We start from the raw sequence: 57,671 nt of genomic DNA, 5'->3' as shown, positions 1-57,671 counted from the left end.
TCGGGCCGCTGAAGGACACCTCGCACGGCGTGCGGCAGTTCCTCCTGACCGATCCGGGCGGCAACTGTCTCCGCGTCGGGCAGCCGACGAGCGGGGACCTGCACCACCGGCCCGCACCCGAGGAGACGTTCGCCCGCGCCCTCCACAACGCCTCCCTGTTCGCGGACTCGAGGGACGACCCGGCGGGCGCCGCGAAGATCATCGACCGGGTGCTGCGCATCGAGGACGAGCGGCCCTCGCCCGTCCAGCTGCTGCGCCTGCTCGCGCTGCGCGCGGACGTCGCCGGGCGCCTCGGCGACGAGGAGACCGCGGCGTCCGCCCGCGCCCGGGCCACCGCGATCCGACTCACCGCCCGGGAGCGGGAGTCGGTGCGCGAGGACCTTGAGCGGCTCGAGGAGCTGGAGGCGTAGGGGAAGGGGCCGCATCCGGCGCCCTCACCCCAGGTGGGCGGCGAGCGCCGCCTCGACCGCCGCCGGGTCGGCCGACTCCGCCGCCCACGCCACGTATCCGTCGGGGCGCACCAGAACGGTCGTACGGCGGTCGCTCGCCCAGCGTTCCACGGTCAGTCGGTCCTCGCGTCCGCCCCGCGCCGTCTCACCGGGTGTGATCAGTACGTACCGCCCGCCGCGCAGCGCCTCGTAGAGGCGTCCGCCGCGCAGCGCCGCGTCGGGGACACGGGTGCCGACGAGGCGGTGGGCGCCGCGCGGGGCGGGGTACCGGTAGCCGATGCCGGAGATCTGGGCCAGGGCCTTCGTGCGGGCGGGACGGAACACGTTGACGAAGGCGGAGACGAGGGCGCGTACGGTGCGCAGCGCCGGGTTCTGCGCCCGGGCCAGCCGGACCAGTCCGCCACTGCTGCGCAGCACGGCCCTGCCGACCGGGTGGCGCTCGGTCTGGTAGGTGTCCAGGATGCCCTCGGGTGCCCAGCCCTTGACGGCCGCGGCGAGCTTCCAGCCCAGGTTGGCCGCGTCCTGGAGGCCGGTGTTCATGCCCTGGCCGCCGGCCGGTGAGTGGACGTGCGCGGCGTCACCGGCGAGGAAGACCCGCCCGACCCGGTACTCGGGCGCCTGCCGCTCGTCGCTGTGGAAGCGGGAGAGCCAGCGCGCGTCCCGCATGCCGTAGTCGGTGCCGAGGGCCCGGCGCGTGACCTCCTTCACCTCGTCGAGGTCGAGCGGGGCGTCGTCGGGGACCTCGTGCCGGCGGTTCCAGCCCATGACCCGGTACCAGCCGTCACCGAAGGACACGATCATCGCGAAGGCGTCGCCGGTGCCGTTGACGGTGAGCACGCCGGCGGGCGGCTCGGCGAGCCGCACGTCCGCCAGGAACAGGGACTTGATGACGGCGGCGCCGGGGAAGGGCAGGCCGACCGCTTGGCGTACGGCGCTGCGGTGGCCGTCCGCGCCCACGACGTAGGACGCGCGGTGGGTGACGACCGCCCCGTCCGGGCCGCGCACGTCGAGTGCGACGCCGGTGTCGTCCTGCCGCAGCCCCACGACCTCGTGCTCGTGCAGGAACTCGACGCCGAGCTCGCGCGCCCGCCGCTCCAGCAGCCGCTCGACCTCGTACTGCGGGGTGATGAGCAGGAACGGGAAGCGGGACGGCAGCGTGCCGAGGTCGAGGGAGAGACGGCGGAAGAGCCGCAGCTCGGTGATGGTGCTGCCGGTGGCGAGCAACTGGTCGGCGAGGCCCCGTGCGTCGAGCTGCTCCAGGGTGCGGGCGTGCACTCCGAAGGCGCGGGAGAGGTTGCTGATCTCGCGGGGGCGCCTCTCGACGAGGGTGACGGGGACGCCGGCGGCGGCGAGGTCGCCGGCGAGGAGGAGCCCGGTGGGGCCCGAGCCGACGACGATCACGGGGCGGGGGGAGGGGGTGCCGTGGCTGCTGTGGGTGTTGGTGCCGGTGCCAGTGCCGTTCATGGGAGGCCTCCTGGGAGCCAACGCTTGTTGGCCAACATTTGTTGGTCAACGCTCGTTGGCAACGGTAGAGCGGCCCGGACGGTGAAGTCAACACTTGTTGGCCTACGGATGTTGGCCTACGGTTGTTGGCATGAATCGGAACAGGCCCTCCGCCTCCCCCACGCCCCCCGCGCAACAGCGCCGCTCGGAGGCCACGCGCACGGCGATCCTCGACGCGGCCCGCGAGCGCTTCGCGGCCGACGGTTACGAGCGCGCCACCATCCGCGCCATCGCCAAGGACGCGAACATCGATCCGTCGATGGTGATGCGCTACTACGGCAACAAGGAGGGGCTGTTCGCGGCGGCCGTCTCCATCGATCTGAGGCTGCCGGACCCGGTCTCGGTGCCCCGGGAGGAGGCCGGCCGGACGCTCGTGACGCACTTCCTGGGCATGTGGGAGTCGAACGAGGTGCTCACGGCGCTGCTGCGGGTCGGCGCGACCAATCAGGCGGGGGCCGAGCGCATGCAGGGCATCTTCCGGGACCAGCTGCTGCCGGTCGCCCGCCGGGTGTGTCCGGACCCCGAACAGGCCCCGGCGCGGGCCGCGCTGGCGTCATCGCAGCTGCTCGGGCTGGCGCTGACGCGCTATGTGCTGCGGTTCCCGCCCGCCGTGGCGCTGCATCCCGACGAGATCGTGGCCTGGCTGGCCCCCACCGTGCAGCGCTACCTCACCGCGCCGTACCCGGTGGCGTGAGGGGTTCGTGAGGCCGGTGCCCTCATGAACGCGCCGAGGGCGCCGGCGTCACGACGTACGGCGGATGCGTGTACGTCGTGACGGGCCGGCGCCCTCGGGAAAGTGTGTGCGGGCCGCTCGCGCGGGCCGGGATCAGACCTTGGCCTCGGCCTTGGTGCTGATGTTGGAGGTGGTCGTGTCCTTCTTCTTGTGCGACTTGTCGCCGATCATCACCAGGCCGGCGATGACCACGAACAGCACGAGCGGGGCCACGACGTAGAGGCCCAGCGTCTCGACGACGCTCAGGCCCGTGCCGGGGTCGTCACCGTCGTCGCGGGTGAGCGCGAGCGCGGGGGACGACATGAGCAGCATCATCAGCGTCGTACCGGCTGCCAGGGCGCCGGCGCGCAGGGCGTTCTTCTTGTCCACGGTCCCCAAAGTATCCAACGCGGTGTCGCCGCGCGCGGGCGGGGTGCCGTAAGGGGTGGGCGGGGGTGGGTTTGCGCAGCCCGGCGCTTGCGGGGTGCCTCCCCCATCGCCCCAGCGGCACGACTGCCCGCGGAAGCGGTGGGGCTCATTCCCTCAACGCGTCGATCAGGGCCCGGAGCCGCGGGGACGCCGTCAGTTCCTCCAGGGTGACCGGTCTTCCCTGGGTGTTGGCGATCGGGAGGCGCCAGTTCGGGTACTGGTCCCAGGTGCCGGGGAGGTTCTGGGGGCGGCGGTCGCCCACTCCGTCCGGGAGCCAGACGCCGATCATGCGGGCCGGTGTGCGCAGCAGACAGCCGTAGACGGCCCGGATCTCCTCCTCCTCGGAGGCGTCCGCCCCCATCAGCCCCAGCCGCGTGAACAGCTCCCGCCACTCCGCCGTGTCGGCGGCGGCCTCCGCCCGCTCCTCCTCCAGGGACCGCGTGAGCAGCCCCAGGCTGTCCCGGAGCTCCACGTGCTCCCCGCTGAGCCGGGCGGCCGTGGGCGGCAGGTCGTGGGTGGTGGCGGTCGCCAGGCAGTCCGCGCGCCAGCCGTCCGGCGGCAGCGGGCGACGGTCACCGTCCCAGTCGCGCTCGAACCACAGCACCGACGTGCCGTACACACCCCTCTCCCGCAACGCCTCCCGCACACCGGGCTCGACGGTCCCCAGGTCCTCCCCGATCACCACCGCCCCGGCCCTGGAGGCCTCCAGGACGAGCACGGCGAGCATCGCCTCGGCGTCGTAGCGGACGTACGTGCCCTCGGTGGGCGGGTGGCCCTCGGGGACCCACCAGAGCCGGAACAGGCCCATGACGTGGTCGATGCGCAGGGCACCCGCGTACCGGAAGAGGGCCCGGAGCAGGGCGCGGAAGGGGGCGTACCCGGAGTCGGCGAGCCGGTCGGGGCGCCAGGGCGGCAGCCCCCAGTCCTGGCCGCGCGCGTTGAAGGCGTCCGGGGGCGCGCCGACGGACATGCCGGCCGCGAAGTACTCCTGCTGCGCCCAGGCGTCGGCGCCACGGGGGTGCACGCCGACCGCGAGGTCGTGCACGATCCCGACCGGCATCCCGGCCTCGCGGGCGGCCCGCTGGGCGGCGGTGAGCTGGGCGTCGGTGAGCCAGACGAGCCGGGAGTGGAAGTCGACGCGGTCGGCCAGTTCGCGGCGGGCGCGGGCGGTCCCGGGTGAGCGCGGGTCGCGCAGGGCGGCGGGCCACCGGTGCCAGTCGGGGCCGTGCACCTCGGCGAGCGCGCACCAGGTGGCGTGGTCCTCCAGGGCCTGGCCCTGTCCGGCGAGGAAGTCGTCGTAGGCGGCGCGGCGGCCGGGGCCGAGCGGGATCCCGTGCGCCAGCTCCAATGCCTCCCGCTTGGCCTCCCACACGGCGTCCCGGTCGATCAGCGCGCCCTTGTCCAGCACCGCCTCGCGCAGTCGCGCCGCCCGCTCCAGCAGGGCGCGTACGCGGTCGTGGCCCTCTGCGCGCCCGACGGCGTACGCGAACTCGGGGACGTCCTCGATCCGCAGGTGGACCGGGTCCGGGAAGCGGCGGGAGGAGGGCCGGTACGGGGAGGGGTCGCTGGGGGCGCCGGGGACGGCCGCGTGCAGGGGGTTGACCTGGACGAACCCCGCGCCGAGGGCGCGTCCGGCCCAGCCGGCGAGTTCGCCGAGGTCGGCGAGGTCTCCCATGCCCCAGGAGCGGCGGGAGAGCAGGGAGTAGAGCTGGACGAGGAGCCCGTACGAGCGTCCCGGGGGCGCGGGCAGCCTCGGCGGGGCGACGATCAGGTGGGCGCGGGCGGTGCGGCCGTCGGAGGCGGTGGCGGTGACCTCGTGCACTCCGGGCGGAAGGTGCTCGGCGGACGCGCGGGTCTCGCCCTGTTCGGTGCGCACGTGCAGACGGGTGCCGTCGGGGAGCGCGGTCAGGGCGGCGGGGGTGTCGGTGCCCCAGCCGACGACGGTGGGCGGCAGCAGCCGCTCGCCGAGTTCCCGTTCGCGGGCGGCGAGGGCGTCGCGGACGGCGCGCGGGGTGGCCGCGTCCACGCCGAGGGCGGCCAGCGCGAGGGTGACGGCGGTGGCCGAGGCCGCGACCGTGCGGTCCGGGGAGGGGTGGTAGGAGGTGGCGACGCCGTGCAGGGCGGCGAGCCGGGACAGGTCCTCGGAAGGGGGCTCGGCCGGCCGTGGCGCGGCCACCTAGGGCTCCGGGCGGTACTGGGCCGGGAAGGAGTCGAGCCCGGAGGAGTCAGAGGAGTCCAGGAAGCCGTCGGCCTCGCTGGTCAGGGGGGTGGCGTCGGCGAGCGGCGGTTCGCTGGTGAGGGGTTCGGCGTCGGGCAGCGGGGGTTCGCTGGTCAGCGGGACCTCGGCGCAGGAGCCCTCCGCGCTGAAGACGCAGAAGTGCGGTTCGTCGGGCCGGGCGGACGGCTCCGCCGCGGGTTTGGACAGGGTGGGGGAAGGAACGTATGCCGGTGCAGCCACAGATGGCCTCCTCAACGAGCACGGCGTGCGGGTCATCTCGCAGCCCTACCCAGCGGACGCGAGGCCAGACGCACAAAGTCACCCGACGTGCTTCTGCTCACACTCTGTTCCCATCCCCTCCCCCCACAGTGGGACAAATACGCCACATCGGCCACTCTCATTGACACGTTCACCGCACAGGTGGTGGGCTCTGGGTTGCTTGGTAACGGAATGGACACGGCCGCATCGGCCACCGGGCCGACGGCCGTCAAGCGAAGTCGAGCGCGTCGAGCAGACAGGAGGGGCCCGTGCGGCTGCGGCGTGGGAGGACGGCGAACGCCACGGGGGCCGCGCTCGCCCTCGCCGTGCTCGCGGGGACCCTGGGCGCGACACCCGCCGCCGTGGCCGCGCCGCCCGCGCCCGGAACCACCACCTCCCCCGCCGCCGACCCGGCCGGGGCGACGGCCCCGGCCGTGTGGCCGCGCCCGCACTCCCTGCGCCCCAACGGCGCCCCGGTCGAGGTGACCGAGGAGGTCGCCCTGATCGCCGACGCGACGGCCGACGCGTACGCCCTCGACGCGCTCCGCGCGCTGCTGCGGCAGGCGGGCGCGAGCCGGTTCACCGCCCCCGGCGCACCGAGGCCCGAGGGGGCGCTCGTGGTGCGCGTGGGTACGGAACGCGCCCCGGGCGGCCCCCGGCACGCCCTTCCCGCCGGCGGTTACACACTGTCCGTCGGCAAGGGGACCGTCTCCCTCACCGGCGCGGACGGCGACGGCCAGTTCCACGCCGTGCAGACCCTGCGCCGGCTGACGCGCCCCGGCGACGGCACGATCACCGCGGCCGTCGTACGCGACTGGCCCGCCACCCGTGTGCGCGGCGTCACCGAGGGCTTCTACGGCACCCCGTGGACGCACGAGCAGCGGCTGGCGCAGCTGGACTTCATGGGCCGCACCAAGCAGAACCGGTACCTGTACGCCCCCGGCGACGACCTCCACCGGCAGGCCCGCTGGCGTGAGCCGTACCCGGCCGAGCGGCGCGCGGAGTTCCGGGAGCTGGCCGAGCGGGCGCGGCGCAACCACGTCACACCCGGCTGGGCGGTGGCGCCGGGCCAGGCGATGTGCTTCGCCTCGGACGACGACCTGCGGGCGCTGACCCGCAAGCTGGACGCGATGCGGTCGCTGGGCTTCCGCGCCTTCCAGCTCCAGTTCCACGACGTCAGCTACAGCGAGTGGCACTGCGGGGCGGACGCCGACCGGTTCGGTTCCGGCCCCGAGGCCGCGGCCCGCGCCCAGGCCCATGTGGCAAACGCGGTGGCCCGGCACCTGGCCGACCGTCACCCCGGCTCGGCCGCCCTGTCCTTGATGCCCACCGAGTACTACGAGGACGGCTCGACCGCGTACCGGCGCGCCCTCGCCCGGGAACTGGACCCGGGCGTCGAGGTGGCGTGGACCGGGGTCGGGGTGGTGCCGCGCACCATCAAGGGCCGCGAACTGGCGAAGGCCCGGGAGGTGTTCGGGCATCCGCTGGTGACCATGGACAACTACCCGGTGAACGACTACGCACCCGGCCGGATCTTCCTCGGCCCCTACCAGGGCCGCGAACCGGCCGTCGCCGCCGGTTCGGCCGCGCTGCTCGCCAACGCGATGGCCCAGCCCGAGGCGTCCCGCATCCCCCTGTTCACCGCCGCGGACTTCGCCTGGAACCCGCGCGACTACCGCCCCGAGGAGTCCTGGCGGGCCGCGATCGCGGACCTCGCGGGCGGTGACGCCCGGCGCCGTCAGGCGCTGACCGCGCTGGCCGCGAACACCGCGTCCTCGGTGCTGGGCGGCGAGGAGTCCGCCTATCTGCGTCCGCTGATGGAGGAGTTCTGGCGGACCCGCGCGACCACTCGCGGGGACGACGGGACACGGGCGGCCGGGCGGCTGCGCGCGGCCTTCACCGTCCTGCGCGATCTGCCGGAGCGGCTGTCCGGGACCGCGCTCGCCGCCGAGGTCTCCCCCTGGACGGGGCGACTGGCCCGCTACGGCGAGGCGGGCACCACCGCCCTGGACCTGCTGCACGCCCAGCGGGCCGGGGACGCGGGCGGCGCCTGGACGGCGTACCGGCGGCTCGGCGCGCAGCGGGCCCGGCTGGAGTCGTCGCGGGTGACGGTCGGCGAGGGCGTGCTGGACCCCTTCCTGAGCCGGGCGCAGCAGGCGTACGAGAGCTGGGCGGGCATCGACCACGAGCCGCCCGCCCCGTCCGCCGGCGACCCCACTCTCCGTCTGCCGCGCGCCCGCGCGCTGAACGCGGTGACGGTGCTCACCGAGCCCGGCGCGGACGGGGCCGTGGAGGTCCGCGCCCCGGGCGGGGGGTGGCGCCGGCTGGGCGCGCTGTCGGCGACGGGCGCCACCGAGCTGCCGGCCGGCTCCGGCGATCCGGTGGACGCCGTGCGGGTGACCGGCGCGGGCGCCTCAGAGGTCCGGCACCTGGTCCCCTGGTTCGCGGACACGGCCGCCGCCTCCCTGGAGCTGCCCGGCGACCGCGCGGACACCGACATCGGCGGCACCCGGCGGCTGACCGCCGCCCTCGGCTCGCTGCGCCCCGCCGAGGTGCGCGGGAAACTGACCGTGGAGGCCCCGAAGGGCCTCGACGTCCGGGTGCCCGAGGACGCGCTGACCGTCCCGCGCGGTACGCCCGTGGACGTACCGGTCGAGGTGACCGTGAAGCCGGGCACACCTGCCGGGTCGTACGCCGTCCGGCTCGCGTTCGCCGGCGCGACCCGCACCCTGACGGTCCACGCCGTCCCCCGGACCGGCGGCCCCGACCTGGCCCGCACCGGCCGGGCGGGCTCCTCGGCCGACGAGACGCCCGACTTCCCGGCCCGGGCGGCGAACGACGGCGACCCGGAGACGCGCTGGTCGTCCCCGGTCGACGACGACGCCTGGTGGCAGGTCGAACTGGAGCGCCCGGTACGGCTCGGGAAGGTCGCGCTGCACTGGCAGGAGGCGCACCCGTCGGCGTACCGCGTCGAGGTGTCGGGGGACGGCCGCACCTGGCGCACGGCGGCGACGGTGCGGGAGAGCCGCGGCGGCCGGGAGACGGTCCGCATGGACGAGCCCGGTGTGCGCCACATCCGCGTCCAGGGCGAGAAGCGGGCCACGCGGTACGGCTACTCGCTGTGGTCGGTGGAGGCGTACGCGGTCGCGGACTGAGAGCCCCCGCCGGGCACCCGGCACCCGGTGCGGATCTTTTCCTCGATCACTATTCACTCAGTACATGTACTCAGTACATAATGGCGCCATGAGCACCCGCCACATCCTGCTGGGCCTGCTCGCCTCGGGGCCGAGCCATGGCTACGACCTCAAGCGACGCCACGACGAACGCTTCCCGCAGGCCCGCCCGCTGGCCTACGGGCAGGTCTACACGACCCTGCAACGACTGGTCCGGGACGGCCTCGCCGAGGTCGAGGGCACCGACTCGGACGGCGGCCCGGAGCGCACGATGTACCGTGCCACGGACGACGGGACGCGCGAACTGTCGCGCTGGGCCGGGGAGATCGCCCCGCCCGCGCCGTTCGTGACGAACGAGATCTTCGCCAAGGTCGTGGTGTCGATCCTGTCCGCCGGCGACCCGGCCGCGTATCTGCGCGCCCAGCGCGCCGCCCACATGGAGCGGATGCGGGAGCTCACCGCGGTGAAGTCGGCGCGGGGCGCGGATCTGGCGACCGTGCTCTCGGCGGACTTCGCCCTCAACCATCTGGACGCCGACCTCCGTTGGATGACGACGACGGCGGCCCGGCTCACCACCCTGACCGCGGAGGTCGACACAGCATGAGCATGGGGGACAACACGGCGGGGCCGCTGCTCGCGGGCCGCGGGCTGGTCAAGGCGCACGGCAGGACCGAGGCCCTGCGCGGCGCCTCCGTCGAGCTGCGCGCGGGCGAGATCCTCGCGGTGACCGGCGCCAGCGGCAGCGGCAAGTCCACGCTGCTGCACTGTCTGTCCGGCATCGTCCGCCCCGACGAGGGCTCGGTGACCTACGCGGGCGAGCGGCTGGAGGAGCTGCCGGAGAAGCGGCTGAGCGAGCTGCGCCGCACCGAATTCGGGGTGGTGTTCCAGTTCGGCCAGCTGATCCCGGAGCTGACCGCGCTCGACAACGTGGCGCTTCCGCTGATGCTGGCCGGCACCGAGCGGGCCACGGCGCACGCGGCGGCCGGGGAGTGGCTGGAGCGGTTCGGGGTGCGCGGGCAGGGGGAATTGCGGCCCGGGGAGCTGAGCGGCGGGCAGGCGCAGCGGACGGCGCTGGCCCGCGCCCTGGTCACAGGCCCCCGGGTGGTCTTCGCGGACGAGCCGACCGGCGCCCTGGACTCACTCGCGGGCGAGCAGGTGATGACGGCCCTGGTGCACACGGCCCGCGAGGCCGGCACGGCGGTGCTGCTGATCACCCACGACGCGCAGGTGGCGGCGTACGCGGACCGGGAAGTGCAGCTGCGCGACGGGGCCGTGGCCCCGCTGGAGGTGACGGCATGACGACGTCCCTGAATGCCGACCTGCGCCTCGCCTGGCAGCTCACCCGCGGTTCCGACCGGCGGGAGTGGTGGCGGATCGGGCTCACCGCGACCGGCGCGGCCCTCGCGACCGGGCTGGCGCTGGCGGCCGCCGTCCTGGCCTCCCTGCGGGGCAACGACTACACCGTGTCCCTCGCCGAGGGCCTGCTCAGCGAACCCGGCACGCGCTCCGGGGTGATCCTCGCCCTGCTGCTGCTCCTGGTCCCGGTGCTCGGGTTCCTCGGCCAGTGCGCCCGCATCGGGGCCGTGCACCGCGACCGGCGGCTGGCCGCGCTGCGGCTGGCCGGGGCGACTCCGGGCCAGGTGCGGCGGATCGCCGCGCTGGAGACCGGGCCGGCCTGTCTGCTCGGCTCGGCGGTCGCGACGGTCGTCTCGGTACCGGTCCTGCTCCGGCTGTGGGAGCGCCCGGCCGCGCTCACCTGGGCCCTGGTCGTACTGGTCCCCCTCGCCGTGCCGGTGCTGGGCGCGGCGGCGGGCGCGCTGGCGCTGCGCCGGGTGGTGGCCTCGCCGCTCGGCCGGGTGCGCCGCGTCGGCCCCACGCGTTCGGGGCGCGGGGCGGGAGGGCTGTTCCTGCTGTCGCTGCTGCTGGTGGCCGGTTTGGCGCTGCTCGCGGCGACCACCACCTCGACCGGGCCCCGGGGCCCGAGGCAGTGGCAGACGCCGATGACGGTGTTCGCGGCGCTGCTCGCGGTCGGCGCGGGCTCGGTGTGGCTGTCCGGGGCCACCTGCCGTCTCGTGGGCCGGACCCTGGCAGTACGAGCCCGCTCGGCGGCGACGCTGATCGCGGCGGAACGGCTGCGCGACGACCCGTGGGCGGCGGCCCGTACGCACGCGGCGGTGCTGCTGGTGACGGTCGTGGGCACCGCGTTCGTGGGCGTACGACAGGGATTGCTGGAGACGCTGCGCGAGAGCAGGTACCGCGGGGAGAGCATGGCGTACTACACGACCGGGCTGGATCTGACCGCCGCCGCGATCGCGGTGGGCCTGGCGATCACCCTGGCCGGTCTCGCCGTCGGCACCGCCGAGTCGCTCGCCACCCGCCGCCGGGGCCTGGCGGCACAGGCCGCCGCCGGAGTGCCGCGCACGGTGCTGAACCGGGCGCTGCTGCTGGAGACCGCCCTGCCGCTCGCACCGGCCCTGCTGCTCGCGGGGGCCGGCGGCATGGCGGTCGGCACCGGCTACGCCTCGCTCGCATCGGGCTCATGGCCCTGGGCGGCCCTGCTGGTCCCGCTCACGGTCTACGCGACCTGCCTCCTGTCCGCCGCCACCGCCCTGCCCCTCCTGCGCCGCACCATCCGCCCGGCGGAGCTGCGGTACGCGTGAACCCGGACGGCCCCGGGGGAACGGGGGTTTCCCGGGGCCGGCCGCGCGCCACGAGCCAGAGGTGCCGCACCGAACACGAAGGCCCGGATCGGTCAGGCGGAGATGCCGTCGATCCGGGCCATGGCGTCGTCCGCGCCGTACGGCTGGAGATACGGCAGCCAGCGCGGGTCCCTATGGCCCGTGCCGATGATGCGCCAGGCCAGGCCGGTGGGCGGGGCAGGTTTGTGGCGCAGGCGCCAGCCCAGCTCGAACAGGTGACGGTCGGCCTTCACGTGGTTGCAGCGGCGGCAGGACGCCACCACGTTGTCCCAGACGTGCTTGCCCCCGCGACTGCGCGGGATGACGTGGTCGACGCTGGTTGCGACGCCACCGCAGTACATGCACCGGCCCCCGTCGCGGGCGAACAGCGCCCGGCGGGTGAGAGGAACGGGCCCCCGGTAGGGAACCCGCACGAAACGCTTGAGCCGGACCACGCTGGGTGCGGGGACTGTGACGGTCGCGCTGTGCAGATAGGCGCCGGTCTCCTCGAGGCAGACTGCCTTGTTCTCGAGGACGAGCACGAGCGCGCGGCGGAGCGGTACGACGCCGAGCGGCTCGTACGACGCGTTGAGGACCAGGACATGCGGCACGGACGGCCTCCTTGTACGCCGGCGGCGCGTGGCTCGCGCCGGGACGATCCGTAGTCAGTCTCCCCTCATGCCTGGTGAACGCGCCACCATCTCCCGGTAACGGGCTGGGAGTGTTTTCGACCACATCCCGATTCATCCCCAGGATCATGGCCTGTTCAAGCGCAGGTGAGGCCGGTCTCTTCTTCACAGGGCGGGCCGATCCCCCCACAATGCCCCGTTAGTGTGGTGGTTCTGCCCGCGACGGTGACCCTTTCGTGACCTTGAACACCTTGACCGACGCACCGGGGGCAGAGATGCACCTGGAGGTACCTGCCGTGTCCTTGTCCGCCGTCCTGACGGCCGCCGGTCCGTCGCCGACGCCCTCGGAGTCCGGGACACCCCGGGTACCCACGCTCCAGGACGCCCAGGAGAGCGCCACGAACGCCGCCGGCTGGGTGGAGGAGAACTGGTCGACGTGGCTCGCGATCGGTCTGCGGGTCCTGCTGATCCTGGTGATCGCGGCCGTACTGAGAGTGGTGGTGCGGCGGGCGATCACCAGGCTGGTCGACCGCATGTCCCGGACCGCCCAGGCCGTGGACGGCACGGCGCTCGGCGGTCTGCTGGTCAACGTCGAGCGGCGCCGCCAGCGCTCGCAGGCGATCGGCTCGGTACTGCGTTCGGTGGCGTCCTTCCTCATTCTGGGCACGGCCGCGCTGATGATCCTCGGCACGTTCCAGATCAACCTGGCCCCGCTGCTGGCCTCGGCGGGTGTCGCGGGCGTGGCGATCGGCTTCGGCGCGCGCAACCTGGTGACGGACTTCCTCTCCGGCGTCTTCATGATCCTGGAGGACCAGTACGGCGTCGGCGACACGGTCGACGCGGGGGTGGCCTCCGGTGAGGTGATCGAGGTCGGGCTGCGGGTGACCAAGCTGCGCGGCGACAACGGCGAGATCTGGTACGTGCGCAACGGCGAGGTCAAGCGCATTGGCAACCTCTCCCAGGGCTGGGCGACCGCGAACGTCGACGTCACGGTCCGTTCCGACGAGGACCTGGACCGGGTGAAGGCCACGCTGACCGAGGTCGCCGAGAAGATGGGCAAGGAGGAGCCCTGGAACGAGCTCCTGTGGAGCCCGATCGAGGTGCTCGGGCTGGACTCGGTGCTGCTGGAGTCGATGGTGGTCCGGGTCTCGGCGAAGACGATGCCGGGGAAGTCCCTGACCGTGGAGCGGGAGCTGCGCTGGCGTATCAAGCGCGCGTTCGATGCGCGTGGGATTCGGATCGTGGGGGGTGCGACGGCGACGGAGGACGTCGAGGTCGCCGATCCCTCGGCGGGGGTGGCGCCGCCGTCGGTGTACTCGAGCACGGTGTCCCCGCAGTCGGTTGCGGCTTCGCCGCTGACGCCGCCGAGTACGACGAAGTAGACGCCCGCGTGGGAGGGCGGTGCCTGGGAGTTGGGTGCCGCCCTCTTCCCTGTGCGGGGGTGGGTTTGTGGCGCCCGGCGCCGTGCGGGGTGCTCCGCGTTGGTGCGGGCCGGGGGTGGGTCGCGCGGCCCGGCGCTTGCGGGGTGCCGTCGCGCCCACCCTCCCCCACTCTCGGCTTCGCTCGAGCGGGAGGTACCCCCATCGCCCCAGCGGCACGACTGCCCGCGGATGGGCGGCATACGGCAGACGGCTGCCCGCGGGAGACGCGACGGGGAGCCGCGTACGGCGGAAGGGGACGGGGCGGGGGTGGCCGCCCGCAGTGGCTGGCGCGTCCGCGCCCCGCGCCTCTCCGAGTGACCCAATCGCGCCGGTCCGAGGACGGACACCCCCGGCGCGGCCCCGACCCACCCACCAACCGTGGGCACGGGAACCGAACTGATTTCCAGGACGTGTTCGTGGGCAGGGTGGGTGCAGCGATCGGATCAAGATCGTGCCAAGGCCGGTGCGAATGTCGGCCCCGACGGCAATACTTGGCGCGAAGGATGACCATGGGGGAGGTCAAGTGACACACACGCCGAACAGCGCGGCGCCACCCGGCACCGCCACGCCCGTACTCCCGGCGGTGCCGCCCCAACCCACCCCCGCGAACACCCCCGCACCACCCCGCCGCACCGCCTTCGCCGAGGGCGTCGACCGCCTCCGCAAGGCCGCCGCCACGGAGCCGGGCCGCCTGCGCATCATCGGCGCGGTCCTCGCCGCCCTCGTCGTGGCCTTCGGCGCCGTGACCGCCTGGCAGATGACCGACAGGGCCGCGGCCGCCGACGACGTCCTCACCAGCAGCCAGCCCCTCAGCTCGGACGCCGCCGAGATCTACCGCTCCCTCGCCGACGCCAACACCGCCGCGTCCAGCGGCTTCCTGGCCGGCGGTCAGGAGACCGAGGAGTCCAGGGACCGCTACGAGAAGCGCATCCGCACCGCCGCCGACAAACTCGTCAACGCCGCGGCGAACTCCGAGCCGGGCTCCCCGTCCGCGGACACGATCACCGAGCTCAACCGCCTCCTCCCCGAGTACAAGGGCCTGGTCGAACGCGCCCGCACCTACAACCGCCAGGGCTTCCCCGTCGGCGGCGCCTACCTGCGGTACGCGAACGAGAAGATGCAGAAGGAGATGCTCCCGGCGGCGGAGGACCTCTACACCAGGGAGAACCAGCGCCTGCGCTCCGACTACGCCGACGCGACCCCCTACCCCTGGGCCGCGATCGCCCTCGGCGTCGTCGCCCTGGCCGCCCTCGCCTGGGCCATGCGCCGCAACTACCTCCGCACCAACCGGGTCCTCAACCACGGCCTGGTGGCGGCGACGACGGCCGCCACGGTCGTCCTCCTCTGGCTGACGGTCGGCCACACCCTCGCCCGCTCGGGCCTCAACGACTCCTACGATCACGGCGTCCGCTCGCTCAACGTGCTGCACGACGCCCGTATCGCCTCCCTGAAGGCCCGGGGCAACGAGAACCTGACCCTGGTGGCGCGGGGCGCCGAGACGAAGAAGGTCGGCAAGAAGACGTTCGACGCCTACGACTACGACTTCGGCCGCGACATGGACGCCCTCGGCAAGGGCCTGGCCGAGGCGGAGCGACTCGCGGACGACGACATCGGCGCGAAGCCGGTCTCCTCCGCGGTGGGCAACATGACCGAGTGGAAGAAGCGCCACGCGGCGGCCCGGAAACAGGACGAGAACGGCAACTACCAGCAGGCGCTGGACATGGTGATCGGCGCCGAGGGCGCGACCGGCGAGTGCTTCGACAGCGTGGACGACAACCTGGCCACCGCGCTGGACCACGAGGAGAAGGAGTTCAAGCTGGCGGCCGGGGACGGCAGGGACGCGCTGACGGGCCTGCCGGCCGGCGCGGCGGTCCTCGCCGTACTGGGCGCGGCCGGCGCGGTGCTGGGCATCGGCCGCAGGCTGTCGGAGTACCGATGAACGGACGGGTGACAGAGCCGAAGGGGGCCATGACGATGGTCGCACGACACCTGCGGGCCCGCCTGAAGGGCTGGGGCGGAGTGGGCGCGATGGCCACCGCCTGCGCCCTGGCGCTGGTTTTCGCGCTGCTCCTGACCTGCACCACCACCCCACCCACCACCCGGGCGAAACCGGCCGGCCAACCCGTCTCGCAGGCGCAGGCACAAGCGCGGGCAGCCGAGGACTGCACGGCCCCCGAGAAGCAGACCCTCTCCCCCGCCGACGCCGACGGCCCCACCATCGAGGCGATCAAGAACCGGGAGGGCGAGAAGCGCAAGCTGATCGTCGGCGTCGACCAGAACAGCTACCGCTGGGGCTACCGCGACCCCAACAGCGGCGAGAGCGGCACACTCGAGGGCTTCGACATCGACCTGGTGCACCGCATCGCCGAGGAGATACTCGGCGACCGCGACGCCGTCCAGTTCAAGGCGATCCCGACCGACCAGCGCGTACCGGCGATCCAGGGGGGCCGCGTGGACATGGTGGTCCGCACGATGACGATCGCCTGCGACCGCATCGACGACGTGGCGTTCTCCGCACCGTACTTCAAGACGGGCCAGCAGGTCCTGGCCCCGAAGTCCTCGCCGATCGAGGGATACGACGAGACCCTCGCGGGCCAGGAGATCTGCACGGCCACGGGCTCCACGGCGTACACGAATCTGGAGGCGGACAAGGAGGCGGGCCGGCTCCCGGCGTCCACCGACATCCGCACCACCGTCCCCAACCAGCTGGACTGCCTGGTGCGTCTCCAGCTCGGCGAGGTCGACGCGGTGGTCACCGACGCCGCGCTCGCGGCCAGCCAGGCCGCGCAGGATCCGACGGTCGAGCTCAAGGGCGAGGCGTTCACGACCGAGTACTACGGCGTGGCGATGAAGAAGGACGCGGACGACCTGGTCCGCCGGGTCAACCAGATCCTGGTGGACTTCCGCGCGGACGACGAGGCCGGCTGGCGGGAGTCGTACCGCGACTGGCTGTCGGCCACCCTGGGGGACGACCCCTCCGACTCGGAGCCGCCCGACCCGGAGTACCTGCGCACGAGCTGACACCGATCCGACCCCAGCCGGACACTCCCCACCCACCGTCAACAACCCCGCAGCGAGAGGTGATCGATGGCCGACACGGATCCCACCGGGCCGGTGATGGACCGGGACGAGGTGGACCGTGCGCTGGCGCGGCTCGGCGCGGAGCACGAGGCGATCGAGACCTCGCTCCTCGCCTTGCAGGACCACGCGGGCCGAAGACTCCTGGAGGGCGCGCGGCTCACCGGTCTGACCGAGGAGCGCTGGACGGCCACGGAGGCGGCGATCACGCTGCTGTGGACGTACTTCGACGCGTACACGGACGCGCTGCGCACCGCGCGGGACATCAGGGCCCGCCGCCGCTGGTCCAGCCGTGAGGACCTGGTGGAGCTGACGGAGCTGCTGCGCGGCGACTCGGTGACCGTGGCCGGCAGCGCGACGGCGACGGCCCACGCGCCGACACTCCACGGCGCCGGGCCCGGCAGACTCAGCGAGCGGTACTCACTGGCCACCCTCGTCGACCGCATGAACGAGCTGTACGCGTCCTCGCTCGACATGGTCGTCGCGGCGGACGCGGTGTGGTCGGCGCTGCCCGCGCGGATCGATTTACTCTCCGCCGAGCTCCAGCGCACCAGCAGGCTCGCCCACTCGGTCGGTGTGCGGCCGGGCGAACACCCGGCGGGCGACGACCTGGAGCGGATCACCCGCACCCTGACCCGGCTGCGCGAGCAGGTGGTGTCCGACCCGCTGGCGTTCTGGAAGCGCGCGGAGGGCAGTTCGGCGCCGGGCGGCGGACGGCCCGACACCACCGTCTACGACCGTGAGGCACGCGCGCTGGAGGACGTGCGCCGCGAGATCGACGCGGTGCTGACGGTCCGCCAGGACGCCGAGAAGCGCATCGTCAGGCTGCGGGACGTGCTGTCGCGCGCCGACCGCACCCTCGCGGAGGCCCGTACCGCGCGCGGCGAGGTCCTCGCGAAGATCGCCGCGACGGAGGTGCCGGTGGTGAGCGGTCCGCCGACCGCGTTGCAGGAGCAGCTGTCGACGGCGGCCGAGTACCGCAGGCACGCCCAGTGGCACCGGCTGTCCCCGCTCCTGGAGTCCCTGGAGCAGAAGGCGGAGGACGAACTGCTGCGGGCCCGCGAGTCGTTGACCGCGGTCACGGCACCGCTGGCGGTCCGTGCCGAGCTGCGCGGGCGGCTGGACGCGTACAAGGCGAAGGTCGCCCGGCACGGTCTGGCGGAGGATCCCGTCCTGGTGGAGCGGTACGAGAAGGCGCGCCGCATGCTGTGGAGCGCGCCCTGCGATCTGCGCGCCGCCGACCAGGCGGTGCTGCGCTACCAGCAGGCGGCCACGGAACTCCTCGGCTCCGCGCCGCGGGTGCCCGGCCAGGGCGTGCCGGACGACCGGAGGGGGCCCGGCGCATGAGCGACAAGGGGGAGGCGGCGTCATGAGCGAACCGGAGAACCAGGGGTCCGGGACCGGGCAGGCGGCCCCGCGCACCTGTCAGCGCCCCGACTGCGGCGGCACGTACGAGGACGTCGGTGGCGGCGAGCTGTACTGCGACACCTGCGGTCTGGCCCCGGTCGTGTCGCCGACCGGCATGGTCGGCTCGGCCCCGACCGGCATCACGGTGGGCGGCCACGACTCGCGCGGGTCGTCGGGCAGCGCGAGCACCGGCAGCCGCAGCAGCCGGAGTTCGCGTACGTCGTCCCAGTCGTCGAAGTCGCGCCGGTCGGTCTCCGGGCGGCTCTCCCGCTCGCTCTCGGGCCGGACCACGGGCCGCTCGGTGTCGGTGCGCAGCTCCGGCGCGGGCGCCGCCGGCTCCTCCGGCCGGGGCCGGCTCGGCGCGGGACTGGTCGAGGTGCCGCCGATCCCGCGCCCCGACCCGCGGGCGATGGTGCTGGACAACCCCGAGGTGCCCGAGCGGAAGCGGTTCTGTTCGCGTTCCGACTGCGGGGCGCCGGTGGGCCGGGCCCGCAGCGGCCGGCCGGGGCGCACGGAGGGCTTCTGCACCAAGTGCGGTCACCCGTACTCGTTCGTCCCGAAGCTGCGCGACGGGGACGTCGTGCACGGCCAGTACGAGGTGGTCGGCTGTCTGGCGCACGGCGGCCTGGGCTGGATCTACCTCGCCGTGGACCGGGCGGTGTCCGACCGCTGGGTGGTGCTGAAGGGCCTGCTGGACACGGGCGACCAGGACGCGATGGCGGCGGCGATCTCCGAGCGGCGCTTCCTCGCGGAGATCGAGCACGCCAACATCGTGCGGATCTACAACTTCGTGGAGCACCTCGACCAGCGCACCGGCTCCCTCGACGGCTACATCGTCATGGAGTACCTCGGCGGCAAGTCCCTGAAGGAGATCGCCAACGGCCGCCGCACCCCGGAGGGCAGGCGCGATCCGCTGCCGGTGGAGCAGGCCTGCGCGTACGGCATCGAGGCCCTGGAGGCGCTCGGTCATCTGCACAGCCGCAACCTGCTGTATTGCGACTTCAAGGTCGACAACGCGATCCAGACCGAGGACCAGCTGAAGCTGATCGACATGGGCGCGGTCCGCCGGATGGACGACGAGGAGTCGGCGATCTACGGCACGGTCGGCTACCAGGCGCCCGAGGTGGCCGACGTCGGGCCGTCGGTGGCGTCGGACCTGTACACGGTCGCCCGGACGCTCGCCGTCCTCACGTTCGACTTCCAGGGCTACACGAACGTCTACGTGGACTCGCTGCCCGACCCTGACAACATCGAGGTCTTCCGGCAGTACGAGTCGTTCTACCGGCTCCTGGTCCGCGCCACCGACCCGGACCCGGCCCGCCGCTTCGCCTCGGCACAGGAGATGACCGAGCAGCTGACGGGTGTGCTGCGCGAGGTGGTCTCGCTCCAGTCGGGGCGGGCCCGCCCGGCGCTGTCGACGCTCTTCGGCCCGGAACTGCGGGTGACGGACACGGAGTTGTTCCCCGCGCTGAACGGGGACGTCTCCCGCCTGGGCACCCGGACGGTCCCCCGTCCCCGGAACGGGCAGCGGGCGCTTCCGCCCGCCGGCGGCTCCCCCGCTCCGCCTCCGTCCGCCCTCGTCAAGCCCGTCGACTGCCCCACCGCCGCGCTCGCGCTGCCCGTGCCGCATGTCGACCCCACCGACCCCAACGCCGGTTTCCTCGCCGGTCTGCTGGCGTCCGCGCCCGGTGAGCTGATCAACGCGCTGGCCGCCGCTCCCGCCCCGTCGGCCGAGACCCGGCTGCGCGAGATCCGCGCCCGGCTGGAGACCGGCGAGTGGTCCACCGCGCTGCCGGCGCTGCGCGAGCTTGAGGAACGGGACCCCGACGACTGGCGGGTGGTCTGGTACCGGGGCGTGGCCGCGCTGGTCACCGGCGACCACGAGGGCGCCGCGCTGGCCTTCGACGCGATCTACGACGCGTTCCCCGGCGAGATCGCGCCGAAGCTGGCGCTCGGCGTGTGCGCGGAGGTGCTGGGGCAGTTGGACAACGCCGCCGAGTACTACCGCCTGGTGTGGTCGACCGACCCGAGCTATGTGAGCGCGGCGTTCGGGCTGGCCCGGGTCCAGCTGGCGGCCGGGGACCGGCGTGGCGCCGTGCGGACGCTGGAGTCGGTGCCGGAGTCCTCCATCCATTACACGGCCGCGCGGGTGGCGTCCGTCCGGGCGCGGCTGCGTGGGCGTACGGCCGCCGCCGGTGACGTACCGTTCCTTGACGACCTGACCGCCGCCGCCGGGCAGGTCGAGGCCCTGGAGGCGTACGGTCTGGATCCGGCGCGCCGCGAGCAGTTGGCGGCCGAGGTCCTCGGCTGTGGGCTGGACTGGGTACTCTCCGGGGGCCAGGGTTCCGCCCCTCCCGCCGCCGGGGGACGGACGCTGCTCGGCAGCGGTCTGGACGAGCGGGGCCTGCGCTTCGGCCTGGAGCGTTCGTACCGCACGCTGGCCCGGCTGGCGCGCAGCGGCGAGGAGAGGATCGACCTGGTGGAACGTGCCAATCGTTACCGCCCCCGGACGTGGGTGTAGTTGATGTCGCAGATGCCCCAGCAGGCCGCTCTGTCGAAGTGCCCGAGCTGCGAGGAACCCCTCGAGGCGGGTGATCGTTTCTGCGGTGCGTGCGGATACGACCTGTCGACGGTCCCCGCACGGCCGCGGGACGAGCCGACGATCGCCATGAACGGCTCGGTGCCGCCCCAGTCCTCGGCGGATCGCGGCCAGGTCCGGCCACCGTCGGCCCCGCCCGCCGCCCCGGCCTGGCCCGCCCCGGACGGCCCCGCCGACCCGGTGCCGGCCCAAGCCGCTCCCGTCGTACCGCCCTTGGCGAACGGCGCCGTGCCGCCGCCGCCCGCCCCCGCTGCCGTACCGCCGCCCCCGCCGGCGGCGCCGCCCGCCCCGTCGTCCGGGGTGCGCTTCGACCGGCGGGCGGAGCCGGAGGAGGCGTCCGCCGCTTCACCGGCCGCGCAGCCCGACGAGTACCCGCTCCAGGCGCCGGACCCGCGGGTGGCCGCCGAGCCGGCGCGGGCCGGTGGGAGTGCCGCGGTGTGCGTGGCCTGCCGCGCGGGCCGGGTGGACGACGACGGCTACTGCGAGAACTGCGGCCACGCCCAGCCGCGCGAACGGGACCACATGGAACAGGAATGCGGCCCCCTGGCCGCGGTCAGCGACCGCGGTCTGCGCCACCACCGCAACGAGGACGCCTTCGCCGTCGGCACCGCCGCGCTGCCGGACGGTTCCCCGGCCTCCGTGGCGATCGTCTGTGACGGCGTCTCCTCCGCCACCCGCCCCGACGAGGCGTCACTCGCCGCCTCCCGCGCGGCGAGCGAGTCGCTGCTCGCCGCCCTGCCGCGGGGCACGCACCCGCAGCAGGCGATGCACGACGCGATCGTGGCCGCCTCGGAGGCGGTCAACGCGCTGGCCGACGAGCCCGCCGCGGCGCGTGAGCACGCCCCGCACCAGAACGCCCCGGCGTGCACCATCGTCGGCGCCGTGGTGACGGCGGGCCTGCTGGTGGTCGGCTGGGTCGGCGACAGCCGCGCCTACTGGGTGCCGGTGGACCGCTCCGCCCCGGCGGCCCGGCTCACCGAGGACGACTCGTGGGCCGCGCAGATGGTCGCCGCGGGCCTGATGGGCGAGGCCGAGGCCTACGCCGACCAGCGCGCCCACGCGATCACCGGCTGGCTCGGCGCCGACGCCTACGAACTGGAGCCGCACACCGCGTCCTTCAAGCCGGACCGCCCCGGTGTGGTCGTGGTCTGCACGGACGGCCTGTGGAACTACGCGGAGTCGGCCGACGACATGGCCGAGGCCGTGCCCGCGGACGCCGCCGTACGGCCCCTGCACGGCGCCCGGGTGCTGGTCGGTCACGCCCTCGACGGCGGGGGCCACGACAACGTAACAGTGGCCCTCGTGCCGTTCCCGGCCGTCCCGCAGGGGGCAGGATCGGCCTGAGGCCGCTTACGGGACCCCTCTCAGGGGGAAGCCTCAACGGACCGGAGGGGACCGGTCCGTCATCCGTCGTCGCCCCGCGCCGTCGGGGCAGCCAAGGGGGATCGAAACAGGCATGGCCAATTTGTCGAAATCGAACGTGCCGCAGTTCTCGGTGGACGTGTACCAGAACGAGTACCTGCCGGAGGGCGGCCGCGAGGTCAACGCCATCGTCACGGTGACCGCGACCGGCGGCGGCACCATCGGCAGCGCGGTGACGGCGCCCCACCTCTACTCGCCCGGTGAGGGGCCGTCGGCAGCCGTGGTCCTCATGGTCGACTGCTCGGGCTCGATGGACTACCCGCCGACCAAGATGCGCAACGCCCGGGACGCCACGGCCGCCGCGATCGACGCCCTGCGCGACGGCGTGCACTTCGCGGTGGTCGGCGGAACGCACGTGGCCAAGGAGGTCTATCCGGGCGGCGGCGGCCTCGCGGTCGCCGACGCGGGCACCCGTGAGCAGGCCAAGCAGGCGCTGCGGAGGCTGAGCGCGGGCGGCGGCACGGCGATCGGCACCTGGCTGGGTCTGGCCGACCGGCTGCTGGCCTCGGCGGACGTGGCCATCCGGCACGGCATCCTGCTCACCGACGGCCGCAACGAGCACGAGTCGCCGGAGGACCTGAAGGCGGCCCTGGACGCCTGCGCCGGACGCTTCACCTGTGACGCCCGCGGTGTGGGCACCGACTGGGAAGTGAAAGAAGTCACAGGCATCGCCTCCGCCCTCCTCGGCACCGCCGACATCGTCGCCGACCCGGCCGGTCTCGCCGCCGACTTCACGCAGATGATGGAGACGGCGATGGGCAAGGAGGTCGCGGACGTCTCGCTGCGGCTGTGGACGCCGGTCGGTACGACCGTGAGGTTCGTCAAGCAGGTCGCGCCCACGGTCGAGGAGCTGACCGAACGCCGCGCGGAGGCGGGCCCCCGCGCGGGCGACTACCCGCTGGGTTCCTGGGGTGACGAGTCCCGTGACTACCACGTCTGCGTGGAGGTCCCGGCCGCCGGCATCGGGCAGGAGATGCTCGCGGCCCGGCTGTCGTTGGTGATTCCGGAGCCGGACGGCAGCGTGCGGAACCTCGGCGCGCAGGGGCTGGTCCGGGCCGTGTGGACGGACGACATGGCCGCCTCGACGTCGATCAACCCTCAGGTCGCCCACTACACGGGGCAGGCCGAACTGGCGGAAGTCATCCAAGAGGGTCTCGATCTGCGCAAAGTGGGGGATATCGACGGAGCAACGGCCAAACTGGGCAGGGCCGTTCAGCTCGCGAGCGCGTCCGGCAACGCGGATACTGCGAAACTGCTTGCGAAGGTGGTGGACGTCGTCGATGCCGCGACGGGTACTGTGCGACTGAAGGCGAAGGTCGAGGAGGCCGACGAGATGACGCTCGAGACTCGGTCGACAAAGACTGTTCGTGTAAAGAAGTGATCGGTAAGTAATCGAGCCTGACCCCTCGGGGTTGGAGAAACCGGCCGGAACCGGCCGGACAGGAGAGGGGGAAGCGCCGACATGCCGACCTGCCCGAACGGACACCAGTCGGGTTCCGACGACTGGTGCGAGGTGTGCGGTCACCGCATGGCGGGTGCCGTGCCCCCACCTCCTCCCCCGCCGCCCGCGCCCGGCGGCGGCTACGGATTCCCGCCGCCCGGCGGTCCCGCCGGTGGCCCCGGCGGACCCGGTGGCTTCAGCGGACCCGGTGGCGCCCAGCCGGAGCTGTGCCCGCAGTGCCGTACGCCGCGTGAGGGCGCGGCGCCGTTCTGCGAGGAGTGCCGCTGGAACTTCCTGACGAACACGGCGACCTCGTACACCCCGGCCGCCCCGCGTCCGCCGGCCCCCGGCCCCGGTCCGGGCGGGCCCTTCCAGCAGCCGCCCGGCGGTCCGTCGTACGGCGGCGGCGACTCCTTCGACTACCAGGGCTCGCGTCCCTCGCAGATGAACCGGCCCGCCGAGCCGATCCCTCCGGGCCCGCCCGGCTTCGGCGGCGACCCGTCCCGCCCGGTACCGCCACCGCCTGGCCCGCGCGGGCCCGGTGGGCCCGGTGGACCTGGCGGCTTCGGTGGTCCCGGTGGCCCCAACGGCCCCGGCGGTCCCGGCGATCCAAACCGCCCCGGCGGCCCCGGTGGGCCTGGTGGTTTCGGTGGTCCCGGCGGCCCGAACGGTCCTGAGGGCCCGAACGGCCCCGGCGGTCCTGGAGGTCCGAACGGCCCTGGTGGGCCCGGTGGTTTCGGTGGTCCCGGCGGCCCTGCGGGCCCGAACGGCCCCGGTGGTCCCGGCGGTCCTGGGAACCCGAACGGCCCCGGTGGGCCAGGTGGATTCGGTGGTCCCGGCGATCCGAACCGGCCCGGCGGCCCGAACGGTCCCGGGGGCCCTGGCGGGCCGAACGGCCCTGGTGGTTTCGGTGGTCCGGGTGGCCCGAACGGCCCCGGCGATCCGAACCGCCCCGGTGGCCCCAACGGCCCCGGTACTCCGCAGGCGTTCCAGTCCGGACCGCCGGCCCCGCCCGCGTACCCGCAGGACACCGGCCGCCCGCAGCCGGGCGGACCCGCCTTCGGCGGCGGTGACGACGACTGGGTGATCTCCCCGCCGAGCGGCGGCCCCGGTGGCGCGGGTCCCGGCGGCCCGAACGGCCCCGGCCACGGCGGCGGTTACGGCTATCCGCAGCCCGGTGCGACCCAGGCGCCGCCCGGCCCCGGTGGCTTCCCGCAGCAGCCGCGCCCGCCGCAGGGCCCGGCGACCTGGACCGCGACCATCGGTCCGGACCGTGAGTACTTCATGGCGATGATGCAGCGCTCCGGCCCCGAGGCCGCGGGCCTGAACCTGCCCGCGTACTCGCCCGAGCAGCAGCGCACGCTCACCGGCAACCAGATCACCATCGGCCGGCGCCGCCACTCCACCGGCGACACCCCCGACATCGATCTGTCCACCCCGCCGGAGGACCCGGGCGTCTCGCACCAGCACGCGGTGCTGGTGCAGCAGCCGGACGGCACCTGGGCGGTCGTCGACCAGAACTCGACGAACGGTACGACGGTCAACGGCTCGGACGAGCCGATCCAGCCGTTCGTCCCGGTCCCGCTCCAGGACGGCGACCGGGTCCACGTGGGCGCCTGGACGACCATCACGATCCGCCGCGGCTGAGCGGCCCTAGGGCACCGGCCAGACGTACGGCCCCTCGGGGTCGTCCAGCCAGGCGCGGTCGCCCCCGGCGTCGACGGTGAGGCCGTAGCGTTCGCGCTGCGGCCTGCCCTCGCGCTCCCAGACGTCGTACGCCTCCCGTGGTGCGAGGGCGCCGGCGGTCAGGGCCAGCAGGAACCGGAACAGGTCGCTCCCCCGGGCCGTGGACGGCAGCCCTTCCAGATCGGGCTGTTCCTTCCACGACCGGCTCGCCCCGCGCAGCGGGACGAAGTAGGCCGGCGTGTGCAGGAAGCGTCCCTCGGCGTGCCCGGCGTCGCGCACGCTGAGGGCGACCAGGCCGGTGGCGAACGGGGCGAGGATCCTGGCGCCCGGGACGCACTGGGCGAGCCAGGCGCGCGGGACGGACGGCAGGGCGCAGGTCGCGATGATCCGGTCGAAGGGGGCGCGTGCGGGCACCCCGCGTGCGCCGTCACCGGTGACGACGGCCGGGTGGTGCCCGGCGGCGTCGAGGTGCCGGCGGGCCGACTCGGTGATGTCCGGGTCGAGGTCGACCGTGGTGACCAGGTCGTCGTCGCCGAGCCGATGGGCGAGCAGGGCGGCGTTGTAGCCGCTGCCGGTGCCGATCTCCAGCACCTTCTGCCCGTCCCGGACCTCCAGTCCGGCCAGCATCAGCGCCATGAGGGAGGGCTGGCTGCTGGAGGAGATCAGCTCGCCGTCGCGCAGCCGGATCGCCAGCGGGGTGTCCTCGTACGCGCCCCGCAGCCACCGCTCGCGCGCGTCGGGGTCGGCGTTCTCGCCCCACCGGCGCTCGTATCCACCGACGACGCCGACGTAGTAGTACGGCACGAACAGATGGCGCGGCACGGCGGCGAACGCCTCCCGCCACACCGGGTCGGCGTCGAACGCCCCGCTCGCGCCGATCTCGCGTACGAGCCCCGCCCGCGCCGAGGCGGCGGGGCCGTCAGGCACCTCGCGCTCCTGCCCGCCCATGCCTCCACAGTAGGGCCCTAGGGCTCAGGTCCTACGCCGTCCCGTCTGAGACCATGGACGGCGTGACAGAGATTCGGCGCGGCACGCTTCAGGAGCAGACGTTCTACGAGCAGGTCGGCGGGGAGGAGACCTTCCGCCGGCTCGTCCACCGTTTCTACGAGGGAGTGGCGGAGGACCCACTGCTGCGGCCCATGTATCCCGAGGAGGACCTGGGCCCGGCCGAGGAGCGGCTCGTGCTCTTCCTCATGCAGTACTGGGGCGGTCCGACCACCTACAGCGAGAACCGCGGCCACCCGAGGCTGCGGATGCGGCACGTGCCGTTCAAGGTGGACCGGGCGGCGCACGACGCGTGGCTGAAGCACATGCGGGACGCCGTCGACGAGCTCGGCCTGTCCGAGGAGCACGAGCAGACCCTGTGGAAGTACCTGACCTACGCGGCCGCCTCCATGATCAACTCCCCGGACTGAGACCGGACCGAGTCCGTACTGAGCAGGGATCCCCGACCCCTCCGGTCAGATTTCGGTGATCCCTGACCGCATTCCGATCACAATCCGGTCAAGCCCGCGCTCCGACCGGTTACCCCCACCGCGGCCCCTCTGACAACATCACCCGGAGGTCTGGACAACCACGGGGGGTTGAGTGACTGCCGCTGGGGGGTGGGCGAGATTCGTGCTCGCCCGTGCGCGGGCGCACCGGCCGCTGCTCGCGGCCGCGCTGCTCACGGTCCTGCTCACCACATCGGTCCTGGCGACGCTCACCGCGTACTCCACGACCATCGGCGACGCCGCCCTGCGCCACGCCCTGTCCGACCCACGTGACGCCGCCGCCACCACGCTCGCCGTCAAGGCCGACATCCCCGCGGGCCGTCGCTCCGCCGCCGGCGCCGCCGTACGCGAAGGAGCCCGCGAGGCCTTCGACGGGCTGCCGGTGACCCTGCGCACCCTGACCCGCTCCGGCCCGTACGCCCTGCCCGACTCCCTGCGCACGCCGGAGCGGCGCGCGGAGACCGACGACCCCGACCTCACGCACTTCGCGGCGCTCGACCCGGCCCAGCTGCGGATCACCGAGGGCCGGATGCCCCGGGAGAGCGCCGGCACGGAGATCGAGGCCGCGCTCCCGGAGGCCGCCGCCCGCACCCTCGGCCTGCGGCCGGGTGCCCGGCTCACGCTGACCGACCGGCTCGACGGGCCGCCCGCGAAGGTGCGCGTCACCGGCGTGTACCGGCCCGTGAACACCACCGCCCCGTACTGGCAGCTGGACGAGCTGAAGGGCCGGGGCGTCGTCAAGCTGCACTTCACCACGTACGGCCCGCTGCTCGCCGACCCCTCCGTGCTCAACGGCGACCGGGTCAGCGCGGGCGGGTCGGGGTGGCTGGCGTCGGCCGACTTCTCCGCGATGGGCACGGAGCGGATCGACGCGCTGCGCACGGCGGCGCGCGAGGGCACGGCCGCGCTGCCCGAGGACGAGGCGCTGGGCGGCACCGCGACCGCGACGAGCGGGCTGCCCGGGGTGCTCGACCGGGTCGAGCGCTCCCTGCTCGTCTCCCGCTCGACCCTCCTGATCATCGCCCTCCAGCTGGTCCTGCTCGCCGGCTGCGCCCTGCTGCTGGTGGCCCGGCTGCTGAGCTCCGAACGCGCGGGCGAGACCCGGCTGCTGCGGGCCCGCGGCGCGTCCCGCGCCCAGGTGGCCCGGCTCGCCGCGCTGGAGGCGCTGCTGCTGGCCGTCCCGGCGGCGGCCTGCGCCCCGCTGCTCGCGGGACCGCTCGTCCGGCTGCTGGCCGGGCAGGGCGCGCTGGCCCGGATCGGGCTGCGTCCGGACGCCGCCGTCGGCACGGTCGCCGGCCGCGGCGCGGTGTGGCTGGTGGCGGCGGCGGTGGCGCTGGGCTGCGCGCTGGCCGTCACGGTCCCGGCGCTCACCTCCTCCTTCAGGGCCGGCCGTGCCAAGCCGCTGCCCGGCGTGGTGCGCGCGGGCGCGGACCTGGGACTGCTGGTGGTGGCGGGCGTCGCGTACTGGCAGCTGAGCCGTCGGCCCTCCGGTGCGGTCGGCGACGACCTCGGTGTCGATCCGCTGCTCGTCGTCGCCCCGGCGCTGGCGCTGCTCGCCGGTACGGTGCTGACGCTGCGGCTGCTGCCGCCGGTGGCGCGGCTGGCCGAGCGGCGGGCTGCGGCCGGCCGCGGGCTGCCGGGGGCGCTGGCGGGCTGGCAGTTCAGCCGCCGTCCGATGCGCGGCGCGGGCCCGATGCTGCTGCTGGTGCTCGCCGTGGCGCTGGGCATGCTGGCGATCGGCCAGGCCTCCTCCTGGGAGCGCTCGCAGGACGACCAGGCGGACTTCCGGGCCGGGGCACGGGTGCGGGTCCTGGCCGCCGGGGACTCCGGCTTCGGCCGCACCCAGGCGTACGCTGCCGTCCCCGGCGTACGCGCGGCGGCTCCCGCCGTCCGTACGACGGTGCCGCTCTCCGGCGGTCGTACGGCGACCGTGCTGGCGCTGGACACGGCGCACGCGGCGGACACCGTGCTGATGCGTTCCGACCTCGCCCCGGCGCCCCTGCGCACGATGGCGGCCGAGCTGGCGCCCAAGGGCACCGTGGCGGGCGTCCGCGTGCCGTCGGGCACCGCGCGCCTGGCGCTGACGGCCCGGCTGCGGGGCGCGGAACCGGGGACGGCGGTCGACGTCGGCGCCACCGTGGTCGACTCCTACGGCACTTCGTGGGCGCTCGACCTCGGCCGGCTCCACGGCGACGGACGGCCCCACACGCTCGCCCTCGACCTGGCGGCGGTCGCCGACGCGCCGCTCGGCGCCCTGACGCTGACCGGACTCCAGCTGGACCTCTACCAGCCGGTCGGCGAGGCCGAGCGGCACCGGCTCACCCTCGCGGCGCTGACCGCCACGGACTCCGGCGGGCGGGACCGGGAGCTGGGACTGCCGGACAAGTGGAAGACGTCGGTACGCGCGGACGGCGCGGCGCCCTCCCCCGGCGCGCGGACCAGCCCGACCCTGCCCCGCGTGACCTCGGGCGACGCCACGACCGTCGACTACGGCACCGGTTACGTCCCGGTGGACATGTCGTGGCGGGGCTCGCCGCTCACCATCGGCCTCCGGGTCCCGCAGCGGGCGGCGCCCGAGGTCGCCGCCCTGGCCACGGACCGGTACCTCGACTCCACGGGCGCCCGTCCCGGACAGCGGGTCGACGTGCGGATCGGCGACTCCACCGTGCCGGTGCGGATCGTCCGGGCGGTGCGGGAGCTGCCGTCCACGCCCACCGGGGCGAAGGACGACGGCGGCGCCCTCCTGGTCGACCTGCGCTCCGTCAACCGGCTGGTCCAGGCCCGCCAGGGCGGGAGCGCGCCACCGAACGAATGGTGGCTGGCGACCGCGCCGGGCGCGTCGGCACGGGTGGCGGCGGCGCTGCGCGACCGGCCCGACATCGACCCGTCCCGGGTCGTGGTGCGGGACGAGATCGCCGCGGAGCTGCGCGACGACCCGTTCGGCGCCGGACCGGGCGCGGTGTTCGGCGCGGCGGCCCTCGCGGCGGCGGCGCTGACGGCGGTCGGGTTCGCGGTGAGCGCGGCGGGCTCCCTGCGGGAGCGGTCCACCGAGTTCGCGGTGCTGCGCGCCCTGGGCGCCTCCCGGCGGCGGCTGGCCCGGGTGGTGCTCGTCGAGCACGGGGTGCTGGTCGGTCTGGCGCTGGGTGTGGGCGTGCTGCTGGGCGCGGTCCTGGCCCGGGCGGTGATTCCCCTGATCATGCTGACGGCGGAGGCCACCCGCCCGGTCCCCGAGGTCCTGGTGGAACTGCCCGCCGCGCGGGTGGCCGCGCTGCTGGCCGCCGTCTCGGTGGCCCCCCTGCTCATCACGGCCGTCCTGGCGCTGCGCAGGGCGGCACCGGTGACTTCGCTGCGCGAACGGGGAGGCGAGTGACGTGACCGTCCGGACCGCGAGGCGGCCGCGCGCCGTCGCTCCCTGGGTGCGTACGCGGCTGCGGTCGGCGCCCGGTGGAGCCGTGGCGCTGGCGCTGCTGGTCGCGGTGACCGCGTTCCTGGCCGCCGCGCTGCCGCTCGCCGTCGACCGGTACGGCGACGCGGGGCTGCGCCGGTCCATGGAGGCCGCCGGCCCCGCCCGCACCACCGTGCAGCTCTACAGCAGCGCCCAAGCCGACCTCGCCCTGACGCAGGAACAGCGGGAGGCGCGGCTGCGTGAGGACGCGGTGCGCGACGCCTACACCAAGATCTTCCCGCTGCCCGGCCGATCCCTGCCGCTCGACCCGGACCAGTCCACCCACGGGGTGCGCACCACCCGGCCGCTGGAGGTCCCGGACCCCTGGCTGGCCATGCCGGACGACGTCCCCCCGCAGTTCCGCCTCGTCGCCCAGAGCGGGCTCGCCGAGCACTCCCGGCTGCGGGAGGGGCGGCTGCCCGAGGCGCCGGACGACGTCACCGCGGCCACGGCGGCGGTCGAGGCCGCCGTCAGCGCCGAGACGGCACGGAAGCTGAACATCGAGGTGGGGTCCGTGCTCCACGTGCCCGGTGTGGAACGCGACCCGCTCGCGGTACGCGTCACCGGCATCGTCGACCCTGGCGCGCCCCAGGAGGCGTACTGGTCGGCCACCTCCGTGCTGCGCACCCCGTACCTGACGAACGTCCCCGGCGACCCGCAGCGCAGCGTGTTCTGGATGGGCGCGCTGCTGCTGCACCCGGACGCGGCCCCGGTGACGCTGGGCACGGCCGGGGGCCCCGAGCGGTACTGGCTGCTGGCCCCCGACGCCTCCGCGATGCACGCCCACGACCTGCCCCGGACGACGTCCGCCGTCGCTTCCCTGGAGGCCGGCCCGCTGCTCCAGCGGGCCCGGACGGCCGTCTCCGACGACGTGGAGTCGGAGGCCACGCTCGACGAGGTGTTCGCCGAGTACGGCGCACTGCGTTCCGCCATCGCGCCGCTGGTCGCCGTCGCCGCCTTCGGCACCGGCACGGTCGCGGCCGTCGTCCTGCTGATGGCGGGCGGCCTCGCCGCAGACCGGCGCCGCACCGAACTCACGCTGCTGCGCGCCCGCGGCGCCTCCCTGCCCGGTCTCGCCGGCCGGCTGCTGGCGGAGACGGCGGTGGTCGCCGTACCGGCGGCCGCCCTGGGGCTGGCCGCCGCCCGGCTCACGGTCCCCGGGCCCCGGCTGCCGTACGCCGTTGTCGCCGCCGGCGCCGTGGCCGTGCTCGCCTGTGTGGCACTGCCGTTGCGGGCGGTCGCCGCGCACCGCGCGGTCCGCGTGCACGCCGCCCGCGACGACATCGCCTCGGCCCGCCCCTCACGGCGTCGCACGGTCGCCGAACTCACGCTGCTCACCCTGGCGGTGGGCGCGGTCGTGGCGCTCCGCACCCGCGGCACGTCGGACGGGGAAGGAGCGTCGGGGGACGAACTGGTCTCGCTGGCCCCGGTGTTGGTCGGAATGATCACCGCGCTGGTGCTGGTGCGCCTGTACCCGCTGCCGCTGCGCGGGCTGGCCCGCCCGGCCGGGCGGCTGCGGGGCGTGGTCGGTCCGCTGTCACTCGCCCGCGCCGGCCGTGCGTCCGGGTCGGCGGTGCTGCCCCTGCTGGCGCTGCTGACCGCGCTGACCACCGCCGCCTTCGGCGGGTCCGTCCTCACCGGTGTGGCCGACGCCCGGGACCGCGCGGCCACGGTCGCCGTCGGCGCCGACGCCCGCGTCGAGGCGCTGCGGCCACTGCCGTCCGGCCTGGCCGAACGGCTCGGGCGCGTGTCCGGCGTACGGGACGTCACCGCCGTGAGCGTCTCCTCGTACGCGTATCCCCAGGACGGCAGGCTGGTCGTCCCGGTGGCCGGGGTCGACCCGGAAGGCTACGCGGCCCTCACCCGGAACACCGGCCTCGGCGCCGTCACCGCGGACCGGCTGACGGCGTCCGGCGGCGAGGACCTGCCCGCCCTGGCCTCCCCCGCGGTCGCCGACCGCTACGGCACCCGGCCGTTCCCGGTGCGGCTGGACGACGGCGGCTTCGTCACCGTACGGATCGTGGCGGTGCGGGAGCGGACCCCCGCGGTCGTCGGGGAGGAGTTCCTGGTCGTGGACCGGTCCGGGCTGCCGGGCCGCTCCGCCCGTCCGACCGCGCTGCTGGTGACCGGCGCTCACGCGGACGCGGACGCGCTCCGCGAGGCGGCGGGCAGTGCCGCGCGGGTCCAGCTCCGTACGGAGAGGCTCGCGGCGTACGTCGGCTCGCCCCTCCAGTCCGGCGCCGAGCGGGTCTACACCGCGGCGGTGGCGGCGGGCGCCGGGTACGCCGTACTCGCCCTGCTGCTGACGCTGCTGCGGGCCGCGCCCGAGCGGGCCGCGTTGCTGGCCCGGCTGCGCACCATGGGTCTCACCCGCGCCCAGGGCCGCCGCCTGCTCGTGCTGGAGTCCCTGCCGCAGGCGCTGCTCGCGGCGGCCGGCGGGACCGTCACGGCGTGGGCCGCCATCCGGCTGCTGTCCCCCGGTATCGATCTGTCGACCATCGCCGTCTCCGCCTCCTCCTCCCCGGCGGGACGGGCGGCGCTGCGCACCGACCCGGTGTCCCTGCTGGTGCCCGCACTGGCCGTGGTGGCCGTCACCATCGGCACGGCGGCGGCCCAGGCGTGGTGGACGGGCCGCAGGGGCTCGGTCCGCGAGCTGAGGGCGGGCGATGCCCGGTGAACCCTCGCGTCCCCCCTCTCCAAGCAGGAGGCCCACGATGACCTCGCATCCCACGCTCGCCGAGCTGGCCGACCGGGTCACCGCCGACCGTGACCGCCCCGCCTACGGCCATGACGCGCTCATCACCTGCGACCGGCTGGTCCGCGTGTTCACCGCGGACGGCGTGGAGGTGCAGGCGCTCCAGGGGCTGGACCTGCTGGTGCGCGAGGGCGAGCTGATGGCGCTCGTCGGCGCCTCCGGCAGCGGCAAGTCCACCCTGATGAACATCCTGGCCGGGCTGGACACCCCGACGGCCGGCGCGGCCCGGGTCGCCGGCCGCGACCTGCTCACGATGACCGCCAAGGACCGCCTCGCCTACCGCCGTGAGGTCGTCGGCTTCGTCTGGCAGCAGACGTCCCGCAATCTGCTGCCGTATCTGACCTCGGCGCAGAACGTCGCCCTGCCGATGCAACTCGCCGGCCGCCGCGGCCGCTCCCGGGCCGCACGCCGCGCCCGCGCCGAACGCGCCCTGGAGCTGCTGGAGTTGCTGGAGGTGGCGGACTGCCGGGACCGGCGTCCGCAGGAGATGTCCGGCGGTCAGCAGCAGCGCGTCGCCATCGCGGTGGCCCTCGCCGGCGACCCGTCGGTGCTGCTCGCCGACGAACCCACCGGCGAACTCGACTCCCACACGGCGGAGCAGATCTTCGGCGCGTTCCGCACCGCGAACGAACGGCTCGGCACGACCATCGTGATCGTCACCCACGACCAGGCGGTGGCGAGCGAGGTCCGCCGCACGGTCGCCATCCGCGACGGCCGTACCTCCACGGAGGTGCTGCGGCGCAGCGAGGTGGACGCCGCCACCGGCCACGAGACCGTGGTCGCCCGCGAGTACGCGATGCTCGACCGCGCCGGCCGCCTCCAGCTGCCCGCCGAGTACACACGGGCCCTGGGGATGCGCGACCGCGTCGCGCTGGAACTGGAACCTGACCACATCGCCGTCCGCCCGGACGACAGCGGACGGGAGTGAGCGGGCGGACGGGTCTCAGCGCACGCTGAGGCCCAGCGGCCCGAGCCCCGCCCGGCGCACGGCGACCGACCCGTAGGGCGTGCGCAGCCGGAGCCAGGAACCCGAGGAGAACAGCCCCTGCTCGGCGCCCCGCAGGAACCCGAGCGACTGGGCGGCGTGCACCGCCCGCACCGGAAGGCCGGTCTCCGCGACCGTGCGGGACCAGATCTCCCGCCCGATCCGGTCGAGCTCGGCCCGGGTGCGCCGGTCCGGCGCCAGCTCCTCCGTACGGGAACGGAACTCCGCGACCGACGCGGCGACCAGCCCGCGCAGCTCCTGCGGCGCCGGCAGTCCGGGCTCGGCCCGCCAGCCGCCGCGCGGCGGCAGCACCCCGGCCCACGGCGGTCCGGTCACCGCACCCGGCACGGCGGCCGTGGCGGCGGACTCGTCCACCGACTCCAGCAGCTCACCGGCGGACACGGTCACGTCCAGGGTGACGTCGAGCCCGTTCTCGTACGGCTTCGCCAGCCGTACGGCGCGGATCGCCAGCACCTCGAACGACGGGGGCCGCCCGAAGACGGCGAGCGCCGTGCCGGCCGCCTGCAACCGCACCGCGGCGGAACGGTCGTAGTGCAGCAGCCGGGAGAGGAAGGCCGCGAGATCCGCGGCCTCCCCTTCGTCGGCGAGGTGGAGCACCGTCATGCGGCGACGGCCTCCTCCTCGTCATCGGCGTCCATGTACTCCCGGAGGAACTCGCGCTCCTCCTCGGTGAGCCGGCGCGGACGCTGCGACTCGAAGTCGAACGGCACGATCACCGTCGACGCGCGGACGTAGACGAGGTCGTCGTCCTTCACCTCGTAGGTGAGGGTGAAGGACGCCGCCCTTATCTCCGTGACCCACAGCTCGATGTCCACGGGCGTGTGCCGGTGGACGAGCTGCCGCTTGTAGTCGATCTCGTGGCGCGCCACCACGGACCCCTGCTTGAAGTCCTTCTCCGGGCGGAACAGGAAGTCGATACGGGCTTCCTCCAGGTAGCGGAGGAACACCACGTTGTTGACGTGGCCGTACGCGTCCATGTCCGCCCAGCGCAGCGGGCAGCGGTAGATGTGCCGCAAGAGATCAGCCCCGGGTCAGCTTCTTGTAGGTGGCGCGGTGCGGACGCGCGGCGTCCGGGCCGAGCCGCTCGATCTTGTTCTTCTCGTACGACTCGAAGTTTCCCTCGAACCAGAACCACTTGGACTCGCCCTCGTAGGCGAGGATGTGCGTGGCCACACGGTCCAGGAACCACCGGTCGTGGGAGACGACCACGGCGCACCCGGGGAACTCCAGCAGCGCGTTCTCGAGGCTGCTGAGCGTCTCGACGTCGAGGTCGTTGGTGGGCTCGTCGAGGAGCAGCAGGTTGCCGCCCTGCTTGAGGGTGAGCGCGAGGTTGAGGCGGTTGCGCTCACCGCCGGAGAGGACCCCGGCCGGCTTCTGCTGGTCCGGTCCCTTGAACCCGAAGGCCGAGACATAGGCACGGCTCGGCATCTCGACCTGACCCACGTTGATGTAGTCCAGCTCGTCGCTGACCACGGCCCACAGGGTCTTCTTGGGGTCGATGTTGGCGCGGCTCTGGTCGACGTACGAGATCTTGACGGTCTCGCCGACCTTGATGGAACCGGAGTCCGGCTCCTCGAGACCCTGGATCATCTTGAACAGCGTGGTCTTGCCCGCGCCGTTCGGCCCGATGACCCCGACGATGCCGTTGCGCGGCAGTGTGAAGCTGAGGTCGTCGATGAGCAGCTTCTCGCCGAAGCCCTTGCTCAGGTTGTTGATCTCGACGACCACGTTGCCCAGGCGCGGGCCCGGCGGGATCTGGATCTCCTCGAAGTCCAGCTTCCGCATCTTGTCGGCCTCGGCGGCCATCTCCTCGTACCGGGCGAGACGCGCCTTGGACTTGGCCTGCCGCCCCTTGGCGTTGGACCGCACCCACTCGAGCTCTTCCTTGAGCCGCTTCTGCCGCTTGGCGTCCTTCTGGCCCTCGACCTTGAGACGGGCGGCCTTGGTCTCCAGGTACTTGGAGTAGTTGCCCTCGTAGCCGTGCAGCCGGCCGCGGTCGACCTCGCAGATCCACCCGGCGACGTTGTCCAGGAAGTACCGGTCGTGGGTGACGGCCACGACGGTGCCCTCGTACTTGGCGAGGTGCTGCTCCAGCCAGTTCACCGACTCGGCGTCGAGGTGGTTGGTGGGCTCGTCGAGGAGCAGCAGGTCGGGCGCCTCGAGGAGCAGCTTGCACAGCGCCACGCGGCGCTTCTCGCCACCGGAGAGGTTGGCGACCGGCCAGTCGCCGGGCGGGCAGCCCAGGGCGTCCATGGCCTGCTCCAGCTGGGCGTCGAGGTCCCAGGCGTTGGCGTGGTCGAGCTGCTCCTGGAGCTTGCCCATCTCGTCCATGAGCTCGTCGGTGTACTCGGTCGCCATCTGCTCGGCGATCTCGTTGAACCGGTCGAGCTTGCCCTTGACCTCGGCGACACCCTCCTGGACGTTCTCCAGGACGGTCTTGTCCTCGTTCAGCGGGGGCTCCTGGAGCAGGATGCCCACGGTGTAACCGGGAGTGAGGAAGGCGTCACCGTTCGACGGCTGCTCCAGCCCCGCCATGATCTTCAGAACGGTCGACTTACCGGCACCGTTCGGACCGACGACACCGATCTTCGCCCCCGGCAGGAAGCTCAGGGTGACGTCGTCGAGGATCACCTTGTCGCCGTGCGCTTTGCGCGCCTTGCGCATGGTGTAAATGAACTCAGCCAAGAGAAACCGTCCGGCAGCTTGAAATCTGGCAGTGGGCAGATACACCCCATCTTGCCGTACCGCTACCCCTGTGAGGAAACGCGTATGGCCCGACTCCTCCGACCTGGGGTTTCGTGGACGTCGCCTGCGTCGGATCACTGTGGCACCAGGGCACGAGAAACCGTGCTGCACGCGCACGAGGTGATCCTCAACGAGCCGGCGCAAGGGCGACGGCCCACGGCCGAGGGGTGTCGAGTGGTTCGAGGGACTCCCGGAGGACGGCCGACGCAAGGTCCCGCACGCACTGGTGCTGTTCTGCGGCCAGGCCCGCGCCCGCGCCCGCGAGGAGGACGTGCCGGAAAGCATCGCGCGTTCCGGCATCCGCCCCACCCACACGCCCGCGGTGATGCTCACGAAGTGGCGCTCGGCATGGGGAACCTTCCGGCCTACGAACCAACCAAGTCCTTCCGCCTGCTCATCGCCCTCTTCGGCGTCGCCGACACCCGCAGGCGGACGCTGTACTGCGCCGGGGGATGTGGTCATGAGTGGCACAACCTGCCGGATGCCGGGTCGACGACGGGGGTGGCATGACGTCGTCGTTCTCCCGCCTGAGAGCGCTGCTGGGTGAGCCGGAGCCCTGGGGCTGGGCCAGGGCGCGTCTGTGGACGGCCTCCGAGGAGTATCTGGGTGTCGGGCTGCCGTCGGACTACAAGGCGTTCCTGGACCTGTACGGGCCGGGAAGCATCGACGGCTACCTGTCTTTGAACCGGCCCCTGGAAGCCGATCGGGCCGAGTTGGACCGGTTGTGGTCGCTGGAGGACCGGCGCTGTGCCCGGCTCGGGGCCCCGGACCTGTATCCGTACCCGTTCCACCCCGACCCCGGTGGTCTCATCGCCTGGGGCTCGGACGACGACGGTGGCGAGTACTACTTCCTCTCGATCGAGTCGGACCCCGACGAGTGGCGCATCGTCATCAGCAGCGGATGCGGCGACTGGTTCGAGACCGCCGGCACCTTCTGCGACTTCCTCATACGCTGCTTCGACCGTCTCGACCGGCCGCCCTTCATGGCTCGCGGCTGGCCCGGTGCGGACGCTCGGTACGAGTCCGATGCCTAGTCGCGCCCATGGGCGCATACGTCGCGTACGCATGGTCCTGCGACCGCTCCTGCACGGTCAGGTCGGACGAACTCCTCCACCACTCCGACCGGGTGACGCGATGCCGCGCGAACGGGTGATTCGGGTGGATTTCGTGTTATCGGCTGGAAGGGATAGGGGGCCTTCATACGCGGAGTCGACGCATGAGCATCAGGGAGGAATCATGCCGATACGAACGGCCGCGCTCGTGCGCGGTGGTGCGGTACTGGTCAGCGCTGCGGCGACCGTCGCCCTGCTGACCGCCCCTGCCGGTGGCACGGAGGCGGACGTCCGCGCCGGGCGGGCGGATGAGACCAGGAAGATCGCGTCCTCCGTCCTGGACGCGGACGAGAACGTCAAGGTCACCCTGACCGCCATCCGCTCCACCGCCGACCCGCTGGCGGCCTCCGTCCGCCTGACCGCCTTCGTCCGACAGGACGGGCGGTTCGTGCGGTCGGACGAGGTGCAGGTCGGTGCGGCGGACAGCTGGTTCTGGTTCCCGGTCACCGGGCGGGGCGCCGTCTGCGAGTTCTCGACGGCGAGCACCGATCCCGCGCCCCTCGCCGTGAGCCTGCTGATCACCCCGTCGATCGGCTGCTCACCGGTTCAGCGGTTCCAGCTGCGGGACGGCAGGTTCGAGACCGCCGACGACGGCGACCGCCCGGCCCCGCGCGGCGGAGTGAGCGCGGGCGGCGGGGGCATGGCCGGACAGGTGGAGAACGGTTCGGCCTGGCGGCTCTGACCCGTCGGTGCTCACTCCCCCGGAGTGGTCTGCCTGCGTCGGGCGATGATCAGGCCCGCGCCGCCGAGGACGACCAGGCCGATCGCGGTGCCGGCTATCCAGGGAGTGGCGCCGGAGGAGCCGGTTTCGGCGAGGTTGGTGTCGGGGGTGGTGCCCGCGACGGGGGTGGCGCTCGGGCCGGTGAGGGTCTGGGTGGTGGTGCCCGTCTCGGCGGCCCGGGTCAGGCAGTCGAGCCTGCCGGTGAACCGCTGCTCGAAGCCGCCCGGGCCCTTGACCGTGAAGTCGTACGCCCGGTCCTCGCTCAGGGCGACCGTCACCGTCCGGGACGAGCCGCCCGCGAGGGTGTGCTCCTCACCCGCCAGTTCGAAGGTGAACGGCTCGTCGTCCTGGTTGGTGACGGTGACGTCCACACCGCCCTTGGCGCAGTTCTCGCGGGCGGACAGCGCGGGTATCGCGCCCTCCAGCGCCCAGGTGGCGCTCGCCGTCGCCGAGACGGTGGACTCGCTGGACCCGGCGAGGATCTGCGTCTGGCTGCGGCTGTCGGAGACGAAGGCACGGCCGACGGGCACGGTGGTCGACGCCTGCGCCGTGAGCTCCACGGTGTCCGCCGCCGCGTCCTCGGGCACCTCGAAGAAGAGCCGGCTGCCGTCGGCCGCGGTGGTGACGGGCTTGCCGTCCTTGTCCACGATGCGCACGTCGCTCGTGGTGGCGTCCGCCGGCGGCGAGACCGTCACACTGCGTGCGTCGGTGCGGACCGTGACCGGGCCGATCCGCTCACCCGGGCGGCCGGAGACGGCCGGCGGATCCAGGGTCAGCGACGCCTTGGGCTCCCGCTGGTCGCGGGCGTTCTTCTGGAGGTAGTCGGCGAGCTGCTCGGCCTGCGGGTCGACGGCGTCGACGTCCGCGTCGTCGGAGTACCGCCAGATGGCCACCTGGGTGCCGGCCGCCGCGTCCTGTTCGGTGAGCCGGCCGCGCACTCCGGCCTTCTTCGCGAGCGCCGCGAGATCGTTGACCTGCGGGTAGGAGTTCCTCAGGATCCAGTGGATCCGTCCGGCGTCCTTGTTGGTGCCCAGCGAGGTCCCGCTCCAGGCGGTCTCGTGGTACTTGGCGTCCTTCTGTGTGGGCGTGTGGATGTCGACGCAGTACGTCTGGAGCATGCCGCCGCCCTCGACGGACATCTCGAACAGTCCCGCCGACACCTGCTGGTCCCCGGCGGCGCCGCGTATCACCGCCGCGCCGTACGTCTTCAGACCGCTTATGGTCGCTGCCGCCCCGCTGTGACCCGGTACCGTCTCGTCGTCCTCGGCGGCTGCCGTCCCGGCGCCGGCCAGCGCGGTCGCGGCGACGAGTCCGGACACCAGCGTCCCCGCGGCGAGGCGGGCCGACCCACGTCCGCGCGCGGACCGCGCGGAGAACGAAGCAAACACCGAAATCCTTTCCGAGCGGGACCCATTGACGTGGGGGGACGGTCCCACCAGCAGAATCACCGGCCCCGAGAACCCCCGGGAGCCATGCCCGGCATCCTAAGGAGACGGCGATGCGCGCTTGCCGGTGATCGCGTCGGAGCAGTGATCCGAATCGGAATCGTTATCGCGGGAGCGTTCGCGGGCAGGGCTTATCGACAAATCCACCCGGGATGGTTCGGCACGCATCTGCCGATAAGCCTCAGTTCGGTCAGTGACGCCGAGCGGCGTCCGTCGCTGATTTCACGTCACCATGGCTGACTCGGCCGGGTGTTGGGCCTTCGAGTCCCCGGCGGGCGGAGAAGTCTCGCCCGTCGTTTCCCAGTTGGGTTCGGAGCGGTCCGGTGTGGGGCTCTGGTCCGGTCGTTGTGCGCGGCGGAAGGCCGTCGTGCCCCTGGCGAGGTCGTGGCCGATCGACACCGCGTCGATGTCGGCCGACATCCAGTCCGGTTGCCCCTCGCGCGTCTCCGTGCGCACCTTCAGCCGCCCCTGGACGATCACCGGTTCGCCGACCGAAAGGGACGCCGCCACGTTGGTGGCGAGCTGCCGGTTGGCCCACACCGTGAAGAAGTTGGTGTGCCCGTCCGCCCAGGTGCTCTTCTCCCGGTCCCAGTACCGGGACGTGACCGCGAGCCGGAACCTGGCCGCGGGCCCGGACACCGTCTCCCGGTAGACCGGCCGCGTCGCCACGTTGCCCACCACGCACACCGTCGTCTCGTTCATCGCTCTTCCCTCCCTCGTGTACGGGCCCGTCCCGTACGGCTGCCGTCCGGCTCGGCGACCGCGATCCGTCCCGCGATCGCCGTGAAGCCAGACTGCCTCCGCCGGGCCGGGCCCGCTGAGCGCTGTGGACCACCCCCGGCCTGGGGACATCCCCGCCACCCGAACGAGGCCCTCCGCTCACGTCGGCCCGCTCGCCGTCACGCGCGGCCGGCCCCCACGACCCGCCCGTACTGCTCCCGTACCTCCTGGTACCGCAGCAGTTCCGCCGCCACCGGATCCAGGACGCGGGCCCGGCCGCACCCGGAGGCCGCCTCCCGCAACCGTCTCTCCGCCTCCAGCCCGTACCGGCGTGCGGGCCCCCGGGCCGCCATGCGGCAGCTCCACTCGACGATCGGGCCGCCGACGATGCCGATCACCATCAGCAGCACCGGCACCCCCAGGTTCGGCGCCATGACCCCGATGATCTGCCCCAGCAGCCAGAGCCCGCCGACGAACTGAAGGATCGTCATCGCCGCCTGGACGAGCACGGCCAGCGGCCACCATCCGGGCCGCGGCGGCCTCCCCGGCGGCAGTCCCGCGCGCACGGCCAGTTCGTCCAGCGCCTCCGGCAGCCCCTGGGAGCCGCGTACGGCCGCCTCCCGCACCGCCTGCGCCCACGGCGCCGGCAGTCCCGCGGAGGCGCGGTCGGCCACCGTGCGGACCGCCTGTTCCACGCGCTGCCGGGCCGTCGCCTCCTCGTCGGGCTGCCCGCGCAGGGCGACCCGTCCGGTGGACGGCTCGTTCCGCTCCTGGCACCAGCGCCACAGCCGCAGCCACGGCGTGCCGCACGCCCGGTTGGCGTTGCGCAGCCACGCGCGTTCGGCCGCCTCGCCCGCGGCGGTGGCGCCCACGGCGTCCGCGAGCCGGTCCGAGAACTCCTCGCGCGCCTCCTCGCTCAGCCCGGTGCGCCGACGGGTCGCGTACACCGGCCACAGCCGGGCCGCCGCGATGTCCACGTCCGCGGAGATCCGGCGGGCCGGGGCCCCGCGTTCGGCGACGAACCGGGCGAGCGACTCCCGCAGTTCGCCGACCCCGTCGCCGGTGAGCGCGGACAGCGCCTGCACGGTCGTGCCGGGTTCGCCGTACTCACCCAGCACGATGCCGTCCTCGTCGAGCAGTCGCCGCAGATCGTCCAGGACCTGCTCGGCGGCTTCCCCCGGCAGCCGGTCGGTCTGGTTGAGGACGACGAACATGACCTCCGCGTGGGCCGCCATGGGCCGCAGATAGCGCTCGTGCAGCATGGCGTCGGCGTACTTCTCGGGGTCGACGACCCAGATGACCGCGTCGACGAGCCCCAGGACGCGGTCCACCTGCTCCCGGTGCTGGACGGCCGCCGAGTCGTGGTCGGGCAGGTCGACCAGGACCAGCCCGCGCAGCCGCTCGTCCGCGTCCGCGGTCGCCTGGAGGGGGCGCCGTCTGAGCCGGGGCGGGATGCCGAGGCGTTCGATGAGGCTCGCCGCGCCGTCGCTCCAGCTGCACGCGATGGGCGCGGCGGTGGTCGGCCGCCGTACGCCGGTCTCCGAGATGGGCACCCCGGCCAGCGCGTTGAACAGCTGGGACTTGCCGCTGCCGGTGGCGCCCGCGATGGCGACCACGGTGTGCTGTCCGGAGAGCCGGCGCCGCGCGGTGGACTCTTCGAGGACCCGGCCCGCCTGTGCGAGGGTCCGGTTGTCGAGCCGGGTGCGGGAGAGCCCGACCAGCTCGCGCAGCGCCTCGAGCCGCGACCGCAGCCCCGGGTCGTACGCCAGGGGGGTAACGGTCTGGGTCCCGGGCGCCCTGGACGCCGTCGTCCCGGCCTGCTCCTCCCCGGCGCTCCCGTTCACCCGCCGTGCGATCAGCCCGTCGTCCCAGGGGGTTCCCTCGTCCGCACGCGCGGAGGCGTCGTCCGTACGCGCGGGGGCGTCCGAGGCGTCGTCGCGGTCGTGGTGTTCGGGGTGCTCGGTGTGGTCCTGGTCAGTGACGGCGGTCACCGGTCACCTCTCCTTCTGGAGTACGGACAGGGCGGCGATGAGTTCGGCCTGGGGTTCCGCGTGCACCTCGAGCGCGTCGAGCGGGGCGAGCCGGCGTTCGCGTTCGGTGTGCATCACGCGGTTGACGTGCTCGACGAGCAGCCGTCCGCCCCGGTCGCGCAGCCGCAGCGCGCCGTGCGCGCCGATCCGCTCGGCGAGCCCCTCTCCGGCGGTGCGTGCCCGGCGGCCGCCCAGCAGGGCCGTGGCGACCAGCGCGGCGACCGTCTCGGGATCGGGTGCGACGCCGCGGTCCAGCTCGCGCACCTCGTCCTCGGCGTACTCCTCGAGCTCGCGCCGCCAGCGCCGCACGGCCAGTCCGATGCGGTGCTCGGCGCTCTCCGGCGCGCGGTCGCGGCCGGCGAGCTCGGGGGCGTCCGCCGCGGGTTCGCGCCGCCAGGCGTCGTCGACGCGCTCGTCGGCGGCGGCGACGGCGCACAGCAGCAGCGCGCTCAGGCTCTCCACCAGGGTGTCGAGGAGTTCGCCGGGGGTGCAGTCGAGAGGGAAGGCGCGCCACCGTTTGAGCGCGTCCCCGGCGAGTACGGCTCCGGCCTGGAGCCGGCCCCGCACGCGCGCGTGCTCGCTGTCGTAGGCGGCTTCGACGGCGGTGGTGAGCCGCAGCGCCGCCGCGTACTGCGCGGCGGCGGCACCGGCCAGTTCGGGCATGCGGGCGCTGAGGGAGTCGAGGACGCCGTACGCGGTGCGGGCCGTCACGTGCTGCCGGGCGGCGGGGTCCAGGGTCTGGTGGACCAGCCAGGTCCGCAGCGAGGCCACGGCGGAGGCGGGCAGCAGCCCGCCGCCCCAGGCGGACTCGGGCAGCTCGGGCACGGTGAAGCGCGGTACGTGGCCGAGCCCGGCCTTGGTGAGCAGGGCACCGTACTGCCGGGACACCTCGGACACCACCTGGTGGGGTACGCGGTCCAGGACGGTCACCAGGGTGACGTCGTACTCCTTGGCGGTGCGCAGCATGTGCCAGGGGACGGCGTCGGCGTAGCGGGCGGCGGTGGTGACCATGACCCAGATGTCCGCGGCGCTGATCAGCTCGGCGGCGAGGACCCGGTTGTCGGACACCAGGGAGTCGATGTCGGGCGCGTCCAGGAGGGCGAGGCCGGGCGGCAGGGTGTCGGCGGTCTCGACGCGCAGCACCCGCGCGGGGTTCTCGCCGGGGAGGAGCAGGTCGTCCGCGGGGTCCCTGTGGTGGGGCAGCCACACGCGTGTGAGGTCGGGCAGCACCCTCATCCCGCTGAACCAGTGGTGGTCCTCCGGGTGGCAGACGAGCACCGGCGTCCGTGTCGTGGGCCGCAGCACGCCCGCCTCGCTGACCCGACGGCCGACCAGGGAGTTCACCAGGGTGGACTTCCCGGCCCCGGTGGATCCTCCGACGACGGTCAGCAGGGGCGCCTCGGGGTCTCTCAGCCGGGGCACCAGATAGTCGTCGAGCTGCGCGAGGAGTTCGTCGCGGTTGGCACGCGCGCGTGCGGCCCCGGCCAGGGGCAGCGGGAAGCGTGCGGCGGCGACACGGTCGCGCAGGGCGGAGAGTGCGTCGAGCAGCTGAGGCCGTACGTCCAAGGTCACCACATGCGAAGAATGCCCAATTTTAGGGGAATTCTGAAGCATATGCGCATGTCTGCGCGCCGACAGAACACAAGGGATGGAAGGGACGACTGAGACGTCCGCACAGCCCAGGCATAACGAGTGCACAACACCCGGTGCGCGAGAGGCCAAATACCGTGCACGATTCGTACCTGCCTGCGATTATCAGGACCGCTTCACCGAACCTCCACATCGAGCCACGGAGGCGAGGCAACAGGGACAAGGATGCGGGAGCCCTATCCTTGTCTCCGGCACCGTCACGGCCCGGCCCGCACCCCGGGCACCACGACGACGGGCCACCACACCCGGCCCCCGTAGCTCAGTGGATAGAGCAGGCGCCTTCTAAGCGCTTGGCCGCAGGTTCGAGTCCTGCCGGGGGCGCAAGTCTCCGCCCTCCCGTTCGGGAGGGCTTTTTGCTGGTCGGGGCCGGTGCCGGCCGCCATGAACGCCGCTTGCCGGGCCCCTGACCCGGGCCGCCGGGACGGGCACCGCCACCCGGACCCCCACCGCCCCGAACGCCACCCCCTGGACAGCCGGCAGCACGCCCGGCCCGGTCGTCCCCCGGAGGCGCGGGCCTGACGGAGCCATCCGCCCCCACCGAACCCCAGAGGCCGGTCACCCATGGGTTCTTGTCCGTCGTCGCCGCCGCAGTCCGTGGAGACGGACCGAACCGAACAGGAGTGTGTTACCCGAACAGGTGTCGTGCGCGGGTGTCGCCCCGTCCATAGCGTTGTGCCAGGCGGACGGACCGGGCGAGCGAGACGGTCGTCCCGCCGCACCCATATCCGGTGTCCGGGAACACCCGGCGCCACACGACCGACGGAGGTGGCTTTCGTGGCCAACGAAAACGTGTACGAGGTTCCCACCCTGATCGAGGTCGGCGACTTCGCCGAGCTCACCCAGCTCACCTCGCGGGGCTACTGGCTCGACAGCCCGTGGGGCGCCTGGTGGCTCTGAGCCACCCGTAGGCCCCACAGGGCCGAGTGACACGGACGGCACCGCCGGCGCAACGCTTTGACGAACCGGCCGTACCGCACCCCGGTCACTCCACCTCGGGGTGGCCCGACCGACGCCACATGCCGGTCGGGCCACCCCACTCTGGCACTCCGGTGGAGGATACGCATGGAGTTCGTGGTACTTCCCGACCATTCGGCGGGCGCACAGGCCCTCGCGCCGGCGCCGTCTCCCGGGCTGCCGCGTCCCAAGGTGATCGAGCACCACTCCGGGCGCCCCTGGCTCGTGGGCGACTGGCCGGACGACGAGATCGTGTGCGTCTCCTCCGGCCCCCGTCGACTGGCCCTGCTCGGCTGCACGACTGTTCGCCCCGATGCCCTGGAGGCCCGGTTGGGCAGGGTCCGGTCCCTGGCGGACCTGGACGAACTCGCCCGACTGTACGCCGGCAGCTTCCACCTCGTGGCGTCGCTCGACGGCGACGTCCGGGTCCAGGGGACGCTGTCCACCGCCTGTCAGGTCTTCTACGCGCGCTTCGCCGGCGTGACGCTGGCGGCCTCCCGGGCCGAGACCCTGGCCGAACGTATCGGCGCGGGCGTCGACGAGGAACGAGTGGCGCTCGAACTGCTCTCCCCGTTCGGGCCTCCCGAGCCGCTCAGCGAGGGCTCGGTGTGGCGGGGCGTGCGCAGCCCGCGCATCGGCCACTGCCTGGAGATCGGCCGGGACGGAGCCGGGCGCACCCGACGCTGGTGGACCGCTCCCCCGCCCGAACGACCCCTGGGTGACGGTGGGTTCGTCCGCGAGGCGCTGTTCGACGCCGTCGCGGCGCGGACCGCGGGACAGCGGGTGGTGAGCGCCGACCTCTCCGGCGGGCTCGACTCGACGAGCCTGTGCTTCGTCGCCGACCGCTCGACCGACACCGACCTGGCCACCCTGCACTACGAGGCGCACGGCGGCCGGGGCGAGGACCTGGCCCACGCGCGCCGGGCGGCGGCCGCACTGCCGCGCGCCCGCCATGTGGTGGTGCCGCCGACGGACACACCGGACTGGTACGCGCCGTTCGAGCACACCCGGCACGACCGGGAGGGCCCGCTGATGTTCGTCCGGGCCAGGGCCACCGTCGAGCACCAGGCACGCCTCGTCGCCTCCCTGGGCGCACGTCGTCATCTCCAGGGCGTCGGCGGCGACGAACTGTTCCTCCCCGGCACGATGTGCCTGCACGGTCTGCTCCGGCGCGATCCGGCCACCGCGCTGCCGCATGTGCGCGCGCTGCGGTCCAAGCGCCGCTGGTCGCTCGCCACGACGGTGCGCACGATGGCGGCGGCGCCGTCCTACCGGCGGTGGCTGGCCACCGAGGCGGACGAACTCGCCGCGGACCGGGCCTGGGGCTCGGGAGCGTACTGGGAGGTCTCGGCGAAGCTGCCGCCCTGGATCACCCCGGACGCCGCCTCGACCGTACGCCGTCTGCTGCGCGAGGCGATCGCGTTGGGGCCCGAGCCGCTGGCGGCGCTCCCGGTGCAGCACGAGATGATCTGGATCAACCGCGTCAACGGCACGGTCATGCGCCGCAATTCCAGCATCGGCGCGCATGCGGGCGTCTCCTTCCACGCCCCCTACACCGACGACCGGGTGCTGGAGGCCGTCCTGTCCGTGCGGCTGGCCGACCGGGTGGCCCCGGACCGGCTCAAGCCCGTGCTCGCGCGGGCGCTGGACGGCGTCGTGCCGGCCGGGATCCTGCAGCGCACCGGCAAGGACGACGCCAGCCCCACCCTGTACGCGGGCCTGCGCCGACGCCGCGGCGAACTGCTCGACCTCGCGGCCGACACACGTCTGGCCCGCATGGGTCTGATCGACGGGACGGCGCTGCGCCGGCTGCTGGTCACCACCCACGCGGACACCAGGCCGCTCATGCCCTTCGACCCCACCCTCGCCTGCGAGTTGTGGCTGCGGGCCCTCCCTCCCGCGGCCACGACCGCCGGCACGCCCTCGTCCCGAACCGCGTAAGGAGGCACGATGACCTTCGCCCTGGTGCCCGGGGTGTCCGTCGCCGACACCGAGAACGGCACGGTGCTGCTCGACGAACGCAACGGCCGCTACTGGATGCTGAACCGCACCGGTGCCGTCGTGCTGCGCTGTCTGCTGGACGGCGAGTCACCGCAGGAGGCGGCCCGGACGCTGATGCGGCGCTACCCCGACGCGACCGACCGGGCCACCGCCCACGTGGAGAGCCTGCTCGACGCGCTGCGCACGGCCAAGGTGATCGCCCCGTGAGCGGCGGGACCACCTTGCGCCTCGAGACCGCCGACCCCCCGCCCTGGTTCCTGCGCGCCCCCGCCGTTCTCGCCGCCGGCGTCGCACGCCTGCTGACGCTGCTGCCGCCGGCCCGGCTGCGCCGCGTACTGACGTTCGCGAGCCGGGGCGCACGCCCGGCGAGCGTGGCGCAGGCGCAGCGGGCCCGCAACGCGGTGGTGTACGTGAGCCTGGCCTGCGCGGGCCCCCGCTGTCTGCAACGCTCCGTCGCGGCGGCGCTGTTGTGCCGGCTGGGCGGCACCTGGCCGCAGTGGTGCACCGGCGTGGTCACCGAACCCTTCGGGGCACACGCCTGGGTGGCCGTGGACGGCGAGCCCGTCGGCGAGGACGACGCCCACGTCCGCGCCTTCCACGTCATCATGACCGTACCGCCCCGCCGGTGAGCGCTCCCGAACCCGCGGCGATCCGCACCCGCGGCCTGCGGCGCGTCCACGGCGACACCGTGGCCGTGCACGGCCTGGACCTGACGGTGGCGGCGGGAGAGACGTTCGGCTTCCTCGGTCCCAACGGCGCGGGCAAGACCACCACCATCGGCATGCTGTCCACCCTGCTGCGCCCCAGCGCGGGGCACGCGGCCGTGGCCGGAGCGGATGTCGCGGACCGTCCCGACGAGGTCAGGCGCAGGATCGGCGTCGTCTTCCAGGAGCCGACCGCCGACCGCGACCTGACCGGGTGGCAGAACCTGTACTTCCACGCCCGTCTCTACGGCATGCCGCGGCGCGACGTGCGCTCCCAGGCCCGCTCGCTGCTCGACATGGTGGGCCTCGCCGACCGCGGCGACGCCCCGGTCGGCACCTACTCCGGCGGCATGCACCGCAGGCTGGAGGTGGCACGCGCCCTGATGCACCGGCCGCGGGTGCTGTTCCTCGACGAGCCGACGACCGGGCTCGACCCGCAGAGCCGGGCACAGGTCTGGCAGAAACTGCACGAGCTCGTCCGGCAGGACGGGGTCACCGTCTTCCTGACCACGCACTACCTGGAGGAGGCCGAGAACTGCGACCGGATCGCGGTAATGGACCACGGCCGTCTGGTGGCGCAGGGGACTCCTCACGAACTCAAGTCGGCGATCGGCGCCGACGTCGTGCACCTGAGGACGGGCGACGACGCGAACACGGCCCGGGCGATCCGCGAGCGGTTCGGTCTGGACGCCGAGACGACGCCGGACGGTGTGCGGGTCAGGACGGCGGACGGAGCGCGCTGGGTTCCGCGGCTGTGCGCCCACCTGACCACGGGCGTCACCTCGGTGACCGTCACGAGGCCCAGCCTGGACGACGTGTTCCTGCACCACACCGGCCGTTCCATGCGGAATCCGTAGCAGGCGAGAGGAAGAAGGAGGAGCCGACGTGCTGGACTCCATCACGGAGCGCCCCGGCCGGCTCACGGCGCGGCCTTCCGGCCGACGCGCCGCCGAACTGGCCGCGCTGCGGGCGCTGGTCCGACGGGAGGCGACCCGGCTGGTCGCGAGCCCCGCCCAGGCGGGACTGACGCTGCTCAACCCGCTGCTCTACTTCGTGGTGCTCGGGACCGGGCTGAGCGCCATGGTCGGGTCCACGTCCGGCACCGGGGACTACATGACGTACGTCTACCCGGGCATCCTGATGATGGCCGTGCAGATGCCCGCGCTGAACGCCGGGATGTCCATCGTGCGCGACCGTGAGACGGGGCTGCTGCGTTCCGTGCTGGTCGCGCCGGTCCGCCGGGACACCTTCCTGGTCGGCAAGTGCCTGGGCAGCACGGTGACGGCGACCGCGCAGAGCGGGCTGTTGCTCGCGTTCGCCGGGCTCGCCGGCCTGCCCTACGATCCGCTGCTGCTGCTCGCCCTGCTGGGGGAACTGGCGCTGGTGGCGTTCACCCTGACCGCGCTCGTGACCCTGGCGGCCGTCCGCATCACCCGTATCGAGACGTTCCAGTCCGCGCTCGGCGTGACCATGCTGCCGCTGTTCTTCCTGTCGGGCGCGATGTTCTCGGTGGAGGGCCTGCCGGTGTGGCTGGCCGCGCTGACGCTCGTCAACCCGCTGACCTACGCCGTGGACGCGCTGCGGCAGACCGTGGCATGGGCCGCGCCGGGCGGCGCGCTCCCGACCGGTCCCGACTGGGCAGGCTGGACGCCGCCGCTCCTGGTCGAGCTGCTGGTGATGTGCGTGCTCGGCCTCGCCGCCCTGGTATTGGCGGCCCGCCGTTTCTCCCGCGCCGTCTAGCGAGCGGCCCTCACGCGGTCGGCGGCGTCCGCGGGGCGGAGCTCGCGAGCTCGGCGGGGGTGATCAGACCGTCCTCGAGCGCACGGGCCAGCATGTCGGTCTTCGTCGGTGCGGGCCGGCCGACCTGGGCGTACTTCACCCGAGCCCGCTTGATGTACATGTCCACGGTGTGCACGGAGACGCCCATGCGGCGGGCGACCGACGCCTTGGACATGGACTGGAACCACCACAGCAGCGACGTCCGCTCCTGCTGGGACAGCTGCGGCGCCACCGGGCTGCGGTCGGACACCAGAACGCCGGCCGTCGTCGGCGGCACGTAGGGCCGGTCCGCCGCGGCGGCGCGCACCGCGTGCAGCAGATGGGCCTGGCCCTCGCTCTTGGTGACGAACCCGGCCACGCCCATGTTCAGTACGTCCATCACCAGCGACTCGTCGGTGAACTGCGAGAAGACGACCAGCCGCTGGCCTTCGGCGGCGAGCTCGCCGATGTCCGACGTGACCAGCCGCCCGTTGAGGTTGAGGTCCACGATCAGGACGTCCACCGCGCCGGGGCGCAGGCCCGCCGTGGTGTCGCCGGTGTGTCTGACGCGCAGGCTCGGCTCCTCGGCCAGCCAGGCCCGGACACCGTCGATCACCACCGGGTGGTCGTCGACGATGCCGACGTCGAACGCGGTCCCGGTATGCGCCATCGGGATTCCAGCCACAGCAGACTCTCCTTCTCGTCGAACACCACCGATGTGTCGGCGGAGCGGATCGTGCGCGGTGCCGCGGGGGCCGCCGCGTCGGCCACCACGCTCACCGTCACCTCGCCGGCCGTCACGACGACGGTGACCCGGGCGGAGGTCTTCGCCGACGCCAGCGCCAGGAGCGGGCCCTCGGTCAGATCCCGGCGCACCGCCACGGGGACGTCGGGCAGTTCGCCGTAGCAGACGAACGTGACGTCCACGTCCCGTCGTTCGGCGACGTCGGCGCAGGCACGCAACTCGTGCAGCAGCGGGTGGGCCGCGTCCTCCGTCTCGGCGAACAGCCTGCGCAGCCGTGCCGCCTCGATCGCGCTCGACCGCCGCACGGCGTCGTCCCCCGGATGCGCCCGGCCCTCGGCCAGGTCGTGCAGCAGCGGTGCGATCCGTTCCCGCAGATAGCGGTAGCGCCTCCGCCGCTCGGCGTGCCGGGTCTCCTGGGCCGCCTGTCGCGCCATGCGGTCGGCCTGCGCCCGTGCCGCGCTGGTCGTGAGCCGGGCGGCGTGGTGCACCTCCCGGGTGAGCAGGACGAAGGTGAGCTGGATACCGGCCGTGGTGTACGACTGGGCGATCAGACGGGACCAGGCCACCTGGGCGTCCAGGTCGCCGTTCACCCCGAGCGCGACCGTCGTCATCGCGATGGTGCAGGCCAGCAGGGCGACCAGTTCGCGCGTCGGGCGCCGCATCAGGAGCAGTACGCCGAACCAGCCGACGGTGTTCGCGGCCCAGCTGACGTCGCTGATCGCCTCGCCCCTCGGATACGTCGCGACGGCGGCGACGCCGGCCAGCAGCGCGACCGACGTCAGCAGCGGGGCCAGACGGCCGCGCAGCCCGGAGCGGAGCAGGAGGACGGAGCCGATCAGCTGGACGACGGCGAGCACCAGCCAGGAGGCCAGCGCCACCCACGCCGGCTCGTAGCGGGACCAGCCCCGGACCAGGATCAGCGAGTCGTAGCCGAAGTGCCAGACCGCGACGATCACCACGACCACGACGTTGATCACATGGCTGTACCGGACCGCGACCGGCTCCCCCGCGGGTGTGCCCGGATCGTTCCTCACCGGGGCCACCGCAGCATGACGTGCACCCCGTCGCCGGGCCGCGTCTCGATGCGCGCGTCGCCGCCCACCGCCGCCATCCGCCCCGTGATGGACTCCCGCAGGCCCCTGCGGTGCGGGGGTACGGCAGCGGGATCGAAGCCGTGTCCCACGTCCAGCACGTCCACGACCACACCGGCTCCGGACGGCCGCGCCCGCACCTGGGCCGTGGTGGTGCCGGCGTGCCGGACGACGTTCGTCAGGGCCTCCGCGACGGCGTCGGCGAGCGCGGTCACGACGGGGCGGGGCAGCGACACCGGAACGAGCCCGAACTCCACGGTCAGCGTGGGCAGTCCGGGTCTCGGCGCGACGGCGGCGGCGCGCAACGCCGGGTCCAGGGGGACCAGGGGCGTGGCTGTGCCGTCGGAGCCGGCCGCACCCGCCGGGTACGCGTCGTCGTCCGTGTCCGCCGCGAGTCCCTGGATCACGCGGAGGTCGGCGACGGCTCGGTGCCGCAGCACCTCGGAACGCTCAGTGATCGCTCCCGTGCTCACCATGGTGAGGGTGGCGAGCACGGTGTCGTGCAGCCGCCGTTGCTGATCGCGTTCGTCCGCCCTGGCCGCCGCCCTGGCCAGCTCCTTCGCGTGGGCCTCGGCCTTGGCCGCCAGCGCGGAGTCCGCCGACCGAGCGGCACGGCGAAGCAGGACGAACATCCCGGCGCTCAGCATGCCCTGGAGCAGGAGCACGACGGGCGCCTCCCGTAGTCCGGGGGCACCGGCCGTGTAGGCCGCGGTGATCACCACGGCCGCGAGCAGTCCGTGGGGCTGGCGCAGGAAGCACTGTGCGTTGAGCACGGTGACGCTGGCGATGAGGTCGACCCATCCGGAGCCGGCGGACGCCGCCAGCACCGGGGCCGGGACCAGCCGGCCGTGGAGCAGGCAGAGCACGGCGCAGATCACGACGTCCCCCACTCCGAACCGGGAGGCCGGTCCTCCGTGAAGCGTGCGGACGCCGAACAGGCCCGCCCAGACCAGCACCCCGCCGACGGACAGCAGCACCCACACGGGGTTCTCCGCCGTTTCCAGCCCCAGCAGGGCGACCACCGCGGCCACCGCGGCGCCGGACATCCGCAGGACCACGGTGACCAGCAGGGCCTGACGCTCCAGGCTGAGCGTGGCGGGCCCGGCGGCGGCCACCGCGCGTCGCCCCCACACCGACGCCGAGACATGATCGGCGTGCTCGCGTTGCTCGGACATCTGTCCCTTGCCCCCGAAAGTGGGGGTTGGTCGCCCCCGCGACGACGATACGGGGAGTGCTGCGCCAGTGGAAGGGTCAACTTCTTTCAGTGTCAAGGCTGTTGGGAGACGGCCTGGACGCAACCGAGCAGTTTGTTGCGGCCCCACCGGTGCGGGCGGACCATGGAAGGAGGAGGCCGTCCTCCATGGGTGAGGCGCGCTGAAGGAGATGGGGATCATGGATCTCGTTCTGCGCCCGGGTACGCCGAGCGATGTCGAGGAGTGCGGCAGGATCTGCTTCGAGGCCTTCGCGGGGATCGCTCGTGAGCACGGCTTTCCGCCCGACATTCCCAGCCCGGAGGTGGGTGTCGAGCTGATCGAGGGGGCACTGACCCACCCGTCGTTCCACAGCGTCGTCGCCGAGCTGGACGGGCGGATCGTGGGCAGCAACTTCCTGGACGAACGCTCGCCGATCGGCGGGGTGGGACCCATCACCGTCGACCCCGCCGTCCAGAACCGGGGAACGGGCCGTCTGCTGATGCGAGCGGTGATGGACCGAGCCGCCGAGCGCGGGGCGCCCGGGATCCGGCTGCTGCAGAGCGGCTACCACAACAGGTCGTTCTCGCTGTACGCCGGCCTGGGGTTCATGTTCCGGGAGACCGTCGCCTGCATGCAGGGGCCGGCGATCCTGCGGGAGATCCCCGGGCACACCGTCCGGGAGGCCACGGACGCGGACCTCCAGGCCTGCAATGACGTGTGCCGGAGGGTCCACGGCGCCGACCGCGGCGGCGAGGTCGCCGACGCGCTGAAGCAGGGCACGGCCCGGGTCGTCGAGCGCGAGGGCCGTGTGACCGGGTACGCCACGGGCCTGGCGCTCTTCGCGCACGCCGTGGCCGAGACCACCTCGGACGTCCAGGCCCTGATCGCCTCGGCACCCGCCTTCGGCGGCCCCGGCATCCTGGTGCCCGCGAGCAACAGCCCCCTGCTGCGGTGGTGCCTGGCGAACGGCCTCCAGGTGGTCCAGCTGATGAGCCTGATGAGCATCGGCCTCTACCACGACCCCGACGGCGCGTATCTCCCCTCAGTCCTCTACTGACCGAACCGAACCGGACCCGCACCGGCCCGACGCGCGTCAGCGGCCCTGGCTCGCGGGCAGACCCGGCGGAGGATCTTCCACACCAAGGCACGCTCGCATCAGGCCGCGCATTTGTTTCCAGCGGTCCCAGAGGTCCTGGAGATCCTGCTCGATCTCCTCGAACGACCTCACCGGATTCCCCTCCTCGAGGCGCTTCACCCGTCGGTACGCCTGGGCAAGTTCTCTCGCTATGGCGTCCAACTCCGCGAGTACGACGGATGAGGCGACCAGCTGCGCTTCCGCGAAGGCGGCGTGATGGGCATGGCGTGCCGCCTCCAGCTCGTCACGGCACTCGGGCGTCACCGTGCCCTGATGGACATCCCACAGGTAGTTCATGAGTTGGATGCGATAACGGCGATAGGCCGTGTTGGTGGCGATGTAGGACGCCCGCCGCTCGGCCAGACGGGCTTCCTCCCGGTCGCGCGCCCACTGGGCCTGTACGGCCTGCTGTTGTCGTTCGAACTGTTGCTCCTGAAAGCGCGAGACGATGCGCTGGGAGAAGATGGGAGCCAGCAGGGTGCCCATCACGCCGACGAGCGCGGCGATCAGCGCGATTAGACCGTTGTCCATGTCTGCCCCCCGGCCCGACTGGATGCGTCCTGACAACCAGGCTCATGTCGCCCGGGAACCCATCGCTCCACCGGCGCCATGCGCTGACTGGGCCACCTCGCAACGATTTGACTTAATGACACAATCATTGTGTCATTGTTGGGTGCTCTATGCGACCCCGCCCCTGAGCGATAACGACCTGCGGGTCCTCGACGAGATCGAATCGATGCGCCGCGCCCTGCGTCACATGCTGCGGGCCACTCCACGCTGGACCCGCCAGCTGCGCCGCAACCTCACCGCCCGCGCGATCGCCGGGTCGAACACCATCGAGGGGTACGCGGCGACGGTTGATGACGTGGAAGCGCTCATGTCCGGCGAGGAACCTCTGGAAACCGGGGAGAGGACGCGTGCCGAGCTGGAGGGTTATCAGCGGGGCATGACCTATATCCAGGCCCTCGCCGACGCCGGGGACGACTTCCGGTACGACACCGGCCTGCTCAACGGCTTGCACTTCATGCTGCAAGGCCACCACTTGGACAAGCGCCCCGGCCGCTGGCGCGACGGGCCCGTCTACGTCACCAGCCCCGACGATCCCATGGTCCCCGCTTACACCGCACCGGACCACGACGATGTTCCCGCGCTGATGCGAGAGTTCGTCGACTGGCTCAACGAAGGTGACCTCGACGCCCCCGTCCACGTTCGCGCGTCCATGGCGCACCTGAACCTCGTGAAGATCCACCCGTGGAAGGACGGAAACGGGCGCATGTCCCGCGCCCTGTCCACCCTTGTGTTCTCCCGCGAGGCCCTGATGCCGCCCGAATTCTCTTCCATCGAGGAGTGGCTCGGCCGGGGGCAGAACACGTACGCCTACTACCAGGTCCTGGAGGACGTAGGCGGCCCGCACTGGAGCCCGGAGCGCGACACCCGTCCCTGGATCCGGTTCTGTCTGACCGCCCACCACCGTCAGGCCCAGCAGGCCCAGCGACGCTTCGACGTGATGTCCCGCGCCTGGACTCGCCTGGTCGAAGCCGTCGAAGCGGCCGGCCTGGACGAACGGGTCGTCTATGCCCTGCTGCCCGCCTTCTCCGACGCGAAGGTCCGCCGCACGGTCTACCAGCAGGACGCGGACCTCAGCGACCAACAGGCCATCCGCGACATTCGTGAACTTGTCGCCAGTGGCTGGCTGATTCCCCACGGCAAGGCGCGCGCCCGCTACTACGCCCCCGGTCCACTCATGGACCCTGTCCGTGAAGAGGTCCGCCAATCCATGGAACCGTACGCCGATCCCTACCGACGGGAGCGGTGACGGCCGGGATCGGCCGTCCCACACAAAGACAACGGGTGCCACGGCGTGGAAGCTGTGTTCGTGACCATGGCCCTCCTGAACTGCGACCTTGCCGAAGCTCAACGAACCTTCTTCAACGCCCCATGCCGCGCCGCCGAACGCCGCTTCCACAACCACGCCATGGACCTGGTCGGGTAGAACACGCCTGTGACCTACAGATTCACTGCGAAGATCGCCTACGGATGGCACGAGCCCGGCCCGGACATCTATGCCCTGACTGCCGGAGTCGCCGAGTCAGAAGGCGGGGAGAGCTTCGCGCTCGAGTTCCAGTGCGGCTTCGAAGAACCCGATGCGCAGAACATCCGTAACGGCTGCGACTCGTACTGCGTTGTCACCCCCGAGCAGGGCACCGCGTACGGGTGTGTGCGCACGGTGGAGTTGGAAGGGGACATTCTGCGGGTCACCTTCGACCCCGATGCCCTGCAAGCCCTGTTCCTGGATGACCCGGTGGTCGAGGCAGTCCTCCATGCACCGGCCGCCGACATAGCTCGCATGCGGGAGGCACTTACACGCATCCTCGCCTACGGCCGGCCTGACGCGCTCCCGATCGTGCTAGGGGTCTGAACTACGAGGACGACGTAAGGGAGGTCAACGCCCGAGCCGGCTCGAAATGGTGGCAGCTTCCCGAGCTATGGGCTCAGGCCACCAGGGCCAAGGGGGTACCTTGCAGGGATGCCGACCGAGTCCGTGCCATCCTGTCCCCAGTGTGGTGGCCCGTTGAAGGCCGGCGCGATGGCGCTATGTCACCGCGAGGAAGATGACCGCCGAACCTGCCGTGTGGTCTGGGGATGCTCCAACCAGCACATCTGGTGGAAGTGGGCCGACCGTCCGACCGCCCCGCTGGAACTCTGTCCCTACCCGGATCTGATGGACGGCTGACATCAACGACACCGGACGGGGGCGTGTGCTCGGGTTGCGCGGTCGGCTCTGGCGGGTCATCGCTTGGCCATCGACGGAGCCCGGCCGTAGGTTGGGTCCCGGACGAGTCTCCCGGGCCGCCCCCGTACAGGCCGGGGATGCAGCCATTCCCTGCGGAGCTGGAACCCCCGGAAGCCGACCGCGCGACTCAGACGGTAGCCGCGTGCACTGACAGTGGACGGTCAGCCGCTGATCAGCGCGGCCAGGAACACCGCGGCCACCGAGGGGCGGACCGCGTACGTTGCGCCTGCGGTTCCCTCGAGGGCCTCCCACCAGTGGAACGGGTACCTCCGCCCGCTTTTGCCGCGTGCCTTGCTCATCCCGGACAGGACGCCTGCCACGCGCTTCGCCGGATCCCCCTCGTTCGGTCCGGCCAGGACCTTGTCCACCAGCTCCGTGCAGTGGATCCTGCGGCCGGGGTTGCGGATCAGGTACTCGAAGACCTGTCGGGCCTGTGGCGGGAGTTCGGCCAGGAAGGCCGCGGCGCGCTCCACGTCCTCGGGGCCCCATTCCAAGGCATCGTTGTGCCCCTCTCCGCCGGAGTGCTTGGCCCATCGCGGATCGGCCTCAGTCAGATACGCCGTCACGTCCACCCCATGTCTCCTCTTTGAGAGCCTTCATTCTGCCCCGGGTCAGACGGCCGGTGTTTTCGTCCTGGCGGGGGCCGGGGCCGCGGGGGTGTCCGGGGTCGTCGGGGGTTCCATGCGGTCCAGGTGGAGGGTGTGGTGGAGGGTGCGGAGGGGGGACGGGGCCCACCAGTTGGCCTTGCCGAGGAGGGCCATCAGGGACGGGACCAGCAGGGCGCGGACGATCGTGGCGTCGATGAGGACCGCGAAGGCCGCTCCCAGGCCCAGTTCCTGGATGAAGACCAGGCGGGACAGCGCGAGCGCGCCCACCGGGACGCAGAAGAGCAGGGCGGCCGAGGTCACGATCGAGCCGGTGCGGGCGAGGCCGTGGGCCACCGCCGTACGGTCGTCCATGCCCTGGGCGCGGGCCTCCTTGATGCGGCTCAGCAGGAAGACGTTGTAGTCGGTGGAGAGGCCGAAGGCGATCGCGAAGACCAGGACGGGCGTCGTGGTCTCCAGGCCGCTC

The 57,671-nt window shown here is 73.3% G+C and carries 50 protein-coding genes, 1 tRNA gene and 1 pseudogene (2 of these 52 running past the window's edge); 33 read left to right on the top strand and 19 right to left on the bottom strand.

The window, feature by feature from the left end; genetic code table 11:
- Positions 1-410, top strand: partial view of a bleomycin resistance protein gene (locus ACZ470_RS02150; RefSeq protein ID WP_468423570.1) — the 3' portion only. 292 nt of this gene lie to the left of the window's left edge; the window shows 410 of its 702 coding nt (coding positions 293-702); its start codon lies off the left edge, out of view; its stop codon occupies positions 408-410.
- A 24-nt stretch (positions 411-434) separates the two neighbouring features.
- On the opposite strand, the gene ACZ470_RS02145 is transcribed toward ACZ470_RS02150, so the two are convergent.
- Entirely contained in the window at positions 435-1,913 is a 1,479-nt protein-coding gene (locus tag ACZ470_RS02145) for an FAD-dependent monooxygenase (protein ID WP_468423568.1), read from the bottom strand.
- Between the two features lie 130 nt (positions 1,914-2,043).
- Between ACZ470_RS02145 and ACZ470_RS02140 the strand changes: the two genes are divergently transcribed.
- The gene (locus ACZ470_RS02140) at positions 2,044-2,646 is read left to right on the top strand and encodes a TetR/AcrR family transcriptional regulator (RefSeq protein WP_468423567.1); all 603 of its coding nucleotides are present in this window, start codon (positions 2,044-2,046) and stop codon (positions 2,644-2,646) included.
- A gap of 132 nt (positions 2,647-2,778) precedes the next feature.
- Here the strand turns inward: ACZ470_RS02140 and ACZ470_RS02135 are convergent, their stop codons facing one another.
- The 3 genes from ACZ470_RS02135 to ACZ470_RS02125 all read right to left on the bottom strand — a co-directional run bounded on the left by ACZ470_RS02135 (position 2,779) and on the right by ACZ470_RS02125 (position 5,551).
- Positions 2,779-3,054 carry a hypothetical protein gene (locus tag ACZ470_RS02135; RefSeq protein ID WP_468423565.1) on the bottom strand — a complete coding sequence of 92 codons (276 nt, stop codon included), beginning with the start codon at positions 3,052-3,054 and terminating at the stop codon, positions 2,779-2,781.
- A gap of 145 nt (positions 3,055-3,199) precedes the next feature.
- Positions 3,200-5,269, bottom strand: a complete 2,070-nt coding sequence (gene malQ, locus ACZ470_RS02130; protein WP_468423563.1) for a 4-alpha-glucanotransferase — start codon at positions 5,267-5,269, stop codon at positions 3,200-3,202.
- Positions 5,270-5,551: a hypothetical protein gene (locus tag ACZ470_RS02125; protein ID WP_468423561.1), complete on the bottom strand. Its 282-nt coding sequence runs from the start codon at positions 5,549-5,551 to the stop codon at positions 5,270-5,272.
- A 287-nt stretch (positions 5,552-5,838) separates the two neighbouring features.
- Here ACZ470_RS02125 and ACZ470_RS02120 point away from each other — a divergent pair, with 287 nt between their 5' ends.
- From ACZ470_RS02120 to ACZ470_RS02105, 4 genes are all read left to right on the top strand, one after another.
- The gene (locus ACZ470_RS02120) at positions 5,839-8,724 is read left to right on the top strand and encodes a beta-N-acetylglucosaminidase domain-containing protein (RefSeq protein WP_468423559.1); all 2,886 of its coding nucleotides are present in this window, start codon (positions 5,839-5,841) and stop codon (positions 8,722-8,724) included.
- A gap of 88 nt (positions 8,725-8,812) precedes the next feature.
- The gene (locus ACZ470_RS02115) at positions 8,813-9,346 is read left to right on the top strand and encodes a PadR family transcriptional regulator (RefSeq protein WP_468423558.1); all 534 of its coding nucleotides are present in this window, start codon (positions 8,813-8,815) and stop codon (positions 9,344-9,346) included.
- Entirely contained in the window at positions 9,343-10,041 is a 699-nt protein-coding gene (locus ACZ470_RS02110; RefSeq protein ID WP_468423556.1) for an ABC transporter ATP-binding protein, read from the top strand. Before ACZ470_RS02115 ends, ACZ470_RS02110 begins: the two co-directional genes overlap by 4 nt.
- Positions 10,038-11,402, top strand: coding sequence for an FtsX-like permease family protein (locus ACZ470_RS02105; protein ID WP_468423554.1), 1,365 nt, complete (start codon positions 10,038-10,040; stop codon positions 11,400-11,402). Before ACZ470_RS02110 ends, ACZ470_RS02105 begins: the two co-directional genes overlap by 4 nt.
- A 92-nt stretch (positions 11,403-11,494) precedes the next feature.
- Here ACZ470_RS02105 and ACZ470_RS02100 read toward each other — a convergent pair whose 3' ends face one another.
- Complete coding sequence (locus tag ACZ470_RS02100; RefSeq protein ID WP_142195330.1) at positions 11,495-12,031, bottom strand: HNH endonuclease; 537 nt, start codon at positions 12,029-12,031, stop codon at positions 11,495-11,497.
- 293 nt (positions 12,032-12,324) lie between these two features.
- Between ACZ470_RS02100 and ACZ470_RS02095 the strand changes: the two genes are divergently transcribed.
- The 8 genes from ACZ470_RS02095 to ACZ470_RS02060 all read left to right on the top strand — a co-directional run bounded on the left by ACZ470_RS02095 (position 12,325) and on the right by ACZ470_RS02060 (position 25,064).
- Positions 12,325-13,431: a mechanosensitive ion channel family protein gene (locus ACZ470_RS02095; RefSeq protein WP_468424038.1), complete on the top strand. Its 1,107-nt coding sequence runs from the start codon at positions 12,325-12,327 to the stop codon at positions 13,429-13,431.
- Between the two features lie 562 nt (positions 13,432-13,993).
- Complete coding sequence (locus tag ACZ470_RS02090) at positions 13,994-15,409, top strand: hypothetical protein (protein WP_468423552.1); 1,416 nt, start codon at positions 13,994-13,996, stop codon at positions 15,407-15,409.
- A gap of 35 nt (positions 15,410-15,444) precedes the next feature.
- Positions 15,445-16,491, top strand: a complete 1,047-nt coding sequence (locus ACZ470_RS02085; protein WP_468423550.1) for a glutamate ABC transporter substrate-binding protein — start codon at positions 15,445-15,447, stop codon at positions 16,489-16,491.
- Between the two features lie 66 nt (positions 16,492-16,557).
- Positions 16,558-17,895 carry a coiled-coil domain-containing protein gene (locus ACZ470_RS02080; RefSeq protein WP_468423549.1) on the top strand — a complete coding sequence of 446 codons (1,338 nt, stop codon included), beginning with the start codon at positions 16,558-16,560 and terminating at the stop codon, positions 17,893-17,895.
- A gap of 22 nt (positions 17,896-17,917) precedes the next feature.
- Entirely contained in the window at positions 17,918-20,476 is a 2,559-nt protein-coding gene (locus ACZ470_RS02075; RefSeq protein ID WP_468423547.1) for a serine/threonine-protein kinase, read from the top strand.
- Positions 20,477-20,479: 3 nt separating this feature from the next.
- Positions 20,480-21,898: a PP2C family serine/threonine-protein phosphatase gene (locus tag ACZ470_RS02070; protein WP_468423545.1), complete on the top strand. Its 1,419-nt coding sequence runs from the start codon at positions 20,480-20,482 to the stop codon at positions 21,896-21,898.
- A 112-nt stretch (positions 21,899-22,010) separates the two neighbouring features.
- Positions 22,011-23,357 (top strand): vWA domain-containing protein, encoded by a 1,347-nt coding sequence (locus tag ACZ470_RS02065; RefSeq protein ID WP_468423543.1) that lies wholly within the window; start codon positions 22,011-22,013, stop codon positions 23,355-23,357.
- An 81-nt stretch (positions 23,358-23,438) separates the two neighbouring features.
- Positions 23,439-25,064, top strand: coding sequence for an FHA domain-containing protein (locus ACZ470_RS02060; protein WP_468423541.1), 1,626 nt, complete (start codon positions 23,439-23,441; stop codon positions 25,062-25,064).
- A 6-nt stretch (positions 25,065-25,070) separates the two neighbouring features.
- On the opposite strand, the gene ACZ470_RS02055 is transcribed toward ACZ470_RS02060, so the two are convergent.
- On the bottom strand, positions 25,071-26,051 hold the full coding sequence (locus tag ACZ470_RS02055; RefSeq protein WP_468423539.1) for a methyltransferase domain-containing protein: 981 nt from the start codon (positions 26,049-26,051) through the stop codon (positions 25,071-25,073).
- Between the two features lie 53 nt (positions 26,052-26,104).
- On the opposite strand from ACZ470_RS02055, the gene ACZ470_RS02050 reads away from it, so the two are divergent.
- The 4 genes from ACZ470_RS02050 (at position 26,105) to ACZ470_RS02035 (ending at position 33,724) form a co-directional block, all read left to right on the top strand.
- Positions 26,105-26,518 carry a globin gene (locus ACZ470_RS02050; RefSeq protein WP_468423537.1) on the top strand — a complete coding sequence of 138 codons (414 nt, stop codon included), beginning with the start codon at positions 26,105-26,107 and terminating at the stop codon, positions 26,516-26,518.
- A gap of 202 nt (positions 26,519-26,720) precedes the next feature.
- A complete protein-coding gene (locus tag ACZ470_RS02045) occupies positions 26,721-29,966 on the top strand; it encodes an FtsX-like permease family protein (RefSeq protein ID WP_468423535.1) in 3,246 nt (1,081 codons plus the stop codon).
- 1 nt (position 29,967) lies between these two features.
- The gene (locus ACZ470_RS02040) at positions 29,968-32,718 is read left to right on the top strand and encodes an FtsX-like permease family protein (RefSeq protein ID WP_468423533.1); all 2,751 of its coding nucleotides are present in this window, start codon (positions 29,968-29,970) and stop codon (positions 32,716-32,718) included.
- Between the two features lie 37 nt (positions 32,719-32,755).
- Positions 32,756-33,724, top strand: a complete 969-nt coding sequence (locus ACZ470_RS02035) for an ABC transporter ATP-binding protein (protein ID WP_468423531.1) — start codon at positions 32,756-32,758, stop codon at positions 33,722-33,724.
- Positions 33,725-33,739: 15 nt separating this feature from the next.
- Here the strand turns inward: ACZ470_RS02035 and ACZ470_RS02030 are convergent, their stop codons facing one another.
- From ACZ470_RS02030 to ettA, 3 genes are read right to left on the bottom strand one after another with little or no spacing between them, the layout of a single operon-like run.
- The gene (locus tag ACZ470_RS02030; protein WP_468423529.1) at positions 33,740-34,405 is read right to left on the bottom strand and encodes a DUF8010 domain-containing protein; all 666 of its coding nucleotides are present in this window, start codon (positions 34,403-34,405) and stop codon (positions 33,740-33,742) included.
- Positions 34,402-34,818: an acyl-CoA thioesterase gene (locus ACZ470_RS02025; protein ID WP_468423528.1), complete on the bottom strand. Its 417-nt coding sequence runs from the start codon at positions 34,816-34,818 to the stop codon at positions 34,402-34,404. The genes ACZ470_RS02030 and ACZ470_RS02025 overlap by 4 nt, the downstream gene beginning before the upstream one ends.
- A gap of 4 nt (positions 34,819-34,822) precedes the next feature.
- Positions 34,823-36,487, bottom strand: a complete 1,665-nt coding sequence (ettA, locus tag ACZ470_RS02020) for an energy-dependent translational throttle protein EttA (protein WP_468423526.1) — start codon at positions 36,485-36,487, stop codon at positions 34,823-34,825.
- A 280-nt stretch (positions 36,488-36,767) separates the two neighbouring features.
- Between ettA and ACZ470_RS02015 the strand changes: the two are divergent.
- The 4 genes and pseudogenes from ACZ470_RS02015 to ACZ470_RS02000 all read left to right on the top strand — a co-directional run.
- Positions 36,768-36,830: pseudogene (locus tag ACZ470_RS02015) on the top strand (DUF5958 family protein); the annotation flags it as partial.
- Between the two features lie 53 nt (positions 36,831-36,883).
- Positions 36,884-37,057 carry a DUF5958 family protein gene (locus ACZ470_RS02010; protein ID WP_468423524.1) on the top strand — a complete coding sequence of 58 codons (174 nt, stop codon included), beginning with the start codon at positions 36,884-36,886 and terminating at the stop codon, positions 37,055-37,057.
- Complete coding sequence (locus ACZ470_RS02005) at positions 37,054-37,581, top strand: SMI1/KNR4 family protein (RefSeq protein WP_468423522.1); 528 nt, start codon at positions 37,054-37,056, stop codon at positions 37,579-37,581. The genes ACZ470_RS02010 and ACZ470_RS02005 overlap by 4 nt, the downstream gene beginning before the upstream one ends.
- Positions 37,582-37,783: 202 nt before the next feature.
- Positions 37,784-38,341 (top strand): hypothetical protein, encoded by a 558-nt coding sequence (locus ACZ470_RS02000; RefSeq protein ID WP_468423520.1) that lies wholly within the window; start codon positions 37,784-37,786, stop codon positions 38,339-38,341.
- An 11-nt stretch (positions 38,342-38,352) separates the two neighbouring features.
- Here ACZ470_RS02000 and ACZ470_RS01995 read toward each other — a convergent pair whose 3' ends face one another.
- The 4 genes from ACZ470_RS01995 to ACZ470_RS01980 form a co-directional block, all read right to left on the bottom strand.
- Positions 38,353-39,768: a Cys-Gln thioester bond-forming surface protein gene (locus tag ACZ470_RS01995; RefSeq protein ID WP_468423518.1), complete on the bottom strand. Its 1,416-nt coding sequence runs from the start codon at positions 39,766-39,768 to the stop codon at positions 38,353-38,355.
- 279 nt (positions 39,769-40,047) lie between these two features.
- Positions 40,048-40,527, bottom strand: a complete 480-nt coding sequence (locus ACZ470_RS01990) for a single-stranded DNA-binding protein (RefSeq protein WP_468423516.1) — start codon at positions 40,525-40,527, stop codon at positions 40,048-40,050.
- 197 nt (positions 40,528-40,724) lie between these two features.
- Complete coding sequence (locus tag ACZ470_RS01985; protein WP_468423514.1) at positions 40,725-42,536, bottom strand: YfjP family GTPase; 1,812 nt, start codon at positions 42,534-42,536, stop codon at positions 40,725-40,727.
- 3 nt (positions 42,537-42,539) lie between these two features.
- Positions 42,540-44,150 (bottom strand): dynamin family protein, encoded by a 1,611-nt coding sequence (locus ACZ470_RS01980; protein ID WP_468423513.1) that lies wholly within the window; start codon positions 44,148-44,150, stop codon positions 42,540-42,542.
- A gap of 323 nt (positions 44,151-44,473) precedes the next feature.
- Here ACZ470_RS01980 and ACZ470_RS01975 point away from each other — a divergent pair.
- The 7 genes from ACZ470_RS01975 (at position 44,474) to ACZ470_RS01945 (ending at position 49,624) form a co-directional block, all read left to right on the top strand.
- Positions 44,474-44,546 (top strand) — tRNA-Arg (locus tag ACZ470_RS01975).
- 453 nt (positions 44,547-44,999) lie between these two features.
- Positions 45,000-45,122, top strand: coding sequence for a lasso RiPP family leader peptide-containing protein (locus ACZ470_RS01970; RefSeq protein WP_468423511.1), 123 nt, complete (start codon positions 45,000-45,002; stop codon positions 45,120-45,122).
- Between the two features lie 165 nt (positions 45,123-45,287).
- Entirely contained in the window at positions 45,288-47,120 is a 1,833-nt protein-coding gene (locus ACZ470_RS01965; protein WP_468423509.1) for an asparagine synthase-related protein, read from the top strand.
- Between the two features lie 9 nt (positions 47,121-47,129).
- The gene (locus ACZ470_RS01960) at positions 47,130-47,387 is read left to right on the top strand and encodes a lasso peptide biosynthesis PqqD family chaperone (protein WP_468423507.1); all 258 of its coding nucleotides are present in this window, start codon (positions 47,130-47,132) and stop codon (positions 47,385-47,387) included.
- Entirely contained in the window at positions 47,384-47,809 is a 426-nt protein-coding gene (locus ACZ470_RS01955) for a lasso peptide biosynthesis B2 protein (protein WP_468423505.1), read from the top strand. The genes ACZ470_RS01960 and ACZ470_RS01955 overlap by 4 nt, the downstream gene beginning before the upstream one ends.
- Complete coding sequence (locus ACZ470_RS01950; protein WP_468423503.1) at positions 47,806-48,741, top strand: ATP-binding cassette domain-containing protein; 936 nt, start codon at positions 47,806-47,808, stop codon at positions 48,739-48,741. The genes ACZ470_RS01955 and ACZ470_RS01950 overlap by 4 nt, the downstream gene beginning before the upstream one ends.
- A 28-nt stretch (positions 48,742-48,769) precedes the next feature.
- A complete protein-coding gene (locus ACZ470_RS01945) occupies positions 48,770-49,624 on the top strand; it encodes an ABC transporter permease (protein WP_468423501.1) in 855 nt (284 codons plus the stop codon).
- Positions 49,625-49,634: 10 nt separating this feature from the next.
- Here ACZ470_RS01945 and ACZ470_RS01940 read toward each other — a convergent pair whose 3' ends face one another.
- Genes ACZ470_RS01940 through ACZ470_RS01930 form a run of 3 tightly spaced genes read right to left on the bottom strand, consistent with a single transcriptional unit; the run spans position 49,635 to position 52,653 of the window.
- On the bottom strand, positions 49,635-50,312 hold the full coding sequence (locus ACZ470_RS01940) for a response regulator (protein WP_468423499.1): 678 nt from the start codon (positions 50,310-50,312) through the stop codon (positions 49,635-49,637).
- Entirely contained in the window at positions 50,255-51,421 is a 1,167-nt protein-coding gene (locus ACZ470_RS01935) for a hypothetical protein (RefSeq protein WP_468423498.1), read from the bottom strand. Before ACZ470_RS01935 ends, ACZ470_RS01940 begins: the two co-directional genes overlap by 58 nt.
- A complete protein-coding gene (locus tag ACZ470_RS01930; RefSeq protein ID WP_468423496.1) occupies positions 51,418-52,653 on the bottom strand; it encodes a sensor histidine kinase in 1,236 nt (411 codons plus the stop codon). The genes ACZ470_RS01935 and ACZ470_RS01930 overlap by 4 nt, the downstream gene beginning before the upstream one ends.
- 217 nt (positions 52,654-52,870) lie before the next feature.
- On the opposite strand from ACZ470_RS01930, the gene ACZ470_RS01925 reads away from it, so the two are divergent.
- A complete protein-coding gene (locus ACZ470_RS01925) occupies positions 52,871-53,728 on the top strand; it encodes a GNAT family N-acetyltransferase (protein WP_468423494.1) in 858 nt (285 codons plus the stop codon).
- Positions 53,729-53,764: 36 nt separating this feature from the next.
- On the opposite strand, the gene ACZ470_RS01920 is transcribed toward ACZ470_RS01925, so the two are convergent.
- Positions 53,765-54,337, bottom strand: a complete 573-nt coding sequence (locus ACZ470_RS01920; RefSeq protein ID WP_468423493.1) for a hypothetical protein — start codon at positions 54,335-54,337, stop codon at positions 53,765-53,767.
- Between the two features lie 142 nt (positions 54,338-54,479).
- On the opposite strand from ACZ470_RS01920, the gene ACZ470_RS01915 reads away from it, so the two are divergent.
- Genes ACZ470_RS01915 through ACZ470_RS01905 form a run of 3 tightly spaced genes read left to right on the top strand, consistent with a single transcriptional unit; the run spans position 54,480 to position 56,225 of the window.
- Positions 54,480-55,622, top strand: a complete 1,143-nt coding sequence (locus ACZ470_RS01915; protein WP_468423491.1) for a Fic family protein — start codon at positions 54,480-54,482, stop codon at positions 55,620-55,622.
- A gap of 45 nt (positions 55,623-55,667) precedes the next feature.
- On the top strand, positions 55,668-55,799 hold the full coding sequence (locus tag ACZ470_RS01910) for a hypothetical protein (protein WP_468423490.1): 132 nt from the start codon (positions 55,668-55,670) through the stop codon (positions 55,797-55,799).
- A 9-nt stretch (positions 55,800-55,808) separates the two neighbouring features.
- Positions 55,809-56,225, top strand: a complete 417-nt coding sequence (locus ACZ470_RS01905; RefSeq protein WP_468423488.1) for an Imm10 family immunity protein — start codon at positions 55,809-55,811, stop codon at positions 56,223-56,225.
- 536 nt (positions 56,226-56,761) lie between these two features.
- On the opposite strand, the gene ACZ470_RS01900 is transcribed toward ACZ470_RS01905, so the two are convergent.
- Complete coding sequence (locus ACZ470_RS01900) at positions 56,762-57,172, bottom strand: DUF6416 domain-containing protein (RefSeq protein ID WP_468423486.1); 411 nt, start codon at positions 57,170-57,172, stop codon at positions 56,762-56,764.
- 39 nt (positions 57,173-57,211) lie between these two features.
- Positions 57,212-57,671, bottom strand: partial view of an MMPL family transporter gene (locus ACZ470_RS01895; RefSeq protein ID WP_468423484.1) — the 3' portion only. Its footprint extends 1,736 nt past the window's final position; the window shows 460 of its 2,196 coding nt (coding positions 1,737-2,196); its start codon lies off the right edge, out of view — the gene reads right to left on this strand; its stop codon occupies positions 57,212-57,214.

This window comes from Streptomyces sp. NPDC031111 (genome assembly GCF_055570675.1).
This window is presented reverse-complemented; position numbering and strand designations above follow the sequence as displayed.

Coding starts and splice junctions, on each gene's coding strand:
- ACZ470_RS02095 (WP_468424038.1), top strand. CDS start 12,325: ATGCACCTGGAGGTACCTGCCGTGTCCTTGTCCGCCGTCCTGACGGCC.
- ACZ470_RS02115 (WP_468423558.1), top strand. CDS start 8,813: ATGAGCACCCGCCACATCCTGCTGGGCCTGCTCGCCTCGGGGCCGAGC.
- ACZ470_RS02050 (WP_468423537.1), top strand. CDS start 26,105: ATGGACGGCGTGACAGAGATTCGGCGCGGCACGCTTCAGGAGCAGACG.
- ACZ470_RS01920 (WP_468423493.1), bottom strand. CDS start 54,337: ATGGACAACGGTCTAATCGCGCTGATCGCCGCGCTCGTCGGCGTGATG.
- ACZ470_RS02000 (WP_468423520.1), top strand. CDS start 37,784: ATGCCGATACGAACGGCCGCGCTCGTGCGCGGTGGTGCGGTACTGGTC.
- ACZ470_RS01925 (WP_468423494.1), top strand. CDS start 52,871: ATGGATCTCGTTCTGCGCCCGGGTACGCCGAGCGATGTCGAGGAGTGC.
- ACZ470_RS02005 (WP_468423522.1), top strand. CDS start 37,054: ATGACGTCGTCGTTCTCCCGCCTGAGAGCGCTGCTGGGTGAGCCGGAG.
- ACZ470_RS02110 (WP_468423556.1), top strand. CDS start 9,343: ATGAGCATGGGGGACAACACGGCGGGGCCGCTGCTCGCGGGCCGCGGG.
- ACZ470_RS02075 (WP_468423547.1), top strand. CDS start 17,918: ATGAGCGAACCGGAGAACCAGGGGTCCGGGACCGGGCAGGCGGCCCCG.
- ACZ470_RS02030 (WP_468423529.1), bottom strand. CDS start 34,405: ATGACGGTGCTCCACCTCGCCGACGAAGGGGAGGCCGCGGATCTCGCG.
- ACZ470_RS01960 (WP_468423507.1), top strand. CDS start 47,130: ATGACCTTCGCCCTGGTGCCCGGGGTGTCCGTCGCCGACACCGAGAAC.
- ACZ470_RS02065 (WP_468423543.1), top strand. CDS start 22,011: ATGGCCAATTTGTCGAAATCGAACGTGCCGCAGTTCTCGGTGGACGTG.
- ACZ470_RS01990 (WP_468423516.1), bottom strand. CDS start 40,527: ATGAACGAGACGACGGTGTGCGTGGTGGGCAACGTGGCGACGCGGCCG.
- ACZ470_RS02060 (WP_468423541.1), top strand. CDS start 23,439: ATGCCGACCTGCCCGAACGGACACCAGTCGGGTTCCGACGACTGGTGC.
- ACZ470_RS02055 (WP_468423539.1), bottom strand. CDS start 26,051: ATGGGCGGGCAGGAGCGCGAGGTGCCTGACGGCCCCGCCGCCTCGGCG.
- ACZ470_RS01930 (WP_468423496.1), bottom strand. CDS start 52,653: ATGTCCGAGCAACGCGAGCACGCCGATCATGTCTCGGCGTCGGTGTGG.
- ACZ470_RS02105 (WP_468423554.1), top strand. CDS start 10,038: ATGACGACGTCCCTGAATGCCGACCTGCGCCTCGCCTGGCAGCTCACC.
- ACZ470_RS02035 (WP_468423531.1), top strand. CDS start 32,756: ATGACCTCGCATCCCACGCTCGCCGAGCTGGCCGACCGGGTCACCGCC.
- ACZ470_RS01965 (WP_468423509.1), top strand. CDS start 45,288: ATGGAGTTCGTGGTACTTCCCGACCATTCGGCGGGCGCACAGGCCCTC.
- ACZ470_RS02085 (WP_468423550.1), top strand. CDS start 15,445: ATGGTCGCACGACACCTGCGGGCCCGCCTGAAGGGCTGGGGCGGAGTG.
- ACZ470_RS02070 (WP_468423545.1), top strand. CDS start 20,480: ATGTCGCAGATGCCCCAGCAGGCCGCTCTGTCGAAGTGCCCGAGCTGC.
- ACZ470_RS01940 (WP_468423499.1), bottom strand. CDS start 50,312: ATGGCGCATACCGGGACCGCGTTCGACGTCGGCATCGTCGACGACCAC.
- ACZ470_RS02080 (WP_468423549.1), top strand. CDS start 16,558: ATGGCCGACACGGATCCCACCGGGCCGGTGATGGACCGGGACGAGGTG.
- ACZ470_RS02145 (WP_468423568.1), bottom strand. CDS start 1,913: ATGAACGGCACTGGCACCGGCACCAACACCCACAGCAGCCACGGCACC.
- ACZ470_RS02140 (WP_468423567.1), top strand. CDS start 2,044: ATGAATCGGAACAGGCCCTCCGCCTCCCCCACGCCCCCCGCGCAACAG.